Genomic DNA, 57,671 nt, shown 5'->3' on the forward strand with positions numbered 1-57,671 from the left:
CCGACGCCGGCATTGGGTGGATTGACTTGAGGACATCACAATGAATGCATCCGCGCGCCCCATGGCGGCGATTCCCGCGGCAGGCGCGGCGTTGCTTGCCCGGACGACCCTGTGGCCCGCGGCCTTGCTATTAGCCTTGTCCGGCGTGGCGTCATTGATTTTCCAGATTCTGTGGATCAAACAACTGTCACTGATCGTCGGCGTGGAGGTGCACGCCATCGCGGCTGCGGTTGGCGCGTTCTTCTTGGGGCTGGCGGCGGGCAGTTGGGTGCTGGGACGACGGGCCGATCGGTCCGCGCGCCCGTTCCTGATGTATGCGGGCATTGAAGCCGCCATTGCGGCGCTGGGCGTGGGGGTCACCATCACACTTGGGATGGGGGCGCCGGCCTTTGCGCACGTTGAAGCCTTCAGCCCCTTGCTGGCCTGGGTGGCCGTCGTGTTCGTTGTAGGCATTACGCCGTTTTTCATGGGCGGCACCTTGCCGGTCCTGCTGCGTGCGACAGGCGCCGGAAGCATCAGCCGGGCGGGTGCCACGCTCTATGCCGCGAATACGGGCGGCGCAATCGCCGGGGCATTGCTTCCGGCTTTTTTCCTGATTCCCGCAATGGGCGTGCAAGGCGCGTCCTGGGCGGCCGCCGGCCTGAACCTGCTTGCCGCGCTAGGGGCGTGCGCGCTGCACCGGAAAGCCCCGCTGCCCGCCGCCGATGCTGCGCCGCCCGTCGTGAGCGCGCCGGCGCCTGCCATGCCTCGCGACGCGCGCGTGGCCTTGGGGCTGTATGCGGTCGCGGGGGCGGTGGCCATGGGCTACGAAGTGCTTTGGTCGCAGATGGCGGTGCCGTTCATGAGCACGCGCGCATTCGCGTTTTCAATCGTGCTGGCCGTCTATCTTGTGGGCTTGGCGGCAGGCTCGGCGCTGTACGCGCGCTGCGAACGGTGGGTGGGTGACCCGTGGCGGGTCTTCGGACTGCTGGTGGCGGGCGCCGGCCTGATTGCCCTGGTCGAACTGGCGCTGCTGGGCCGCTGGCTGGTCAGCGCGCAAAGCGTGGCCGAATCGACCATCCTGCGCTGGACCGAAAGCAATATGGCCGGCATGGCCGCCCGGTTCGCGGTGGCGGCAAGCGCGCTGGTCCTCTTGCCGACGCTGCTGCTGGGCGCGGCATTTCCCGCCGTGTTGCGCATTGCCGGGCCCGCCGAACGCCGCGGGCAGGGCGCGGGGGCGGTACTGGCCTGGAACACGCTGGGCGGCATCGCGGGCACGGCATTGACCGGGTTTCTGCTGCTGCCCTACCTGGGCACCGTGCGCAGTCTTGCGCTGCTGACGGCCGTTGCCTGCTGCGTCGGCGCCACGGCGATATGGCGCGCGCAATCCTCGTCGCCGATGGTAAGGGGCCTGAGCGCGGCATTCGTGGGCGCCGCCATGATCCTGGGCGTGGCGATGCCGGTTGACCATCTGGCGCGTCTGTTGCCGGGGGCACAAGGCGCGGAACTGGTCTTTTACGAAGAGAGCCACGGCGGCACCGTCGCGGTGGTAGAGCAAGGCAAGGGCGATCGGCGCTTCCGCCGCTTGTACATCCAGGGCGTGTCCAATTCCGGCGACGCGATGCCGTCGCTGCGCTATATGCGATTGCAGGCGCTCTTGCCGTTGATCGTGCATGCCGGCGAGCCCCGTTCCGCGCTGGTGATCGGCTACGGCACCGGCATCACGGCGGGCGCGCTGTCTCGCTATCCCGGCCTGGACCGCAGAGTGGTCGCCGAGTTGCTTCCCGGCGTGCTGCACGCCGCGCCGCTGTTCCAGGGCAGCTATGGCGCCTCGACCGATCCCGGCCTGGAAATACGCCTGAACGATGGGCGGCGCGAACTGTTGCGCAATACCGAACGCTACGACCTCATCACGCTTGAACCGCCTCCGCCATCGGCGGCGGGCGTGGTCAATCTGTACTCGCAGGATTTCTACACGCTGGCGGCGGCGCGGCTGAACCCGCGTGGCATCGTGGCGCAATGGCTGCCGCTCCCCACGCAGAATCTGGACGACACCCGCGCGCTGGTCGCAAGCTTCATCAATGTATTTCCGCACGCCTCGCTTTGGACGACGGAGTTTCATGAAATGCTGATGGTGGGTTCGATGGAGCCGTTGCCGTTGGACGCCGCGCGGATTGCCGAACGCTTTGCCCAACCGAAAGTGAAGGCGGCGCTGGCGGAAGTCGGGGTCGCGTCGCCGGCAGCGCTGCTTGCCACCTGGGTAACGGACCGCGCTGGCCTGGTCAACTTCGCGGGCTCAACGCCCGCCGTCACCGATGACCGGCCGGCAATCGAATACGCGACCTGGGTGCGGCCAAGAGAGGTCATTCACACGTTGCCCGCCTTGCTTGCCCAACGAACACCGCCTTCGCTGGTAGCGGCCGATGCCGAAGTAACGCGGGCGATCGACCGCGAGCGCGGCGCATTGGACCTGTTCTACGCAAGCGCCTTAGCGGCCTACCAAGGTGATCGCGAGGGCTGGGCCCGCAGCGACGCGGAGCTGGCGGCGGCAAGCGAAGGCAACGCCTATTTGCGCTGGTTTACCGGTGCGAAAGCGGGTCGGGTTCGATGATATTTCTTGACACGAATATTGGGGGCGAGAGTATTCTGAATTGCTACAGAACGAGTACGCATCCGATGTTCGTGTCCCGCCCGATGGCGCGACGCAGGTGACCGCGCCGCTAAGCACCCCGATCTTGAGGGAGACAGAGCATGCAACAGGAAGACCGTCCGGCGTTCTATCCGACCTCAAGAAGCTTGGCGCTTGAGCCTCGCTTGTTGTTCGACGCAGCGGGTGCAGTGGCGGCAGAACAACAGCACAATGCCCAGCCCGACGCGTCTCATGCCGACGCGGCTTCCACCGATACACCCGCCGCCAAAAGCGTGCTTGTTATCGACGCACGCGTAAGCGGCGCGCAGGCGCTTGCCGACAGCGCCACGCCGGGCACAAAAGTCGTGGTAGTGGACGCCGCGCGCGACGGCGTCGCCGCGGTGCAGGCCGCGCTGGATGCCCTGGGGCAAGTGGACTCCATCCAGATCCTGGGGCACGGCACGCCCGGCCAGATGATGCTGGGCAGCAGCGTGCTGTCGGCACAGTCGGCCGATACGCTGCGCACCGCCGGCTGGGGCTCCCATTTAAGTGCCAACGCCGACATCCTGCTCTATGGGTGCGACACGGGCCAGGGCCGGGCGGGCGCGGCGCTGATGACCACCATGGCGACCATGACGGGAGCCGATATCGCGGCGTCCACCAACGACACCGGCAGCGGCATGCAGGGCGGCGACTGGCTGCTGGAGACGTCAACCGGTCCCATCGAAAGCCGATTGGCCGTCGACGCCGCCGCGCTGGCCGCCTATCAAGGGTTGATGGCCAACGCCGACCCGACATCGACCGTCAACGGATCGTCCGCCGACATCCTCTTGGGTAGCGACGCACTGATCCAAGTGACGATGACCAATCCGTCGACCCAAACCGGGTATGCGCCGTTCATCGATGTGTTGCTGCCCACGACGGGTTTCGACGGTGACGATGGCGTCAGCTTCGTATCCGCCAGTGCGCTGGGCATCAATCTTGTCAGCCACGTTGTGACCTTCGGCGCGGACGGCACGGCCTTGCATCCGCTGGCGCGCGATGCCAACGGCAATGCGCTGGTGATCCGGGCGTCAGACTACGGCTACCGCGCCGGCGATCAACTCGTGGTGCTGGAGCTGCCCTTTGCGGGCTTCGGCAAGGACCAGCCCGCCATTGTGGTCGACATCAAGTTGCACATGAGCGACCTGGCCGACGTAAACAAAGACCACATTGTCAGCCTGCGCAGCGGTTTTCAATATGGCAACGACGCGCTGGACAACCCGCAGCAAGACCCTTCCATCCTGGAGGCGTCGTTTGACACCTACGCGCTGCGCTCCACGCCGCTGACCGTGACGCAGACGCTGGACATGGTGGAAGGCGAAACCGTTACCGGCCAGAATTTTCCGCACACGTTGACCGTGACGGCCACCCCCGCACCGGGCCAAACGGTGCAGAACCTGGTGTTGAATCAGACGCTGCCCGATACGATCCGGGTGCAGAGCATCACCCCGGATGCGGGGGGCGTCATTACGCGCCTGGTGCTGGCGGACGGCACCGAGCTGACGTCGCAGTTTGCCATCACGGCGGCCTTGTCGACATCGCCCTATCTGAGGGCCTATACGGTCAGCTACGCCAGCCTGTCCGCCCCGGCCGACACCCTGGTGAAGTTCTACGTGGCCCAGACGGATGCCGCCGGCGTTGCGGTGCTGGACCCGCTATCGGGCGATAACCGCACGATCGACATCGGAAGTCCCACCGTGGCCGGCGGATGGCATCCCCTGGACCCGCGCGACGTGCCTGCGCCGCTGCCGCTGCTGCCCGTCGTGGACATCGGCGACCCGGCAAGCTTCGTCGCCAAATCCATCACCCTGCACAAGACTGCGGGCATCGCGGTGGACCAGGGCATTGCCGGCCTGTCGCCGGGCGATACGCTGGGCTTTCGGTACGACATTGCGCTGTCCGATTACTTTGCCTTTGGCAAGACCGTGTTGGGGCAGGGGCAGCTTTCCGTGACCGACATGCTGGGCAACGGCATGACCTTTTCCGGCCAGCCGGTGCTGACCTTCACGCAAGACGGGCAGGTCTATTCCGTGGCGCTGGTCTACACGCTGGGCGCGAAGACGGCCGCCGGCACGCCAATCACGTTCGACATTGCCGCGTCGCTGCGCAATGCGGGCCTGCCGCTGGAAATCCTGGCGGGCGATATCGCCAGCAACGGCACGCAGCAGGGCGCGACGCGCGCCACGGTCAACTATCAGGCGCGGGTCGATCAGGCGTACCAAGGGACCTATCCGCAGGCCGAAATCAACGAGGGCGATTCATTGGGGAACAGCGCGGTGCTGGAGGGCACCGTCGTGCAGAATCGCGTAACCTGGGCGGTAGCGAGAGCGATGGGTCCGATGTGACACTGACCATTCCCACCGGTGCCGTCGATATCGGCGTGTTCCAGGTCAACGGCAACATCGTGTCGCCGTCCTACGAGCTCAAGCCGGGCGACGTGGTGACCTTCCGCCTTAGCTACGACCTGCAAACCGGCGACTACGAAAACCTGAAGTTGACCGCGTACCTGCCCTTGCCGCTGTTCAACACAAGTGGCGCGTGGTCCCAAGGCATCGGGGACCACAACTGGTCATATGGTTTGAATGACAGCCACCCGGGCACCGTGCAATCGGTCACGGCCGCGGCGGGCGATTCGCTTGTGTTCGACTTTGGCAACTACGCCATGCAGGCCGACCCCACGGGCCAGAATCGTATCGAAGTCCTGTTCACCTTACGCGTGACGGACCAGCCGTTTGCCGACCAGCGCTCCATTACCGTGCTGGGCCAATCGAACCAGCTGACGACGATCGGTCAGCAGCAGCTGGTCAGCAGCGATACCGTATTGATTCAATCCGTGGCCGAGCCCGTGTTGTCGATCACGCACGGCGTGGTTGCGTCCACGGGCGGCACCGTCACCGGCACGACGGGCACGTGGTCGAACGCGGGGTCGGGGGGGCCGGCCTTCACGGGTTCGGTCACGGACCTGACGGCGCTTGAAGGCACCGTGGCCGGCATGGACGCCGGTGACGTCGTACGCCTGGCGACCGGCATCGAGAACACCGGCGGCGGCGGGGCATTCGACGTCGGTACGACGGTGCAACTGCCGGCGGGTTTGGGCTTTCTGGGGGGCAGCCTGGCTGCCGCCAACCTGCTCGTGGCGCGAGGCGACGGTACCGTGTTGCAGCTGAATGTGGACTATGTCGTCAACGGCAACGCCATCACGTTTCTGGATGCCGGCGGGCAAGCGTCGCTGCTGGCGGGCCGCAACGGCTCGGCGGCGGATACGGCGGGCAGCAATATCGTGGTCATCACCTATGACACCGTCGCCAGCGCGTCGGTGGCCGCCAGCCAGAACCTGCGCAGCACCGCCGTGCTGACCCGCTACGCCAGCACCAACAACGGCGCCGACTTCACGCCCACCGACCTGGCGGACACGGCCGACGCCGCCGTTGCCGCGCCCACCGTGGAAAAGGTCTTTGCGGGCGGCAGCCTGGACCCTACCGATTCCAGCGCGCCGCACACCAGCGGCAGCGATCTGGTGGTGGGTGAACGCATGCTGTACGACATCATCGTGACCTTGCCCGAAGGTCAAACCCAGAATCTGCGGCTGGACGACCTGATTCCGGCCGGGATGGCGCTGGATACGAGCTTCGGCACGGGCGGCTACCTGCTGATCACGTCGCGCTCCGGCAGCACGGCGCTTAGCGCGGACTTTGCCGGCGTGGTGGCGGTGGCCAGCGTGGGCGGCATTGGGGGCACGGCTGGCACGGACGGTACCGATGTGCGCATGTCCTTCAGCGCCAGTTCCGCCGCCGGCAACGACAACGCGGCCGACAACCGCTTTGTGATTCGCGTGGCGCTGGTTGCGGTGAACGCGGCATCCAATCAAGCGGGCACGCTGCTGATCAACGACGCGCGGCTGACTTACACCGACCCGGACGGCGACACGCCCAATGGCGCCACGCCCGCCGATCGCAACGTGGCGGCGCAGGGCGCTTTGCCCACCGTCACCATTGTTGAACCGACGCTAAGCTTGACCCAAACGGCGGTCAGCACCGGGTCAAGCGTCGGGGTGGACCGCGGCGACACGCTGACCTATACGATCACTATCAGCAATGGCACGACGGCAAGCGATGTCGACGCGTTTGACGTGACCTTGCGCGACGTGCTGCCCACCGAGCTGAGCGACGCGCAGATCACCGGCGTAACGCTGTATACCGGCGCCACCATCACGGGTTCCGGCGATTTCATCATCCAGAACGGCGAACTGCGCACGGCGGACGGCAGCAAGCTGGATATCCCGAAAGGCGGCGCGGTGGTGTTGCGCGTTACCGGCACCCTTAATGCGCTGACCGGCACCCAGGGCTCGGTCGACAACCAGGTCAGTGTGCAGTGGACCAGCTTGAATGGCGCGGCGGCCGGAGAGCGCACGGGCGTTGACGGCGTGGTTGCCAGCGGCGTGCTGAACGACTATCAGCTGAGCAACACCTTGTCCGAGCGGGTCGCGGCCGACGCCACCATCAGCCACGTGGGCGGGCTGACGGACACCGCCGCCGGCACGCCTTCCACCGCCGGCCCGCAAGACGTGGCGGTGGGCGAGATCATCCATTACCGGGTCGCCTTCGTGGTGCCGGAAGGCACGGACCCCGCCGCCGCCATACGCGTGCTGCTGCCGCAAGGCCTGACGTTCATGAACGACGGCACGGCCACGCTGGGCTTCATTGCCGACAGCGTGGGCGGCGTGGCGGGATTGCAATCGACGCTGGCTGGATTGATTGCGTCCGGCAGCGTCGCCATTAACGGCGGCCTTACCGACGAAAGCCAAAGCCTGCTGGCGCCCGACCTGTCCGGCACCCGCGCGACCGGTGTCATCAACCAGGCCAACATCAACACCAGTGACCCGCGCGCCGTCGTGCTGCAACTGGGCACACTGGTCAACGCCAACAACGACGCCGATTTCGAGGTGATTTATTTCGAGTTCAACGTGCGCGTGGATAACGCCTCGGGCGTGGCGGCGGGCCAGCAGTTGGCCGTCAAGGCCGATTTCCTGAGTGGCGGCGAAGTGCGCACCAGCACGGATTCCGCCGTCGAACGCGTGGTGGAACCCAAGATCGACAATCTGGATAAAACGGTCACCGCGTTCGATCCAGGCGTGGCCGGCGCCACGGGCCAAGCCTCCTACGCCGTCACCTTCGGCAATACGGGCAGCGCCGTCGCCTATGACGTCGCGTTGACCGATACCTTGCCCTCGGGCGGATCGAATCTGACGGTGCAGGGCTTGACGATCGACGGCGTCGTGTACGCGCCCGGTGCGTATCCGGCCGGGGTAACCGTGACGGTGGCGGGCGACACCGTCACGGTCACGATGGACCGGCTGGCCGTCGGCCAGACCGTCAGCCTGGTCTATACCGCGGACTTGCCCAACAACGTGCTGTTGGCCGACACGCAGGCGCGCGTGGCTTACACCAGCTTGCCCGACAGTTTTCAAAGCTACGCGGGCACGTCGGTTGGCGTGGCCGGCACGACCGGCGGCGAACGCACCGGCGCAGGGGCCGCGCCGAACACCTATCTGGACAGCGACGCCGCCGGGGTCAGCCTTATCAGCGGCGTGTTGTGGAACGACACCGATAGCGCTACCGGCAGCACCACGCCGGACGGTCCGGGCTTGCAAGGCCAGGCCGTCACCTTGACCTGGGGCGGCGCGGACAACGACCTGGCCACCGCCGCCGACAACCGCGCGTGGACGGTCACCACCGATGCCAACGGTTACTACCATTTCGGCGTGTTGGGCGCCGGCGTCTTCCGCGTGGACGCCGCCCCTGGCATTACCTTGGCGCCGCCCGTGGGGCAATTGAATGTCCGTATCGATAGCGATGGCGGCACGCCTTTGGCGCAGGTAAGCGCACAGTTTGGTGACTTGGGCGCAAGCACCGCCGGCAACATCGGCTATGTGGAACGCAACGACGCGCCCACGGTGACGCCGGCCGCCGCGCAGGCCGTGGACGAAGACACCACGCTGCTGATCCCGGGCGTCAGCGTGGACGACCCGGATTCCGGAACGGGCCTGATCCGCGTGACGTTGACCGTGGGGCAGGGCGGATTGAACCTGGCCCTGGGCGGTGCAACGGTGGTGGCCGGGGCCTTGAACAGCCGCACGGTTACCTTGCAAGGCACCAAGGGCGACTTGAACTCGGCGCTGGCCACCTTGGCCTATACGCCGTCCGCGAACTACAACGGCGACGACACGCTGGTGATCCGGGTAGACGACCAGGGCCAGCGCGGCGACGTGGATGGCGATGGGGTGCCCTTCGAAACGGGCGACGACAACCTGAGCGCAGCGGCGACGGTAGCCATCACCATCAACCCGGTGAACGACGCGCCGCAGGGCGTGAATGACACCGCTGAGGCCGTCGAGGCGGGCGGGGCCGCCAACGGCACACCGGGGGTGGACCCGCGCGGCAATGTGCTGTCCAACGACACCGATGTCGATATCCAGACGAACCAGGACGTGCTGGCCGTCACGTCCATCTCGCAGGGCGGTTCGACGGAAACCGTTGCCGCTGGCACCACGGCCGTGCTGGTTGGCGTGTACGGCGAACTGCACATGGATGCACTGGGCGGCTACCAGTATGTGCTGAACAACGACAGCGCGGCGGTTCAGCAACTGCTGGCCTCCAGCGCGCCGCTGACCGAGAGCTTCAGCTATACCTTGCGCGATATCGGCGGCCTGACGTCATCCGCCAGCCTGACCATAACGATTCGCGGCGCGAACGACGCCCCGGATGCGCAGCCCGACACCGCCGCCATCACGGAAAAGGGCGGCACGAATAACGACAGCGGCGGCGGCCCGGTAAGTGGCGAAGTGCTGTCGAACGATTCGGACGTGGATCTGGGCGATACGCGTACCGTGACGCTTGCGCGCCCGCTGCTGTCCACCGGTTTCGGCGCCTTGGTCACGGTGGGGCCAGGCACCACGCGCGACGATGCGGCGCCGGTGACAGGCCGCTACGGCACCCTGACGCTGGGCGCGGACGGCACATACGCGTATGTGCTGGATGACGCCAATCCGCAAGTCCAGGCCTTGAACGCGGGCCAGACGCTGACCGAGGTGTTCCAGTACGCCGTGACCGACGCGGGCGGCTTGAACGCGGTAGCGACCCTTACCATCACCATCAACGGCGCCAACGACAACCCGGTCGCGCGCGACAACGTGGCCGACGGCTACACGGCTCGCGTGGATACGGCCAACGGCACCGTCATTGGCACGCCCGTGAACCCGGCGGGCAATGTCATTCTGGATGAACGCGACGCCGGAACAAGCGGTGAGGTCGATAGCGATGTCGATAACGACGTTGCCGGCGACACCGTCAGCCAGATCCGCCTGTCGGGCGGCGTCGACCAGGACCTGACCGGCCCCGGCCAGGTGCAGGTGATTGGCCAGTACGGCACCTTGTTCATCGGCCCGGACGGCACGTATCGCTACGAAGTCAACAGCCTGAGTCCGGCCCTGATCGCGCTGAATCCCGGCGAGACGGCCACCGAGAATTTCATCTACACCTTGCAGGATGCCCAGGGCGGCAAGTCGTCAGCCACCCTGGCTATCGTGATCCATGGGGTGCAGGATCAGCCGGTAGCCAGCGACATCATCGGTGTGGACGTCGAGGCGGGCGGTGTGACAAACGGCCAACCCGGCCTGGACGCATCGGGCGACGTCACGCGTAACGACACGGACCCGGATGGCGATACGCTGACCGTAGTCGGTATCCGTACCGGCCGGGAGGCAGCGGGTGGCGGCGGCACCGGCACCATTGGCCAGGAACTGACGGGCTTGTACGGCAAGCTGGTCCTGGGCGCGGACGGCCGCTACACCTATGAACTGAATAACGACGACCCCGCCGTGCAGGCCCTGCGCACGGCGGGCGACACCCTGGTCGACTATTTCACCTATACCGTCAGCGACGGCACGCTGTCCGACACCGCCGAACTGCGCATCCGCATCGTCGGCCGCAACGACGCGCCGGACGTCAGGAACCAGACGGGCGAGGCAGTGGAAGCGGGCGGCACGAACAACACCAGTGGCGGCCAGGAGGCGTCCGGCAACGTGCTGGACGATGCCGAAGACGTGGACAGCGGCGACACCCTAACCGTCACCGGCGCGCGCACCGGCGCGGCCGGCCCGCCGGTGGTCGACGGCCCCGGTGGCGTGATGACCGTCGTGGGCGCCTATGGCACCCTGACGTTGCGGCCTGACGGCAGCTATGCCTATGCGGTCGACAACAACAATCCGCTGGTACAGGCCCTGGCCCCCGGCCAGAGCTTGAGCGAGACCTTCAGCTATCAGGCGACCGACGCCGGCGGCCTGTCCGACGTGGCCGAACTGACCATCACGATCCGCGGTGCAAATGACGCTCCGACGTCCGACAACGAAACCGCCTTTGCCCAAGAGAAGGGCGGCACGGCCAACGGCACCGGCGGGCTCGACCCCACCGGCAACCTGCTGGATGCGGGCGACACCGACCCCGACGACGGCGACGCCTTGCGCATCAGCGGCTTTCGCACCGGTGCGCTGTCCGACGGCGGCGCGATGAGCAACGCCGCCGGTAGCGAGCTGGTCGGCTTGTACGGCACCTTGCGCGTGAACGCAGACGGCAGCTACACCTATACCGTCAACAATGATCTGACCGCCGTGCAGCAATTGCGTTTAAGCACGCAAACGTTGATCGACACCTTTACCTTTCGCGTGTCGGACACGGGCGGGCTGTTCAGTGACTCGCAACTGACCGTGACCCTTCGCGGCGCGAACGATGCACCTGTCGCCACGCCGGATACCGGTTCGGCCCAGGAAGCAGGCGGGGTGAACAACGGCACCGGCGGGCAGGCGGCCAGCGGCAATGTGCTGGGCAACGACAAGGATGTGGACGCGGGCGACACGCTGAGCGTGGCGGCGGTCGTCAACAGCAACAACGCAGCGGGCGTGATCGGCGGGGATTCGGCCGGTTTGTACGGCACGCTGCGCCTGGGGGCCGATGGCACGTACACCTACGCGGTCAACGATTCGCTGGCCGCCGTGCAGCAACTGCGCGCCGGGCAATCGCTGCAAGAGACCTACACCTACACCGTGCAGGACGCGGGCGGCTTGACCCACACGGCCGTGCTGACCATCACCATTGCCGGCCGCTACGACACTCCCCAGGCGGTTAACGACACCGACACGGCCACGGCGGGTTCGTCGGTGGTGGCGCCCATTGACGCAACCGGCGAAGTTCTGGGTAACGACCTGGACGTGGATGCGGGCGACACCAAGGCCGTGAACGGCATCCGTGCCGGCACGGAAAGCCCGATGCGTCCGCTGGTCAGCGTGGGCGGTGCGCCCGTGCGCGTGAACGGTCAGTACGGCTGGTTGGAGATCGGCGCCGATGGCCGCTACACCTACCACGTGGATTCCAGCAACGAGCAGGTCGCGGCGCTGGCGGCGGGCGAGCAGCTGGTGGACGCGTTCACCTACCGTGTTGTCGACGGTGGCGGCCTGACGGATCTGGCGCAGCTGGACATCACCGTTATCGGCGTGAATGACCCGCCCGTGGCGGCGCCTATCGTGGGCGTCGCTGTTGAACAAGGCGACGTGACGGGCCGATCCGGCGGGCGCGACGCCAGCGGCGACCTCACGCGTAACGACGTGGACGTCGAAGGCCGGACGCTGACGATTACGGAAATACGCACGGGGCTCGCGGGTGGCGCGGGCACGGCAGGAATCGTCGGCGTGCCCTTGCAAGGCAGATACGGCACCTTGCTGGTATTGGCGGACGGTACATACCGGTACACGCTGGACAACAGCCTGCCCGAGGTCCAGGCGCTGCGGACCTTGCGCGACACGCTGATCGACACCTTCACCTACACCTTGACCGACGACCAGGGCGCAAGCGACCAGGCGTCTATCGGCATCCTGATCCTGGGCCAGAACGACAAGCCGGTGGCGCTGCCCGATCAAGCCATTGCCATCGAGGCGGGCGGCCGCGACAACGGCGCCGCGGGGCTGGATCCCACGGGTAACGTGTTTGCCAATGACACGGACGTGGACGCAGGCGACACCCAGACGGTCTCCGCCGTTCGCACCGGGGGCCTGGGCGACCCGGGCGTGCCGGGGCAGGTGGGTGGAATCACGGCCGGCCTGTACGGCACGTTGACGCTGGCCGCCGACGGCACTTACCGCTATGTCGTGGATAACAACAACGCGCGCGTCCAGGCGCTACGCACAAACGGCGAAACGCTGACCGAGGTGTACACCTACACGCTGACGGACACCGCCGGCGCGTCGGTGCAGGCCACATTGACCATCACCCTGCGTGGCCAGGACGACACGCCGGTTGCGCGCGACGACACCGCCAGCGTCAATGATGTAAGCGGGCCCCCCGTCACGCAGGGCAACGTGCTGGCCAATGACAGCGATGTCGATGCCAACGAGCAACTGACGGTGGTAGGAGTGCGCACGGCGGGCGAGGGCGGCTCTGCCGTTGTCGCCGGACAGATCGGTCAACGGCTGGCGGGCCGCTACGGTTTCCTGACCTTGACGCCGACGGCAGCTACACCTATGAAATCGATCTGAGCAACCCCGACGTGGAAGCCGCGCGCGGACAGGGGCCGCTCTTGCGCGACGTCTTCGTCTATACCGTGAGCGACCGGGGCGGTCAGACGGATTCGGCGCTGTTGACTATTACGCTGGACATGGACGCCATCTACGTCGCCAGCGCCGACCCGCATGCGCTGATTCGCGAGTACGGCCCGCCCGGGCCGTTGTCCGACCTGACGCTGGACCCGGCGGTCTACGTCACCCCTGCTGTGCGCGACGCCTTGCTGCTGCACCAATGGCTGGATGCGCTGGTGCGCGGCGAGCGTCCGGGGATGGCGCTGCCGCCCGAGATATCGCTGGAATCATTGGCGGACGGCCTGGCGCAAGACGGCGTGCCGCTGTCGCTGACCGGCACCATCGAAGCCTTGCAACGCTTGTCGCGCTACGAGGACGCGCGGATGCAGGCGCGTCACGGCGCGGTTTCGCTGTCCGCGGATGGCTTGTTGCCGGACGTGTCGGTGTTTGCCCGCAAAGAACTGGAAATGCAGCGGCTGCACAAGCCCGTTCCTCAGGACAAGGCACCGGCACAACAAGAGGCGCCGGCACAAAAAGAGACCCCGAATTCGGGCTCGTTCAGTGATCAGATCAACCGGCTGGTGTTGCGGCAGACGTTGAACGCCACACCGACCACGCCGCAACGGTGAAGACGGAGCACGCGGGATGAAACTGAAGCAGAACCGACGTTACTCAGGCGCTATCGCCACTATTGCCATCCTGGGTCTGACGGCGTGCTCGTCGCCGCAGACGCCGCAGGCCTTCAGCCGCGACGAAGTCCGCCAGCGCGTGGAAGACGATCGCAAGCAGATGTACGCCGATCAGGAACCCATCACACGGCCGCTTACGTTCTATGATGCCGCCGCCCGTGCACTGAAATACAACCTGGACTACCGGCTCAAGCTCATGGAGACGGCGTTGTCGCGCAACCTGGTCGATGTGACGCGGCACGAGATGCTGCCCCGGCTGGTGGCGTCCGCCGGCTACACGTCGCGGTCAAATGATTCGGGCGGCACGTCCGTGGGGATCGAAGACGGTGAGGTCAGCCTGCGCCCCTCCACGTCGGAACAGCGCTATCACCGGTTGGCCGACCTGGAGATGACGTGGAGCACCCTGGATTTTTTCGTCGCCTATGAACGCACGCAGCAAAAGGCGGATCAGGTGCTGATGGCTGAAGAGCGCCGCCGCAAGGTGATCCAGAACGTTCTGCAAGATGTGCGCAACGCGTACTGGCGCGCGTTGGGCGCGCAGCGCCTGATCGCCGCGGTGGACACCTTGACCGTACAGGCGCGCAACGGCATCAAGTCTGCTCAGGAAGCCGAAACGCGGGGGTTGTTGCCACGTCAGCAGGCGCTAGCCTATCAGCGCGCGCTGCTGGACGCGGTGGGCCTGCTGGCCACGCGCCGGCAAGACCTGGAACTGGCGCGCGCCGAGTTGGCGGCGCTGATGTCGTTGCCGCCCGGCACCGAATTCCAGGTGGCGGACGACGCCGAGGAGAAGATTCCCCCGCCCAGTTTCGATATCGCCGCCCTGGAGCGCCTGGCGCTTGAGAACCGCCCGGAAATCATGGAGGAGTGGTATCGCAAGCGCGTCACGGATAACGACATCAAGATCGCCAAGGCGGAACTCTGGCCCAACCTGAGCCTGACCTTGGGCACGCATTACGATTCCAACGACTATCTGTACAACAACAGCTGGTCGTCGGTGGGGCTGCGCATCTCGTGGAACCTGCTGAACATCCTGAAGGCGCCCGCCTTGCAGGCTGCCGGCGAAAACCAGAGCAAGGTGGCCGACCTGCGCCGCATGGCCTTGTCGATGGCGGTTCTGACCCAGGTGCGGGTCGCGGCCCAGCGCTATTACCTGGCGCGCGAACAGCTGGACTTTGCGGATCAGAGCATGCAGGTGGATGGCCGCCTGCGCGACTACGCCAAGGCCAGCGCCAGTATTTCAGCCGACTCAAAACTGGAATTCCTGCGCGCGGACGCGCGGTGGCTGTTGTCGCAGTACCAGCGCTATGCGGCCTATTCGGATGCGCAGGCGGCATGGGGTCGCTTGTACAACTCGGTGGGCCTGGACGTGATGCCGGAAACCATCGCCAGCCACGATCTCAGCACGCTTGCCACGCAAATCGAACAGACCATGCAGGGCTGGCAACGATCAGCGCTGCAAGCCATGAGCACGCCTCAATGAATGCACCCAAGCAGATGCACCCATGAAGATGTCCCATGCAAGTTGTAGCGCCGTGGCCGCGGTGCTGTTGATGTCGTGCGCATCGGCGCAACCCCTTCCCCCCATCGCGGGCCAGAACGACCCAAACGCCATTCGGGTGCTGCTCACGGCCAATCCTGAAAGCACGATTTCCGCCCCGATGACGGGTCGCCTGGAAACCCTGGACGCGTCGCTGGGCCAGACGGTGGCCAAGGACGCGGTGCTGGTCCAGCTGGAATGCGCGGAACCCAAGGCCCGGCTGCGCATGGCGAACGCGGAATTGGCGGGCGCGCGGGAATTGCTGAAAGCCAAAGTGGGCTTGCGCAAGCTGGATGCGGCGGGAGACACCGAAGTCAACCTGGCCCGCGCCGCAACCGACCGCGCGGCCGCCGCTACCGCGCTGGCGCAGGCGCAAGTGGACTATTGCGTGGTGGGCGCGCCCTATTCCGGCCGGGTCGCCAAGGTATACGTGCGTCCGCACGAAAGCGTGGCAGCGGGCGCGCCGCTGGTCGACCTGGTGGGGGACGGCCCGTTGAAGGTGCGCCTGAACCTGCCTTCGCGATCCTTGCGCGACGTCAAGATCGGCACCGAATTCCAGATCGACGTCAGTGAGACCGGCAAAACGTACCGCGCGCTTGTCTCCGCGATCAACGCGCGCGTGGACGCCGTGGCGCAGTCGATCGAGCTGGAGGCACAGGTGCGCGACCCCGCCGGCGAACTCCTGCCCGGCATGAGCGGCATCGCCGATTTTTCGTTGCCGCGCTGAACACGATGCAGAACGATCTATTGCTGTTGCTGCAACTGGCGGAAGTGGAGGGGCTGGCGCGTCAGGCCGATAGCGTGCAACAGTTGAGCTTTCATATCGCCAATGACGCGCATCCGCTGCTGGCTTACCGGCAGGCGCTGGTCTATGCGGACGACGGGCACGACTGGAAACTGCTGAACATATCGGCGCTGGTTTCCGCGGATGAGCAATCCCCCTACATCGTCTGGCTCGCCGCCGCGCGCAAATGGCTGCGCCAGCGTACGGCGGGCGGGCAGGCGCAATGGATCGAGGCGCCCGCCGAGGGCGAGGCCAGCACGCTGATCCGCGATGGCTGGCGCGAATGGTGGCCGGCCGGTGTGTGGGCCTTGCCGCTGAAAACGCGTAACGGTGCGGTATTGGGTTGGGTGCTGTATCTGATGGAGCAGGCGCCCAGCGCCGGGCAAAGCACGGTCATGAGCCGGTTGTGCCAAACCTGGGCCTATAGCTGGGAATTGCTGGAGCGCGGTCGACGGCCCATGCGTCGGCCCTGGAAGCGGCGGCTACGCTACGGGGTCGCGCTGTTGCTGTTGGGCCTGTGCCTGATGCCCGTCAGGCAAAGCGCGTTGGCGCCGGCCGAAATTACCTCGTTGGATCTGCAAGTGATCAGCGCGCCGCTGGACGGCGTGGTCAAGACCGTGCACGTCAGCCCCAACCAAGCCGTCAAGGCAGGGCAGCCGCTGTTTTCACTGGACGACACCACGCTGCGCAACCGGCTTGACGTGGCGACCCAGGCGGTCGGCGTGGCGGATGCGGAGCTGATGGCGGCGCGGCAGACGGCGTTTCGCAGCGAAGACAGTCGAGCCCGCGTGACCACGCTGCTTAGCCGGGCCGAAGAAAGACGCGCGGAATTGGAATCCGTTCGATCGCAATTGCAACGGCTGGACGTGACGGCGCCGCGCGACGGCATTGCGGTCTTCGCCGACATCAACGATTGGCTGGGCAAGCCCGTGGTAACCGGCGAACGCATCATGCAACTGGCCGACCCGCGCCAGCCCGCCATGCTGATTCAGCTACCCGTGGCGGATGCCTTGTCGCTGGAAGTCGGCGCGCCCGTGACGCTATTCCTGACCGTGAAGCCGTTGGACCCGCTGGCCGGCAAGATTATCGAAACCAGCTACCAGTCCGCGCTGACGCCCGAGGGTGTGCCCAGCTATCGGCTGCGCGCCAGCATTGACGCGGCCGACGCGCAAGACGCGCGCATCGGGCTGAAAGGCACCGCACGCATTCGCGGCGGCCACTCGTTTTTGGGCTACGAGGCGATCCGCCGGCCGCTGGCGGCGCTGCGCGCCTTCACGGGTCTGTAGCGCGGGCCAGGGCGCAACATGGATGATCCCCTCGCCCAGCCGCTTGCGCCCCTGCGGCAAGACTTGCGGCTATTCGCGGGTGCTCCGTATCCGGATGGCAGCCCGGCGTGGATTATTGAAGATCCGGTACGCAACCGGCATTTCAGGATCGGCTGGCTGGAATTCGAATGTCTGGCGCGCTGGCATCTGCTGCCGGCCGACATGCTGGAAGACATCCGCAAGCAAACGCCGTTGCAGCCCGACGGCGCGCAGGTCCTGCAATTTGCCGGCTTTCTGCATCACAACCAGTTGCTGCGCCCGCATCCCGGCCGCAGCCAGGCCATGGCCGCCGCCGCGCCCGGCCGCGAATGGCTGACAGCCAACTGGTGGTTGCACCATTACCTGTTCTTTCGGATCCCGCTGGTGCGCCCCATGTATCTGTTGCAGCGTCTGTACCCCTATCTGCGCTGGCTGTTGCGGCCGGCAACGGCATGGACGATAGGGGCGCTGACACTGCTGGGCCTGTTCCTGACCGTGCGGCAGTGGGACACGTTCCGCCACACGCTCTTTGAATCGGTTTCGTGGGAAGGGGCGCTGGGCTTTGCCTGCGCGCTGGCGGTCGCCAAGACGCTGCATGAACTGGGCCACGCTTTGATGGCGACTCACCTGGGCGTGCGCGTCGGGCACATGGGCGTGGCGTTCCTGGTGGTGGCCGATGCTGTACACGGACACCAGCGAATCATGGCGCCTGGCCGACCCGCGCAAACGCCTGATGATCGCCAGCGCCGGCATCATCACCGAGCTTGCCATCGCGGGGCTGGCGACCTTGGGCTGGGCGCTGCTGCCGCCCGGCGTGCCGCGCCAAGCTTGCTTTTATCTGGCCACCACCAGTTGGATATTGTCGTTGGCGTTGAATGCCAGCCCCTTCATGCGCTTCGACGGCTACTTCATCCTGTCGGACTGGCTGGACATGCCCAACCTGCACGAACGCGCCAGCGCCCTGACGCGCACCGCAATCCGGCGCCGGCTTTGGGGCTGGCAAGACCCGTGGCCGGAGGCCTTGCCGGCCCCGGTCCGGCGCAGGCTGATCCTGTTTGCATGCGTCACGTGGGTGTATCGCCTGATCGTTTACTTCGGTATTGCGCTGGCCGTATATCACTTGTTTTTCAAGGCATTGGGGCTATTCCTGTTTGCCGTGGAAATCGCCTATTTCATCGTGCTGCCGTGCTGGCGGGAGGTCAGGGTGTGGATGCAACGACGGCAGGACATCAAGCGTTCGCGACGGTGGCTGGTGCCGCTGGGGTTGCTTCTTGTGCTGGCGTGGCTGGCCATACCGTGGCCTACCGGGGTCCGCGCGGCGGCCTTGGCTCGAAGCATCACGTTATGGACGGCGTATGCGCCGGCGCCCGCTGTCATCAAAGCGCACCATCCGCCGGGTACCGTCAAGGCCGGCACGCCATTGGTGGTGCTGGACCGCCCGGAACTTGCCAGTGAAGCGCGGGCGGCGCAGGCAGGTGTGGCGGGGCAGTCGGCGCGCTTGACCGGGTTGTTGGGTCAAAGCACCGGGCTGGACCAGCGGGCGGCCGCCATTGAAGCATTGGCTCAGAGCCGGGCCACCGTGCGCGCCGTGGCCGCCGAGCAAGACAAGCTGATGCTCGCCGCGCCCATGGACGGGCTGTGGGTGGATACCCCGGCAGAACTGCGGGCCGGCACCTGGGTCGGCACCAAGCAAGCATTGGGCCGGCTGGTGGACCCCACACGCTGGGTGGTGGACGCCTACGTGGGCGAGTCCGACATCCATCTGCTTTCCGTGGGCGGCCCCGGCTGCTTTTATCTTGAGGACACGCCAACGCGCTACTGCGGCCATATCCGCACGATTGCTCCCGCGCGCACGCAGCAACTTAATGCGCCGATGCTGGCCACGCCGCATGGCGGGCCGATACCGTCGGTGCAAAAACAGGGGGCATTGATGGCGGAAGACGCGTTGTACCGCGTCATTCTTGAGATAGATGGGCCGATGCCGGCCGTGATGGAACGGCGCGGCAAAACGTACTTTGAAGGCGCCGAACGCAGTCGGCTGCTGCACTGGATGCGGCTGCTGGCCAGTCTGGCCGTCAGGGAAAGCGGGCTATAGCGCGACCATTTGCGGTGCACGGCGGGCCGACCGATGCAAATCCGGCGCGGGTTGTGACAAAATGTCAGGCACGCGGACCCGGCTGTACCGGGATATCCCATCCTGACCAGGCTCAGAAATGCCAGTTATCGGTGATTCGACATCAGCCCGACCCCCTGGCGATGGCGCGAGCCGGACGCAGCGCGAACCCGAGCGCTCGCTGGACCGGCTGACGCGCCTGGCCCGGCGCTTGTTCAATGTCGACATGGTGGTCCTGGCATGGGCCGAGGCCGACGCCGACGCGGCCGCGGCCGGCGGCTGGCGGGCGGTGGACGGCGCGCTTTTCGGAGATGTGCAGCGTTGGTCTGTCGAGTGCCCCGTGCATGCCGCCGACGGGCGCACGCTGGGTGCATTGCGGTTGCTGCACGGACAGGCGCGCGATTTTTCCGACCAAGACAAGCGCGCCTTGAATGACCTGGCCGGCCTGGCGGCCACGGCCATCGAACAGCACGACGCATTGCCTGGCGACCGCGCCGATGAAGGCACTTGGCGCGAAGAAGCCCGCAAGCTGTCGCTGGCCATCGCCGGCAGTGGCACCGGCGTCTGGGACCGCAACGTGATCACCGGCGACATCACCTATTCGCCCGGCTGGAAGGCGTTGCTGGGCTATAGCGAGTCGGAACTCTCCACGCGCATCGAGGACGCCTACACCCGTCTGCACCCGGACGACCTGGACTACGTGCGCGCCGCCATGCAGGACCATTTCGACGGCAAGACCGACAGCTACGAAGTCGAGCACCGCATCCGCTGCAAAGACGGCAGCTACAAGTGGATTTGCAGCCGGGGCAAAGTGATCAGCCGCGACGAGACGGGCAGGGCGCTGCGCATGATGGGCACGACCACGGACATCAGCGCGGTGCGCGCCATGTCCGACCGGCTCAAGCGCACGGCGGACCTGGTCGTCAACCTTACCGACGCCGTGCCCGGCCTGGTCTTCCAGTGTCGTCCGGCGGCCGAGGGCGGCGCGTGGTTTTCCTATGTCAGCGCGGGTATCCGGGATATGTTCGAGCTGACCGCCGATGACGTCCTTGCCAGCTCCACCGCCATCGAACAACGCATCCATCCCGACGACCTGGCCGCCTATCGCGCGTCGCTGCACAACGCCGCCGCCGCGCTGACGCCATGGCATCTGGAGTTTCGCGTCTGTCTGCCGCGACAGGGCATGCGGTGGCGGCAAGGCGACGCCAGCCCGCGCCCCGACGTCGACGGCGGCGTGGTGTGGCACGGCTTTGTCACGGACATCACCGACCGCAAGCGCGCCGAATTCGAACTGCGCGAGCTTGCCGCCACGGACGCGCTGACGACCCTGCCCAACCGCCGCCATTTCATGTCGCGTATCGCCGCCGAGCTGACCCGGATCAAGGGCCACGGCGGCCTGGGTTCAGCGGTGCTGATGTGCGACCTGGATCACTTCAAACACATCAACGACACCTGGGGCCACGCCATCGGCGATGGCGTGCTTCAGCATTTTGCGAACATGCTGCGCGGCCAGCTGCGCGACACCGACCTGGTGGGGCGCATCGGCGGCGAGGAATTCGCCGTTGTCCTGCCCGATACCGACATCGACAGCGCGCACCGTTTCGCGCAACGCGTCCAGCGCCGGATCGCCGACGTGCCGTATTCAACAGGCGGGCGCGATATACCGTTGACGGTCAGCATAGGCATATCCGCGCTGCATACGAAGGACGACGATGCCGAGCTGGCGCTCAGCCGCAGCGACCGCGCGCTGTATTACGCCAAGCAACGCGGGCGCAATCGAATTGAATCGGTGTTGTTCCGGTAGGACAAGGGACGGCAGCGGGATGACGCGTTGCGATTACGATGCCAGGCCCTGCGCTTCCTGAACCAGCCATGTCGCGAATGCCTGGACTGGCCCTGCGCTTAATTCGACCGGTTCGGGCAGTACCAGGCAGAAGGTCTTGGCGACCGCTTTGCTCTCGGGCCAAGGCGCGACCAGTTGGCCTTGTTCCAGTTCTGCCTCGATGTATAGGCGGGGCACCAGTGTAACCCCCAGACCGGCGATGGCCGCCGCGATCAGCATGGCATGCAGGTCGTAGCGCGCGCCCACTGCGGAATTGGTCAACTCGATGCCGGCCTCTTGAGCATATCGCTGCCAGGCGTCCGGATTCTGCCGCCGATGCAGGCGTGGCAGATCATTCAATGACAAGTGGGCGCCGGTGTTCATACTGGCGCCCATACCCGCATCCGCGAGCAGTGCCGGGCTGCACACCGGCACCAGCACTTCTTCCAACAAGGGATGCAAATGCATACCGGCCCAGGCGGGATGCTCGAAATGGATGGCGGCGTCAAAACCACTGCCGGCAAGAATGAAGGGTTCCAACCGTTCGGCAATATGCACGGTTATGTCGGGATGGCGGTTTTGGAAATGCTTTAGCCGTGGAATAAGCCAGCGCGTGGCGAATGTGGGGCTGGCGGCAATATCAATCGTCCCGCCCTGCACGGGCTGCCCCATCAAATAAAGGCTGTCCCGTTCCAGCCGATCCAGCGTCTGGCGAACTTGGACGGCGTATCGCACGCCATTGGGCGCAAGCCGAACCCGGTTTCCCACGCGCTCAAACAGCGAGACGTTTAAAAATGCTTCCAGACGGGCGATCTGCCGGCTGATCGCGCCTTCGGTCAGCGCTAATTCCTGCGCCGCCCGGGCAAAGCTGCCATGGCGGGCGGCTGCCTCGAAAGCGAGTAGCGCGGAGTTGCTTGGAATCTTGCGTCGCATGAATGTGTCTTGCTGGGGGCTGTTGTTCCAGGCGCTGCAATCAGCTTGATGAAAAGTCAATGAAGACTGACTTTATATCGCTATATGCGCGGTAAATGGCAGCTTAGCATTACGTCCATGCAATGAATCGGCCGGCTTGCCGCAGCGGCCCCGTCTGTCATGAAGGACATTCTGATGATCTATACCGTGGAGTGCAGCTTTGCCGATCCCTACAGCGAAGCCGAGTGGAACCGCTTCTACAGCGTCGATAAATTGCCCGCGCTTATTTCGGTGGCCGGCTTTCGCACGTCGCAGCGCTTCAAGGCATTAAGCGCGGCGTGCCCCGTCTATCTGGCCTTGCACACGATCGACGGGCTGGAGGTTCTGACGGGAGACGAGTATCGCCAGAAGGGCGGCGGCAATTTCGCGAAGTGGCAGCGGCACATCAGCGATTGGCACCGAAATCTGTACGACGGTATCGGCGTTGCACCGGCCGTCAATAAAGACGAACTGCTGGTGCTGTGTGCAACCGGCGCCGAGCCCTTGATTCAGATGGGCCTGACCCCGTCCGCGATGCGAGCAGTGGCGCTGGAGAAGTTTCCGCAGCACCGCTGGATGGCCACGATGCCTGCGCGAAAGGCGCCGCCCGTCGAGTGCCTGGCTGAAGGCGTTTACCTGTATTCGCCGATCACAGAACAACTGACCGGTTCGCGGGCCGTTTGCCCCTTTCCAAGCCAGCAAGCCGGGGCGTACACGGTCACCGCAATCAGCGACGGCTACCTGAGCGCCAGCCTGAGCCTGCTGTCCAATATCGACGCCGACGAAGCCGACAAAATGCAGCACGATGCTGGCGCCACGGACCCTGCTGCCGTGCATATCAACTGCTATCTGGTACGCGGCGCCGGCCGCACCATTCTTATCGACGGTGGCGCGGGGGGCATTAAACAATGGGGCGGCCGGCTGCACGCTAATTTGCGGCTGGCGGGCGTTGAACCGGGCAGCGTCGACACCATTCTGCTTACCCACGCCCATCCCGATCATGTGGGCGGCCTGGTGGACGCCGAAGGGCAAATTGCATTTCCCAATGCGCAAGTGCTGGTCCATCAGCAAGAGCTTGCATTCTGGCAGGACGACGCAAACCTAAGTCGCGCCACTGAGCGCGCGCGCGGCAACTTTCTGATTGCGCGTCAAGTGTTCGACGGCTATCGCGAGACGCTAAGCACGTTCACAGACGGGCAGGTGTTGCCGGGGATTCGCGCGATGCCGTTACCCGGCCACACGGATGGGCATACCGGATATCTGTTTGAATCCGCGAACCAAAGCCTGCTGGTTTGGGGAGACATCGTCCATTTCCCTCATATCCAGATTGAACGGCCGGACGTGTCGATTGCGTTCGATCAGGATCCTACGCTGGCCGCCGCCACGCGCTCGCGGCTGCTGGACATGGTCAGCTCAGAAGAACTGTTGATCGCCGGGATGCACTTGGGGGAATTGGGCTTTGCGCGCATACGGCAAAGCCGCGGACGCTACGGCCTGGATTATGAAACTTAAAGCATGACGCGGACGACAAAGCGGTTGCTGTTGTCCATCCACGCCTTGCCTGTCAGCCATCGCTGCCAACCCAGCTTGCATTGACGTCGTTGTAGGTCTTGGCGCGTTTGCCCGTCAGCATGCTCATTTGTGAAGTCGTACATCCGGCAAGCAGCGCGGGCAGAACAACAAGCAATGCAAGTTTTTTCATTTTGACCGTTACCCCACAGTTCGGTTATTGACGTTTATGGCTCTACAGCTTCGGCGTGATATTTCGACGTGATATTGAATTCGCGCGTCAATTTATCAGAAAGCTTGCCGCCTTGCCGTAAAACAGGCAAACGCAAGGGCATATGCTGCCCAGGCGGCCGGACGATCAGTGAATCTGATCCGAGCCTTGCGGCTGCAATTGCGACAGCCCCTTCCAATCAGGATCCTTGAACACGCGCAGATTGATGGGATAGGCCGGATGCCCGGCCAGGCATTCATTGAACGCCTGCATAAACGCGTCGACGTCATTCGTGTAGTAACGCCACTCTTTCGCGTGATTGCCGGTCAGGCACGCCACCGGCACACCGACGCTGGAATTCTCGAATCCGTTTTCGACGGCTTCTTCAAAATTGTTGGTCGACTTCTTGTCTTCGTCATTGGGCATGCCGGATTCAATGCCCGTATACGGCCAGGAGATAATGATCAGGTTGTCGTTGACTTGGCGATCAGGCGCCGGCGGCAGGCCCGTACGGAATCGCACGACGATTGACAAACCATTGATGCGGGATTCACCCACTGCCCACTGATCGCCTGGAAAAATGCTGCTCATTAAATGAATTCCTGTGCTGGGATCGAACTGATTTGTTCGACACTTCAAGCCCGGAAGTCTATCGCAAGCTGTTTATTGCGGCTGCCGTCACTAGGCCCCGCTACCCGCCAAACGGCTTTGGGCCTGCTGCGCCAAACCGTCTCGCAGCACCTGCGCCGGCCCGCTCATGTCGCGGTCGCGCGACCACACCACGGCAAGCACCGGATCTTCCAGTGACAGCAACCGGCGGGTGACCAGGCCCTGGCGTTCAGCGTAGTGCGCGCCCAGGCTTTCAACGATGGCCACGCCCAGGCCCTCTGCCGCCAAAGCGCAGGCGGCCGACGATTGCGCCACCTCGATAATCGGCCGATAGGGAAGTCCGCGCGACTCCAGCGCATGGCGCGTGGCGCGGCCGGCGGGCAGGGCGGGCGCCAGCACAATGGGGCCGGCGGCGGCTACGTCTTCCAGCGCCATAACCGGCCGACGCGCCCAAGCATGGTTCTTGGGCATGACCGCATGCAAGGCCAAGGGTGCCAGCCGCAGGCTGCTGACGCGGGCGATGTCCGACGGCGCGCCGATGATGATGCCCAGATCGATGCGGTGGTCCACGGCCATTTCGATGATCTCCAGGGCGGTGCCCGCGCGAATGGTCACCGCCACGGCGGGATGTGCGCGGCGCATGCCTGCCATGGCCGCCGGCAGCAGGCTGGACGCGGCAATGGCCACCGCGCCCACGTCCAGCCGCGCCAGCGCGCCTTGCCGAATGTCCACGGCCAAGCGGTCGACGGCCTCGATGCCGGCCAGGGCGTTGAGCACTTCGGGGATCAGTGCGCGCCCCTGGCTGGTGAGGTGCAGGCGGCGGTTCTCGCGGCTGAACAGTGCAAAGCCCAGCCGCGTTTCCATGTCGCGCAACAGCGCGCTGGCGGCAGGCTGCGTCATGTTGACCGAGGCGGCCGCGGCGGTGACGGTGTCGTGCCGATACATGGCGCGCAGCAGCAGCAATTCTCGCCGGTGGAACATATGAATTTCATATGGAAATAGTCAATTCATCTATTTGACCATATGAAGAAGCCGCCGCCAGAATAGCCGGATCGTCTCCCGCCGTGTACCCATTGCGGTTCATTCATCACTACGCCGACCATGCCCGCTAACACCATTGTCTCTGTCGACTGCATCCCGCTACGCCTGCCGTTTCATCACTGGAGCCCGTCGCCGTTGTTCGCCGGCCGTCCGCGCGACAAGCTGGACAGCGCGCTGGTGCGTGTGCAAACCGAGGACGGCACGGTGGCCTGGGGCGAATCGTATTGCGTGGAACCGCGCGCCTTGACGGCGATTTTCCAGACCCTGATCGCCCCGCTGGCCTGCGGGCGCGACGCGGATGACGACACCTTGCTGCCCGGCATGCAACGCACGCTGCACAACCTGGGTCGGTCCGGCCCCGTGGTGCACGCGCTGGCCGGCCTGGACATTGCGCTGTGGGACCTGCGTGCCAAGCGCGCCGGCGTGCCGCTGCACCAATTACTGGGCGGCAAGCGCCGCGAACGCGTGCGCGTCTATGCGTCATTGCTTCAGTACTACGGCAATGCTGAGCGGCTGGATGCCGTCACGACGCGCGCCTTGAACGAGGGCTATACCGAGATCAAGTTGCATGAGCGCACCGCCGATGCGCTGGCTGCCGTGCGCCGCAGCGCGGGGCCGGCCGTGCCGATCATGGTGGACACAAATTGCGCGTGGCTGCCGGACGAGGCCGAGTCCGCCATTGCCGCCATGCTTGCGCATGATCCGTTCTGGATCGAAGAGCCGCTTTGGCCGCCGGAAGATGACCGTGCGCTGGCTCGCTTGAAGCGCGCCTGCAATGTGCCGCTGGCCGTGGGCGAGAACGCCGCCAGCGCCATGGACCTGGAACGCGTCGTGGACAACGAGGCCGCGCAGTATGTGCAGCCCAGCGTCATCAAGCTGGGCCTGACCGCCGCGTGGCGCATCGCGCAGAAGTGCGCGCAAACCAGCGTCGTCTGCGCACCGCAAGTGGCGTTCTTTGGTCCGGGCTTTCTGGCCAGCCTGCATGTGATCGCCGCGCAGCAGACCGAGGTATCGCTGGAACGGCTGTACGTGGAACTTGCCCACGTGCCCTATGCGCACAGCGTGCCCATTGCCGATGGTTGGGTCCACGTGCCGGACGGGCCGGGGCTGGGCGCGGACCCGGAAGCGGCACTCGCCGAAGGACGGTACAGCGCCTGACACGACGTGCGTGATACGGCGCCCCTGATACGAAGCTCCTGATACGAAGCCCCTGATACGAAGCCCCTGATACGAAGCCCCTGATATGAAGCCTCTGATACGAAGCCCCTGATACGAAGCCTCTGATACGAATCCCGTGATACGCATCCCCTGATACGACGATAAGGCGGGCCCAAAGAGGCCGCCTCGAACATATTCCTGGAGACAAACCCCATGCACCCCTCGCGCAGAGCGTTCCTGATCAACGGCATGGCCATGGCAACGGGCGCGGCAGTCCTGCCGTGGACGTTCGCGGCGCGCGCCGCGCAGTATCCCGACAAGCCGGCCCGCCTGATCATCCCGTACCCGCCGGGCGCCGCCACCGACACCCTGGGCCGCATGGCGGGGCAGGTGTACGCGGACGCACTGGGCCAACCCTTCGTCGTGGAAAACCGGGGCGGGGGCGGCACTACGATCGGCACGCGCGCGGTAGCGGTCTCCGCGCCGGACGGCTACACCATCGGCATGGTCGACTCCACATTCACCATCAACCCCGGGCTACTGGGCGACCGCCAGCCCTACGACGCCATCAAGGATTTTGCACCGGTCTCGCTGATGGCGACCGCGCCGTTCGTCATGGTGGTGCATCCGTCCGTCAAAGCGACCGACGTCGCATCCTTTGTCGCGTTGGCCAAGGCGCAGCCGGGCACGCTGTCATTCGGATCGGCGGGCGTGGGCAGCGGCCCGCACCTGGCGGGCGAGCAGCTGCGCCAGCAGGCCGGCGTGGACGTGCTGCACGTGCCGTACCGTGGCGGCGGCACCATCATCACGGACCTGCTGGGCGGCCAGGTGCAGTTCGCCTTCGCCACCGTTCCCACGCTGCTGGAACACATCAAAGGCGGGCGCCTGAGAGCCCTGGCCGTCACCAGCCCCCAGCGCGCCAGCCAGCTACCCGACGTGCCCACGTTCACCGAGGCTGGGCTGCCGGGCGTGGACATTTCGCCATTGTTCGGCGTCATTGCACCGGCCGGCGTGCCGGAACCGATCATCCAGCGTCTGTCTGCAACACTGGCCGAATCCGTGCGCAACGGCGCGCTGCGTGACAAGCTGGCGGGGCTGGGCTTTCAGCCGGTGGGCAGCACGCCGGCGGAATTCGCGCGGCGGATCCGGGACGATGTGGCGAAGTGGACGGCGGTGATCCAGCGGGGCGGGATCAAGGCAGAGTAAGGGGGGGCGTGGGCATTGCGCTTGATGTTGCGGCGATGCATGCGCCTGTCGGCGCTCCGTTGATGAATCCCTAAGACGGTACGGGCCTGCCCAAGCGCTTCCTATGTGGCAGGCCCCCGCCTGAAAAGCCATTCAACCACTGCCGGCCGCAATGCCGGGCTGGGCGGTATCCACCTGCGCGCGGGCCTCGCGGATACTGCGTCCCGGCGGCTGGCCGAACATACGCGCGTACTCTCGCGTGAACTGGTTCACGCTTTCGTAGCCGACGGCATAGGCCGTGGTGCTGATCGCGGCGCCTTGCGCAAGCAGGCGTCGGCGTGCATCCAGCAGGCGTAGCTGCTTCTGAAATTGCAGCGGGGTCAGCGTGGTGATGCTGCGAAAATGCGTATGAAACGCCGACAGGCTCATGCCGGCGGCATGGGCGAGCGTTTCAACGGGCAAGGGCTCCGTGTATCTCTTGCGCAGGATTTCCACGGCGCGCGCAATTCTGTGGGCGTGGCTGTCGGTGACACCCAGCGCGCGAATCGCGCCGCCATGTCGCCCGACCAGTAGCCAGTAGTGCAATTCGCGCACCAACTGGCGGCCCAGCACGGCGATGGGGCCGGGCCGGTCCAGCAATCTAAGCAGGCGTAGCGCTGCCTCGGCCACATCGGCTTCGGTCGTGTCCACGCGCACGGGGTGCTGCGGCTCGGTCGGCAGCGCGTTCATGTCGCTGAGCAGATCCGTGATCACGCCCGCGTCCAATTCCATGACCAAAGCGTAGTAAGGCGCGGCCGCACTGGCTGTGGTGATCTGGCTGATGGTTGGCACGTCCATCGTGATCAGCAAGGATTCGCCCGCGCCAAATTCATAAGTTCGGGCGCCGATCGTCACGCGCTTGCGCCCTTGCAGCACCAGCGCAACCAGCGGTTTGGTGATGGCGTAGTCAAGCGGGGAAGGGGTGGCTTCGCGCAGGATGACCACACCTGCAACGGGCGTGGCCGCGATGCCTTCGCTGTTGACGTGGGCATCGGCATAGCGCGCTGCCACGTGCCGCAAGGCTTCTGTCACGTCGGCATGCCCGGATGCGTCGGCCGCGCGCACGCCAGGTCCGGCAGATTGGGTGGATTGGGCAATCGAGTCCATGGTTCAGGCAAGAACGCGTAGGGGATGCTGCCGGGAAATTGTATGCCCGGACATCAACGTTTTTCTACGAAAACAGAATCAGGCAAGTCGTCAACATGATCGAGCAACCCGTTTCGGGCAGCAACTTCTACGCTGGGGCTTCAACCATTCAGGGGCACTTCATGACGACTATTTCTCTGGTTACCGGCGCCAGCCGAGGGCTGGGCCGCAATACCGCACTCAGCATCGCCCGCCACGGCGGCGACGTCATCATCACTTATCGCGGCGACAAGGCAGCCGCCGACGCGGTGGTTGCCGACATCGCAGCGCTTGGTCGCAAGGCCGTCGCGCTGCAATTGGACACGAGCCAGGTGTCGTCCTTTACTGCCTTCGCAGCCGCCGTGCGCACGGCGTTGGACGGCATCTGGGGCCGCGACAGTCTCGATCACCTGATCAACAACGCCGGCCACGGCGAGATGGCGGACTTTGCGTCCACCACCGAAGCGCAGTTCGACGCGCTTTTTGCGGTGCACGTCAAGGGCGTGTTCTTTCTTACCCAGGCCTTGCTGCCGGTGCTGGCGGACGGCGGGCGCATCGTCAACTTGTCGTCGGGCCTGACCCGCGTATCGTTCCCCGGTTTTTCAGCCTATGCCGCCGCCAAGGGCGCCGTGGAAACGCTGACGGTGTACATGGCCAAGGAACTGGGCAGCCGTGGCATCACCGCCAATGCCGTTGCCCCAGGCGCGATCGAAACCGATTTTCTAGGCGGCGCGGTGCGCGACATGCCCGACTACAACAGCGCCTTCGCCAATATGACCGCGCTGGGCCGGGTAGGTCTGCCCGACGACATCGGCCCGATGATCGCCAGCCTGTTGGGGCCTGACAACCGTTGGGTTAACGGCCAGCGCATCGAGGTATCGGGCGGACAATCGATTTAAACCCCTGCGCCGCTACTGCGACGTCGTCAGGAAGCCGCCAATCAAGCCGACCGTGGATTCGGGGCTCTCTTCCATCAGCCAGTGCCCGGCCCCGGGCACGACTTCCCCGCGCACGTTGGACGCCGCATTGCGCATGACGATCGCCATGTTGTCGCCAAAGGATTTTTCTCCGCCGATGGCCAGTACCGGCATGGCCAGCTTGGTTTTCGACAACGCGACGTTGTCGGCGACGTCGTGCTTGGCGATGGCGTTGAACTGGCGGTCTCAGCCTTGCACAGGCGTACACAACTCGACCAACATGCCGTCGGGGCAGCGCAGGTAAGACACCACCTGACCCCAAGGTTTGGCGGTCGGGGCGCTTAGCTCTGTTGCGCCCCGCGACAAGGCCCGGGCATGGGCGGCGGCCACGTCATCCGTCACAAACGCCACCTCCATGCCCAGCGGCTTGGCCGACGCCGACGCTTCGACGTGCCCGGTGGCGAAGTTCATTGCCCCCAATTCATGCGCCGCGAACGCCAGCGTGGTGGCGCCCGTATCAAGCTCACCGTAGGTTTTTGACTCGTGCAGGAACCGCACCGGAAAACCGAACGCGCCTTCAAAGAACGACAGGGATGCCGCCACGTCAGGCACATAGATGATGGTGTAGCCAAACTTCATGAGGTGTGTCCTTGAAAGCGCTGGGTTAGGGGGGGCGAGCATACTGGAACAGAATAGGCAGTGCTGCTTTCAGACGGGTATTCGGCGGAAGACCGCCCGTACTCGATGCCGAGTAATGACGCCGACGTCAACGCACTGTTAACGGCTTTTCGAAATCACGCCCGTCATGTATTTATTCAAATCGCGAAAGTCCTGAACCGTCCAGGCGTGCGGTGCAATTTTTACGCCGTTCTCTCGCAGCGTCCTCGGAATCAAGTCGCCATTTGGCCGCAAGATCACCGATGAAACGATGACGCCCGGATATTCTTGAAGACGTTTTTTGAACGCCGCAGTGGTCAGGTCGGGGGTGGGGGGATTACTTTTCTGGGCCAATGGCCCGGTGCCCTTGATATCGGCCCCGTGGCACATGGCGCATCGCTGCGTGAAAAGGTTCTTGCCATTGACGTTCTGTGCCATGGAAAGTGGTGCTTGAGTCAGCGCTGCAACGGCTAGCGCAGCAATGCAGATTGCCTTGGATGTCATGTGATGTTGGTGTGGGGGCAGTGCAGATTCGGAAGGCGCCGGATATCTAGAGCGGCCGCGCGTCATGGCGGGCTGCCGTGGCGGGCGGCATTATCGCAGACGGCATGGATTAAAGCGTGTGCCGCGTCCACATAGAACAGCCGATACCCCCATCGGACATTCCTGCTGGCCCGCCGCGCGGTATGACGAGAACATCGTTCATTTCCAAACCTTTACTCAAAGGAAATGAGCATGACCAACCCTCTTGCAGGACAACGCATCGTGGTCGTCGGCGGCGGCTCGGGCATGGGCCTGGCCCTAAGCGCCCGGCTGCTGAGCATGCATTGCGACGTCGTGATCGTGGGCCGATCGCGCGACAAACTGGACGCCGCGGCCACGCAGCTGCAAGCGTTTGGCGAGCCGCGCGTGTGTCAGGCGGACGTGACCCGCGAAGCGCAGGTGCAGCGGCTGTTCGAAGACATCGGCCACGTGGACCACCTGGTCTGCACCGCCGCCGACATCCGGGGCGCCTACGAGCTGCTGCCCGACCTGGCTCTGGACGCGCTGGACCGGGCGATCCGCTCGAAAGTCGTCGCGCCCATCTTGCTGGCCAAGCATGGCGCCGCACGGATGCCGGCGCACGGTTCAATCACGCTGACCTCCGGTATCGCCGCCTATCGACCCCGGCCCAAGGGCGTGGCCGTGGCGGCAATCAATGCCGCCTTGGAAGGGGTGGTGCGCGCGATGGCGGTCGAGCTGGCGCCGTTGCGCGTCAACGCGGTGTCACCGGGATGGGTCCGCACGCCGATCTGGAACGATGTGGCGGGCGCCGACAGTGACGCGTTGCTGGCGTCGATGGCCGAGCGGCTGCCGGTGGGGCGGGTGGGCACCGGCGACGATATCGCCGACGCCATCCTCTTCCTACTTGGCAACGGCTACACGACCGGCACCGTGCTGCACGTCGATGGCGGGCATCGGCTGGTCTGAGCCCAGGGTCGCAAGCCGGATCATCTGGATGAAGGCGGCAGTCTGGCGCGTGGGTTCGCGGTGCAGGGTAAGCAGGCAGATGGGCAGGCCTGCTCCCTGTGTGGCCAACGGCCGCCATACCGGCTGCGACGCCGAGACGGCCGCGCCCACGGCCATCCTGGGCAGGATCGATATTCCCAGGCCGGCGGACACCATCTGCATCAAGGCCGGTACGCTGTCGGCCTCGCCCCGAACGCGGGGCCGCATGGGGGCGTCCTGCAACAGGGCCTCCAGGTATTCCCGATACCGGCAGCCCTGCATCGTGACGATCAGCGGGTAGGCGGCCAGCGCGTGCGGGCGGATTTCGGTTGCGTGCGCCAAGGGATGGCCGGGCGGCAACACGACGCCCGGCCTGTCCCGGGCTATGGTCTCCACGCGGAGCCTAGCGTTGTCGGCCGGCCAGCCGTGCACCAGCCCCAGGTCGGCCGTTGCGTCCAGCACCGCCTGCGCGGTGTCCGAGGAATTTCTTTCCTGGACCGCAACCTGGGTGGCGGGATACAGCTCGGCAAGCTCCAGCAGTTGCGGAACCAGCACGCTGGTGCACAAGGTTTGCGGCGCGGCCACGCGGATAGTGCCCCCCGGATCATCGACGTTGTCGCGAACCTGCCGGAACGCTTCATCGGCCAACGCAAGCAGCTCGCGGGCGCGCGAGGCCAGCCTTTCCCCCGCCGCCGTCAGTTGCAAGCGGTTGTTCTGGCGAATGAACAGCGCGTGACCCACGCTGTCTTCCAGTGCGCGCACCTGCTCCGTCACGCTGGGCTGCGACAGGTGCACGCGTTTGGCGGCTTGCGTGAAGTTCAACGTCTCTGCTGCGGCAATGAAAATCTTCAGCTGTCGTAGTTGGAACATGGGGTGGTCGCGGAGGGATAGGGGAAGGGGGCGGCGGCGCGTCGGCGGTGTCACGCGCGCCGCATGAATTCCAGGAAAGCCTCGGCGGTCAGCGGTCGGCTGATCAGATAGCCTTGAATGCAGTCACAGCCCGCGTCTTTAAGCGCATCGGCCTGGTGTTGGTGTTCCACGCCTTCGGCGATGGTCTTCATGCCCAGCGCGCGGGCAAGGCCGACAATGCTTCGGATGACCGCAGACGCTTTCTCTGACGCCAGCAATTCCCGCACGAACGATCTGTCGATCTTTAGCGCGTCCACGGGAAGGCGGACCAGGTAGCTAAGGCTGGAGTAACCGGCGCCAAAGTCATCCAGCGATGTGGATATGCCGGCGCCTTTCAGCGTAGCCAGCACCGATGTGGCCATGTCGATATCGCCCAGCAGGCCATCTTCCGTGATTTCGATATCCAGCAGGGCGGGGCAGACGCGGTGCCGCCGGGCGGCATCAAGAATGCGATCTGCCAGGCCGGCGTCCAGCAGTTGCCGGGGCGACACGTTCAGGCTGGTCCTGGGCACGGTTACGCCCAATTGTTGCCATACGGCGATATGGCGGCAGACGGCATCGAACAGCCAATCGGCCAGCTGGCCCTCGTAGGAAGAATCAAGCAGCAACGCCAGAAACGCGTCCGGCGTCAGCAAGCCGCGTTGGGGATGACGCCAACGAAGCAGCGCCTCGACGCCAGCCAGGGAGCCGTCGGTCAAGGCAATCTGCGGCTGGAAATGCAGTTCGAACTGGTTGCTTGAAAATGCGGCACGAAACTCCGAGCGCAGTACCACGCGCTCGCGCATGCCCCGGTCCAATGCCGCGTCATACATGCGAACGTGCAGCCCGCCCGAGGACTTTGCGGCGTACATGGCGGTATCCGCCTGGCTCAGCAATGCCTCGGCGGATTCAGGTTTTTCTCCAAGCAGCGCGATACCAATGCTGGCAGAAAGCAATAGCGATCGGCCGCCCGTTTCAAACGGCGCCGCAAGCGTGTCCAGCACTGCCTGCGCACAGGCGTGCGCCGCGTTTTCGGTGGTGTTGCGCAACACCAGAACAAACTCGTCACCGCCTACCCGCGCGGCAAAACAAGTGGGCTCGACCAGGGTGTTCAGCCTGTGGGCAAATGCGCGCAGCATCGCATCGCCGACGGCATGGCCGAATGCGTCGTTGACGTCTTTCATGTGGTCCAGATCGATAAACAGCACCGCTACGCGAGCGCTATTCCGGGCGCCTTTCAACGTGGCGTCGGCGACCGCGCCGGATAGCGTTTCCATGCATTTGCGCCGATTCGGTAAACCGGTCAGATAGTCGTGACCGGCTTCGAATTCCAGTTGTGCCGCCTGCTCTTGTTCGCGCGTGACGTCGCGAAACAGCACCGTGATGCCTTCATCGTGGCGAAACGATCGCGCTTCGAACCAGGTGCGCAGCGGGGCGTAATAAGCGGTGTGGCGACCGGGGACGCCCGTGGCCGCCGTCTGCTGGTAGATCCGGTAATAGCCCGAGTCCACCAGGTCCGGGTAACACTGCCATATGTCGCGCCCCAGCAGGTTGTGCCTATCCTGCTGCAAGTAGCGTTCGGCGGTGTCGTTCAGGTAGGTAAAACGCCACGACTTGTCTATCGACATGAAGCCGTCGCTTAGGCTGTCCAGCATTTCCGCCAGATGTTCCGGCGCGGGCTGGCGCGCGTCGGCGGTGGGCGGTTGGGCGGGGTGTGGGGCGGGGCGTCGTGCCATTGTTGGACCTTCGTTCGCGTCGGACTAGCCAATCATTCCTGTTTCGCAAACCACATCGTCATGCCGGCAACAGCCCGGCCGACCGATAGCCGGCAATCAGCGCATCAAACAGCGCAATGTCGGCGCGACCGCGCGCCATCAGCTGGGCGCCGGCGACTGCCGCGTAAATGGCGCGCGCCCGTCCTTCGGCCTCGTTGGCGGGCACGATGCGCGCCGCTGACAGGCCCTGGGCCAGCCAGTCGACGTTGACGTCCGCAAACGCCTGGACCTCTTTCTTTACCGCTTCGGGCAAGTCGTCGTATTCGGCGGCCATGAAACTGCTCAGGCACATGCGGTTGTCGCTTTCGAGCGACTTGCGGAAGGTTTGGGGATAACGGCGCAGGCAATCGAGCGGATTGTCGCAGGTGGCGGACAGCGCTTGCAGGGCCTCGGCTGAATCCTGCCAGTACCGTCGTGCCACGGCCGCCGCAAGATCGGCCTTGCTGGGGAAGTGGTGGTAGATGCTGGCCCCCTTCATGCCCACGTCCTGCGCCAGGTCGCGCATGTTGAGCCCGCCATAGCCATGCGCCTGGACGATTTTGGTGGCGGCGGCGACAAGCCTGTCGCTGGAGCTTGCGCCTGCGGGATTCTTCAAAGTGACTGCCTCAACGAAGTTTAGGGTTGACGATACAAATTATGCCGCTTAAAGTTCAACCTAACAAACGTTAGGTAGCGCAACGCTTGTTGTAGCCCGTCCACGGATCCATCACGCCCGGGCCAACTAACAATCGTTCGTTAGTCTTTCCGCCGATGACGGCAATCCTGTCTTTCATTCCCACTTTCAACCAGGAACACGCATGAACTCGGAACTTCTTGAAAACGACGCAACAGGGCTGGCCGCCCTGATTCGCAACCGCCAGGTATCGCCCGTTGAAGTGATGCAGGCGCACCTTGATCGCATCGATGCCGTGGATAAAAAGGTGAACGCTGTCGTCACGCTGGCGGGCGATGCGCTCAAGCAGGCCAAGGCCGCCGAAGCCGCCGTGCTGGCAGGCCGGCCGCTGGGCCCGCTGCATGGCGTGCCGTTTACCGCCAAGGATTCGATTGACACCGCCGGAGTCATGACGCAACGGGGTTCGCCCATTTTCCGGGGGCGGCTGCCGGACACCGACGCAACCAGTGTGGCGCGCCTGAAAAGCGCGGGCGGCATTCTGATGGCGAAAACGAATCTGCCCGAATTTTCATACTGGATTGAAAGCGACAACCTGCTAAGCGGTCGTTCCAACAACCCCTGGGATCTTGAACGCACCCCAGGCGGTTCAAGCGGGGGGGAATCCGCGGCGATTGCCGCGGGCATGTCGCCGCTGGGCTTGGGCACCGACCTGGCCATCTCGGTACGGGGGCCCGCCGCCCAGACCGGCATCGTGTCCTTGAAGGCGACGCACGGGCGCGTGCCCATGACGGGCATCTGGCCGCGAGCCCCGCGCCGCTTCTGGCACGTGGGACCCATGGCGCGCAGCATCCGCGACCTGGCGTTGGCATTTTCGCAATTGTCCGGGCCGGACGGGATGGACGCCTTCTCAAGTAGCGCCGCTCCATTTGATGCGGGCCTCGGCGCATCGCCCGGCCGCGCACTGCGGGTCGGCTGGATGGTGGGCCCGGGTTTCGGCCCCGTCGACCCCGAGGTCGCGGGCACCGTCCGCGCGGCGGCCGAAGCGCTCAAGGACGCGGGTTGTGTGGTGGAACCGGTGGGCATTCCCGCCCTTGAACGCGACTTTGCGCTAGACGTGTTCAACCGCCTTCACGTCATGGAAATGAAACCGGCATTCGCGGAGGCCACCGCGGGGCGTGGCTTGGACGAGGTGTACAAGATGGCCAGGACGATGCTTGCGCTGCCCGATACGTCGATGCAGGACTATATCGATGCCGAGCAGGCCGCCGAGCGCTTGCGCGACGGATACGCCGAGTACTTCACGAAGTACGACGCGCTTATCACGCACGTGTTGCCCATTCCCGCGCACAAGCATGGCGTGGATACGTTCACCATCGACGGCCAGACCGTGGACGCCACGTATCTTCAGGGCGCAACCGTCCCGCTCAATGTCACGGGCCTGCCCGGCGTCTCGATGCGGTTCGGGACCAGCAAGGAGGGGATGCCGATCAACGTGCAGCTGGTTGGCAGCTGGCACGCCGAGTCGACCATTCTTCATCTGGCGGCGCAGCTGGAATCGCTTAGCCCGGTTCGTGGCCTGCGCCCCGCCCTCTAAGCCGGCACGGCGCTGAACGCGCGCCAGGCAAGCTCGTGGGGGCGACGTGCCGTTGGCTGCCCGCCGCCACGCCGACGCTCAGCCCGCATACAGATTCGTCAGCGATGCTTTAAGAAAGCCGCCGTCCACCACGATGTCCTGCCCATTCACATAGTGCGATGCGTCGCTGGCCAGAAAGGCCACGGCGCCCGCGATGTCCGAGGGAAGGCCGATGCGTCGCGCGGGGATGTGGGCAACGCGTTTTTGCAGCACGGCGTCGTCGCGGTAGTGCGGTTCCGACAGCGGGGTACGGATCATGCCCGGGCTGATGGCGTTGGCGCGTATGCCCAGGGGGCCCCATTCCACGGCCATCTGCCGGGTCAGCGCTTGCAGGGCGGATTTGGTCGAGCCGTAGGCGCCGACTCGCGTGGGCGTGTTGGCAGAGATTGACGCCACATTGATGATGCTGCCCGCCTGTTGATCGCGCATCAGCGGAAACAGCTGCTGTGCGCACAACAACGCGCCGCGCAGGTTGACGCGAAAGATGCGGTCCCATAAATCGATCGGGAACGCCTCCAGCCCCACGGGCGCGGCGCTGATGGCCGCGTTGTTGACCAGTATGTCGCAGCGCCCGAAGCGCTGCGCCACCTGCGCGGCCATCTCCGCCACCGCGTCCGGCTCTGAAATATCACAGCGCACGTTCAGCAGCCCGTCCGCCCGGGCGTCGGCGTGGCCCGCGTTGACGTCCACCTGCACGACGGCCGCGCCCATCGATTGCAGTTGCCGGCAGATGGCCAGGCCGATGCCGCCGCTGGCGCCTGTGACCACGGCCACGCGGCCTTGCAAGGCGTCGACCGCAAAAGGCGTATTGATAGAGGTGTCCATGCGCGCCGCCTACTTGTTCTTCAGGTCGGCCACTTGCGCCAGGCCTTGCCAGATGACCGCGTCGCGCTTGATCGATGCCGCGAATTCCTTGGCGGAAATGTCCGCGGGAATGATCATGTTCTGGCCTTCGATTTTTTCGCGGACGTCGGCAGTGTGCTGTGCGCGATAGATCTCTGTGTTAAGCCGGTCGATGATCCGCGGCGGCGTGCCCGCCGGCGCAAAAACGCCGTACCAACCGTCGGCTTCAAATTTGTAGCCTTGCTCGGCCAGCGTCGGCACATCCATCGTGGCGGGCCAGCGGCGCGAACCCGTCTGGCCCAGGGCGACCAACTTGCCGCTGCGCATGAACGGAATCGGCGAGGCGATATCCATGAACCCGACGCTGATGGTGTTGGCGATCAGGTCGGTGCTTTCCGTGACCAATTGCTTGTAAGGAACATGCGGCATGTCCAGGCCGTAGTGGGCCTTGATGCCTTCCATGGCCAGGTTGCCGGATGAACCCGTGCCCCACGAACCGTACGCCAGCTTGCCGGGGTTGGCCTTGGCATAGGCAACCATGTCGGCCAGGTTCTTGAAGCCGGTGCTGGGGTTGGCGACCAGCAGGATGCCCGCCGCGCCGACCTGCGCAATCGGCAGCAGGTCTTTGTCCGGGTCGTAAGGCAGCGAGGGAAGCACCACCGGGTTCAGCAAAATGGCGGACGAGGGCGCCAGCAGCAAGGTGTAGCCGTCTGGCGCCGCCTTGGCTACCGTGTCGCACGCAATCATGCCGTTGGCGCCGGGCTTGGATTCCACGACGATGGGCTGGTTAAGCGCCTTGGACAACGGGGCGGCTATCAAGCGGGCAAAAATGTCGCCGCCGGCGCCGGGGGACCCGGCGACTACCAGACGGATAGGGCGGTCGGGCCAATCGCTGGCGGCGGCCAGGGCGTTGACGCCCAGGCCCATCAGCACGCCGCCCAGCAGGATGGCTCGCCGTGTGGGAAGGGGGTGGGTCATGGCTAGTCTCCGGAATATTGGAATTGATGTTTTCAATTCACTTTGATTTGTCAGGAGCTCTAAATTCTAGGTAGCTGCACCGGCTTGGCTATAGCTGAAGCCGCAGATCTGAACTGCATGAATCGGAGGAGTCGCGGGCATGGCCGATGGCGGCGCGCGGTGCCGGCGTGCTGCGTTTTTTGCAGAAGACATCTTCGAATTCTGACGGAATGGATGGGGGGGGGGCTGGATACACTTTCACGGGGACAACTGAAGAAGAGCAAGCCATGCCTTTCACGATTCGCCGCCGTCTGCTGCTGGCAGGCGCGGTGTGCAGCGCACTGTTTTCCTTTGCGGCCGCCGCGCAAACGGCGTATCCGGACAAGCCCGTGCGGCTTGTGGTCCCGTATCCGCCGGGGGCCGCTACCGACGCCATCTCGCGCGCGTTCGCCCAGCAGCTTGGGGCAATCATGGGGCAGCCGGTGGTGGTGGAAAACCGGCCGGGCGCCGGCTCGGCCATCGGCATCATGGCCGTCAAGAACCGGCCCGCCGACGGCTACACCCTGCTGGTGCATGCCGAGGGTTTTTACAGCGCAAAGTTGACGACGCCCGGCGCGAGCTACGCGTTTTCGGACTTCGACATCCTGGCCCCGCTGGCCCAAAGCAGCTACGCCTTCATCGTGCCGGCCGATCGCGGCTGGAACACCTTGCAGGACCTGAAAGGGGCGAAGCGCGAAATGGACATCGGCATTGCGGACCTGGGCATCGGCACCTATTCCACCTTGGCGGCCAGGCTGGCAGCAAGCCTGGGCACGCAATACCGCCCGATTCCCTTCAAGGGCGGGGCCGAAGGGCTGACGGCAATTCTGGGCGGTCAGATCGACGGCTACTTCACCACGATCGGCACCACGCAAACCGTCAAGGACAATCCCCACGTGAAGGTGCTGGCCTACACCGGGCGGCCGGGCAGCGTGAGCCATCTGGCGGGGGTGAAGACGTTTTCCGAGCTTGGTGTGCCCGACATGGTGTTTCACAGCAGCTATAGCGTGGCGGTGCGCAGCGGCATCCCCGAGCCCGTGCGTACGCAGTTGGCCCGCTTCGTCAGGCAGGCCGCGACGTCAACGGCGATGGACAAGGCGCGGCAGGATCTGTATCTGGACGGCTACAGCGGCACCCTGGACGACTACAAGCAAGAGCAACTGCGCTTGTCGGCCGAGTTCGAGGCCAGCGCGAAAGCGCGCAAGCGCGACTGATCGCGCCGGCACATCTTTGCCGGATAACAGCGGGCACATAGACCCAGCAGGCGCGCGGGCAGGCGTATGATTTCAGGCGAAGGACCAGCACCGGCCTGGCGGCGGGCGGCAAGCCCGCGCGCCAGCTTTGCATGCCACATGCTTCGCATCGCCCCGTCTGCCCGCTACGCGGATGGGAAGGAAGGCGTCGCGCCATGGACCATCTGCTTGCTGTCCGCCCGGGTAGTCCCTGCGCCACGGGGCTTCGGGCAGTGTCCCCGTCACTGACGGGTGATCACGATTTCCAGGTATTCACTGGGCACCACCACCCCGGCGTCGCCAGAGCGATTGAACCGGTCTATTTGCGCTATCAGGTCGCTTTCCAGGGCGGCTTGCGCGGCGGGCTCCAGCATGGAGAACGCCTTGAGGACCGGTCCGTAATAGCTTTTGAAGACTTGCAGCCAGTGCGCCGGCGAGCGATATCGGAAAACGAAGTGTCGCGGTTCCGCCTGGATCGCCTTGGCATGTGCGCCGAACATCTCGTCGATACGCGCGCGGGTGCCCCACAGCGCGGGCGATTTGACGCCGGCCGGCGGGGGGACGTGCTTGCCGATCGTCTTGAAAATCTGTCCCACGAAGCCCTCCGGCGTCCAGTTGGCCATGCCGATCTTGCCGCCCGCACGGCAGACACGGACCAATTCGGCGGCGGCCCTGTCCTGGTCGGCCGTGAACATCACGCCGAAGGTGGACATGACGGCGTCGAAGCTGCCGGGCGCGAAAGGCAGGGCTTCGGCGTCGGCTTCCTGAAACTCGATCTTCAGCCGTTCGGCGGCGGCGCGTTCGCGAGCTCGGCTCAACAGCGCGGGCACATAGTCGGTGGCGACGACCTCGCACCAACGCCGCGCCGCTGCCAGCGACGCATTGCCGTTACCGGCCGCCACATCCAGCACTTTTTGCCCGGCGCGCACATCCATGGCCTCGCACAGTTGTTCGCCGACGATCTGAAGCGTGGTGCCGACCACGGCATAGTCGCCGGAGGACCAGGTGGCTTGCTGGCGGGTTTTCACGGCCGCCAGATCGGGCGGCGCGGCTGCCGGCGCAAGAGGAACGGCGGCAATATCGGTTGGGGACATAGCTTGACTCCATTGACACAAGGTGAAGGCGCGGGCGGATATCGCCGACGCGGTGCCGATGCGCGGGCGAAAGGCTGTTCGGGTAGCGCGCGATCGGGACTCAACCGTAGAGCGGGCGCGTGGAGGCCAACGTGGTAGCCAGCGTGGAATTCGAGGCGACCGGGGGGGAGGGTATTCCCCAGAGCGGCGCCATTTATATCCAGCTGCTGGGGCCGATGGCGATCCGCCGCGCGGGCGTGGCCCTGCCGCTGCCGCCATCGCGCAAGCTGCGCGCGCTGGTGGCATACCTGGCGCTGGCCACGCACCCGGTGTCCCGGGCATATCTTTGCGAACTGCTCTGGGACCTGCCGAACGATCCGCGCGGCGAGCTTCGTGGGTGCCTCAGCAAGGCGCGCGCGTTGCTGGACGACGCGGACCAACGCCGCGTGCAGGCCGCGCAAGACAGCGTGATGCTGGACCTGCGCGACTGCCACGTGGATGTGGTCGACATTGAAGGGGCGATGCGGCAGGGCATCGGCAACGTGGGCGTGGAACCGTTGCGCGCGATGGCAGCGCTGTTCGTCGGGGAATTCCTGGAGGGGCTGCACATCCGGTCCTGCCCGATGTTCGATAGCTGGCTGGTGGCGCAGCGGCGGCGGTTCCGGTCATGCCAGGCCGCGGTGTTGGAACATTTGGCGGCGCTGCTGCCGGACGGCTCTGAAGAGCGCTACGACTGCCTGGACAAATGGTTGCGCCTGGCGCCGTTCGATCGCCACGCGCACATGCTGATGCTGCAATCGCTCAGCGCGCGAAACCAGCTTCGCGAAGGCGAAGAGCACGTGGCCGCCGCGATTCGCGCGTTTGAAGACGAAGGGCTGGACTGGCGACCGTTGCGCGATGCGTGGGGCCAATTGAGGCGGCAATTGGGGCGGACGCCATCCGACCCGCCTGAACCGCCGGCTGGCTTGCGCAGGGCGGTGCTTGCCGAGCAGGCAGAAAGCAGCAAGGATCACACCGGTCGTGCCTCGATTGCCGTGATGCCGTTCGCGGACGCGTCCGCACCTGGCGGGGTGCGGGGCGGCCTGGGCGATGGCCTGGCTTACGACATCATCACGCGATTGGCAAAGCTGCGTAGCCTGTTCGTCATTGCGCAGGGAACCGTGTTTGCCCTGGATCAGCGCAGCGTGGGGCCGGAAGAGGCCGGCCGAACGCTGAATGTGGACTTCGTGGTCAGCGGCTTGCTGCGACGGCACGCCAATCGCATCATTGTTGACGTGGCGCTGGTCGAGGCGCGCACCGCGCGTATCGTTTGGGCGGAAACGTTCGATCACGCGATGGACGACGCCTTTGTGGCGCTGGACGACATCGGCAACCGGATCGTCGCCTCGGTCGACATCGAAATTGAATCCGCCGAGCGCGAGCGCGCCATTCTTACGCCGCCGAATTCGCTGGACGCCTGGTCGGCCCATCATCGCGGCCTGTGGCACATGTACCGGTTCAACCAGGCGGATAACGCGCGGGCAAGGCATTTCTTCGAGTTGGCGCTGCGGCTGGATCCCACGTATTCGCGGGCGTACGCTGGGCTGTCGTTCACGCATTGGCAGGACGCATTCCAACGTTGGGGCGACCAGAATTTGGCGGTCGACCTGGCGTACCAAGCCGCGGGCCAGAGCCTGATTGCCGACGACCGGGACCCCGCGGCGCATTGGGCCATGGGTCGGGCGCTGTGGCTGCGCGGCAGCCAGGAGCCATCACTGTCGGAATTGCAGCGCGCCGTGGACCTGAGCCCGAACTTTGCGTTGGGCCACTACACCTTGGGTTTTGTCCATTGCCAATCGGGCGACGCGCAGGCGGCGATTGGCTCTGCCGATCATTCGCGCCATCTGAGCCCCTTCGATCCCTTGATGTTCGGCATGCTGGCGGTTCGCGCGCTGGCTTTGGTGCGGTTGGGCCGGGTCGCCGAGGCCGCCGACTGGGCGGTCAAGGCGGCCATGCGTCCCAACGCCCACGTGCACATCCTGGCTATCGCCGCGCATTGCCTGGCACTGGCTGACAGGCAGGACGAGGCGCGGGCGTTTGTGGCGACGATACACAAGGCGAACCCCGCTTACGGCATTTCAAATTTTCTGAACGCGTTCCGCCTGACGCCCGACACGCAAGCCCTGTTCAAGAATGCCGCCAGGCGAATCGGCTTCGAGTGACGCACGCAGAATGCACGCGGGCCTGCGCGCCACCATCGGACGATGGCAACGCGCGGGCGCCCGAATCTTCAGCCCGGGCTTACTTCCCGTTCGCGCCCACCAGCACCGGTTTGTCCCGATACTTCTGGGGGAAGGTCTTCGCCAGATTTTCCACCTTGGGCACGTCGTTCAACACGATGTACATGCTGTTGGGATTGCGCACCAGGTAATCCTGGTGATAGCCCTCGGCCGGGTAGAACGCTTGCAACGGTTCCACGGTGGTGGCCAGCGGCTTGGAATACACGCCGGTCTTGTTCAGCTGCGCGATATACGCTTCGGCCACCTTGCGCTGCCCGTCATTCGCCGGGAACACCGTGGAACGATATTGCGTGCCACGGTCGGGGCCCTGGCGGTTCAGTTGCGTGGGGTCGTGCGCGACGGAAAAATAGATTTGCAGCAGTTGCCCGTAGCTGACCTGCTTGGGGTCATAGGTAATTTCCACCGCTTCGGCGTGGCCCGAGCGGCCGCCGCTGACGGTGTCGTAGTTGGCCGTGTCGGCCTTGCCGCCGGCGTAGCCGGAGACGGCGTTGCTGACGCCTTTGACATGCTGGAACACGGCCTGCACGCCCCAGAAGCAGCCGCCGGCGATGACGGCTTTTTCTTGCGTGGCGGCGGCGGGCGTTTCGTCGACAGACGGGGCGGGGATGATGAACGCGGTTTCGGCGGCGCGGGACGCACCCGCGCCCGCCGCCAGCAGGCCGCAGGCGGCGGCAAGGGCGGCGCAGAATTTTTTGGCTTGGAAGTTCATGGTCAGAAGGTTCCTGGAAAGGGGAGCCGGCGCGCCTCAACCCTGTGCGGCAAAGGTCATGGCGACGCCGTTCATGCAATAGCGCAAGCCGGTGGGGCGGGGGCCGTCGTCGAAGACGTGGCCCAGGTGCCCACCGCAGTTGGCGCAGTGCACGGCGGTGCGGACCATGCCAAAGCCGGTGTCGCGGGTTTCGCCCACGGCGTTGGGCAGCGGCTGCCAGAAGCTGGGCCAGCCGGTGCGGCTGTCAAATTTGGTGCTGGACGAGAACAGGTGCTGCTCGCAGCCGGCGCACGAAAACGTGCCGGTGCGGTGTTCGTCGTTCAGCGGGCTGGTGTAAGGGCGTTCGGTGCCTTCGCGGCGCAACACCTGGTATTGCGCGGGCGTCAGCCGGGCGCGCCATTGCGCGTCGGTCAACGCATAGGGAAAGGACGCGGCGGTGCTTGGGCCGGCCGAGGCGTTGCGCGGGGTCAGCCAGGGGGCAAGACCCGCGGCAAGCGCGGCGGCGCCGCCCAGCGTCAGGAAGTGTCTGCGGTTCAAAGTCATGGCGTGGCTCCGTCAAAAATGCGGCATGCCGGGCGCGGGCCTATTCGGCGGCCCGCGCGCGCGGCCTGCTGCGCTTACTTGCTCATTCCGTCCTTGGACATCGAATCCTTCTTCATGCCGTCGTGCGACATGCCGTCCTTGGACATGCCGCCTTTGGACATGCCGTCCTTCGCCATGCCGTCCTTGGCCATCCCGTCCTTGGCCATGCCGTCTTTCGCCATGCCGTCCTTGGCCATCCCATCCTTTGCCATGCCATCCTTGGCCATGCCGTCCTTGGACATCGAGCTCTTGCTCATGCCGTCTTTGCTCATGTTGTCCTTGCCCATGGTGTCGGCGGCGTGCGCGGCGACGGCGCCGAATGCCAGGCACAGGGAGAAAGCGGCGGTGGTGATTTTCTTCATGATGCGTTCCTTTGATGGAGGGGGTAAGACAGGAATTTCACCTAGCTTCCGCCGAACCAGTTATAGCCCTGGTCCTCCCAGTAACCGCCTGGGTAGGTGTTGGTGACAAAAATGGCCTGTATGTGCTTGGGGTTCTTGTAGCCAAGCTTGGTAGGCATGCGCAGCTTCATGGGGAAGCCGTACTCGGGGGGCAGCGTCTTGCCGTCGTAGGTCAGCGCCAGGATGGTCTGCGGGTGCAGCGCCGTGGGCATGTCGATGCTGGTGTAGTAGTCGTCCGAACACTTGAAGCCCACGTACTTGGCGGTCAGGTCCGCGCCCACGCGTTTCAGAAAGGTGGAGAAGGGCACGCCGCCCCATTTGCCGATGGCGCTCCAGCCTTCCACGCAAATGTGCCGCGTGACCTGGTCGACCTGGGCCATGGCGCGCAGTTCTTCCAGGCGCCATTGGCGCTTGTCGGCCACCATGCCGGTCACTTCCAGGCGGAACGATTCCTCGTCCACGTGGCGCACTTCGTCAATGCCGTAATACGCGTTGAAGGGAAACGGCCGGGTAATCATGGATTCCGGATAGGTGGGCGCGAGCTTGTTCGGGTCGAACAGCCAGCCTTGCACGCGGTCGTTAAAGCGCGAGACCGACGTCAAGGCCTTTTCCACGTTTTCATCATCGGACAGCGAACACCCGGACAACATCGCCACGCCACCCAGCGTCAGGCTGTTGCGCAGGAAGGCGCGGCGCGACGGCTGCTCGACGCGTCGGGCAAGCAGGTTCCTGGCTTCTTTCAGAATGGCCGCGCCGTCCAGGCCCAGCAGAGACAAGCGTCTTTTTTGGCTCACGTCGGGCTCCTTATTTGCCGCGGATCATGGCGATCAGGCTACGGGGCACCAGCGCCACCATCACCAGGTGCACGGCCACGAACGCCACCAGCAGCGCCATCGCAAAAAAGTGGATGCGGCGGGCGAATTCATAGCCGCCCATCAGGTCGCGCAGCACGCTAAATTGCACCGACTTCCACAGCACCAGGCCCGACAGCACCAGCACCACGATGTCAACCATGACGAACAGGTAGGCCAGCTTCTGCACCTGGTTGTAGTGGCGCAGGTCGTTGTGCGACAGCTTGCCGTGCAGCGCGGCGCTCAGGTCCGTGGCCACGCCACGCGGGCTGACGGGGAAGAATTTGCGCCGCAACCGGCCGGTGGCCAGGTTCAGCGTCAGGTACAGCAGGCCATTGAAAAACAGCAGCCACATGCCGGCAAAGTGCCATTGCAGCGCGCCGCCCAGCCAGCCGCCCAGGGTGATGTTGTTGGGAAAGGCAAAGTCGAAGAACGGGGCGGCGTTATAAATGCGCCATCCGCTCATCACCATCAGCACCACCGCCAGCGCGTTCAGCCAGTGCATCACGCGCAGCCAGCCGGGGTGGATGACGCCGGGTGGCCGGGCGGCGGGGGAAATGTGGGGGGCGGGGCTTGCCAACATGGCGGGTCTCCGGGGCGGGGTGCTGTCGTTGGAGCCATTCTTGTCCCTGGCCGATATCGAAGTCCTCACGCAAACTTAAAAAAATTGTGATAACTGGCCGCCGTGGATTGGCGACAATGGCGATATTCCTACCCCCGAGCCGCCCATGGACACGCCCCGCCGCGTTTTGATTGTCGAAGACGACGCCCACATCGCCGAATTGCTGCGCCTGCACCTGCGCGACGAAGGCTACGAGGTGGAACACGCCGCCGACGGCAACGACGGCATGCGCCGCCTGGAAGAGGGCAATTGGGACGCGCTGGTGCTCGACCTGATGCTGCCCGGCATCGACGGCCTGGAAATCTGCAAGCGCGCGCGGGCCATGGCGCGCTACACCCCCATCATCATCACCAGCGCCCGGTCGTCCGAAGTGCATCGCATCCTGGGCCTGGAACTGGGCGCCGACGACTATCTGGCCAAGCCGTTTTCGATGCTGGAACTGGTGGCGCGCGTGCGGGCCTTGCTGCGCCGAAGCAGCGCCATCGAACGCAATGCGCGCATCGACGCCGGCAGCCTGGCGGTGCACGGCGTGTCCATCGACCCCATCGCGCGCACGGTTGACGTCGATGACCGCCGCCTGGATCTGACGCCGCGCGAATTCGACCTGCTGCATTTTTTTGCGCGCCACCCCGACAAGGTGTTTTCCAGGATGGATCTGCTGAATCACGTCTGGGGGTATCAGCACGAAGGCTACGAACACACCGTCAACACGCATATCAACCGGCTGCGCACCAAGATCGAAGCCGACCCGTCCGACCCGCGCCGCATTTTGACGGTGTGGGGCAGGGGCTATAAATTCGCCGCGGGACCGGGCGCTGCCGGAGGCCCGACATGAAACGATTCACCCTGACCCAACGCCTGTCCGCCGTGTTTGCGTTGCTGCTGCTGGCGTGCTGCGGCGCGTCGGCGTGGTTGCAGATCGCCGCCAATTCCCGCTACGAACAAGAGGTGGTGCAGCGCCTGTCCAGCGGCTTGGCGCAGCACATCGCGGGCACCACGGAATTGATGGATGCCAACGGCTGGAAGCCCGACGCCGTGCGTTCGCTGTTTGACATGCTGATGGCGGTGAACCCGGCCGTGGAGGTCTATCTGCTGTCCAACGACGGGCGCATCGTGGGCGATGCCGCGCCGGCGGGCCAGATCAAGCGCGCGCAGGTGGACCTGGCCCCGGTCAAGCATTTGCTGGCGGGCGGCATGCTGCCGATTGTGGGCGACGACCCGCGCAGCCAGGACGGCCAAAAGGTGTTCAGCGCCGCGCCCGTGCGCGTAGGCGGGCAGGAAAAGGGCTACGTATACGTGGTGCTGCAAGGGCAGGCGCACGACGCGCTGGCCATGTCGGTATCGCGTAGTTCCGTGTTGCGCACCACGCTGTGGTCGATTGCGCTGGTGGCGTTGTTGGGGCTGGTGGCGGGCTTGACGGCGTTTGCGCTGATCACGCGGCCGCTGCGCGAATTGACGCGGGCGGTGCGCGCGTTTGAAGGCGACGATGGCAAGGCGCTGGCCGCGCTGGCACGGCCGGGCGATGACACCGACACCAGTCAGGACGAGATCTCGGTGTTGCGCCGCAGCTTCGTGCAGATGGGCCGCCGCATTTCCGACCAATGGCGCGAACTGACGCGGCAGGACCAGCAACGGCGCGATCTGGTGGCCAATATCTCGCACGACCTGCGCACACCGCTGACGTCGCTGCATGGCTATCTGGAAACGCTGCGCCTGAAGGACGAGACGCTGAACATCAGCGAACGCCGCCGCTATCTGGACATCGCGCTGGGGCAAAGCCGCAAGGTAGGGCGTCTGGCGCAAGAGCTATTCGAACTGGCGCGGCTGGAGTCGGGGCTGGTAAGGCTTGAGCCTGAAACGTTTTCGCTGCCGGAACTGGTGCAAGACGTCATGCAGAAGTTCGAGCTTGCCGCCGAAGCGCGCCAGCAACAGCTAAGCACCGACATTCCGCAGGCGCTGCCGCTGGTGCGGGCGGACCTGGGCCTGATCGAACGCGTGCTGACCAACCTACTGGACAACGCCATCCGGCACAGCCCGCCCGGCAGCCGCATCGACTTGCAACTGGGCGTGGCGCAGAACCGGGTGCAGGTGCAGGTCAGCGATACGGGCACGGGCATTCCGCAAGAGCTGCGCACGGGCTTGTTCACGCGCGCGTCGGCGTTGAACCGGGGGCCGCGCGATGGCGGGGGCTTGGGGCTGGTGATCGTGCAGCGCATCCTGCAACTGCACCAAAGCGAGATCCGGCTGGTGGAACGCCCGGAGCCGGGCGCGGTGTTCCAGTTTGATCTGTCGGCGGCGCGATAGGGCGCACGTCCCGCTGCCCCTTGACGCCTCGCCATTCAATCGGCGGCCTACGCCGCTGCCGGCATCTGCCCATGCAGCAGGTAGTCCATCAGCTCGCGCACCGAACGCATCGCGCTGCCGAACGGCAGCTTGGACGCACCCCTGAAAAACAACCCCCGGCTGACTTCGCCGCGTAGCGCCGCGGCCAGCTTCAGGTCAATGCAGAATTGCCCAAAGCGTGACAGGCCATCGCGCAGGCCGCATTGCGTCAGGCAGTCCATGCGCTGGCTGCAACGGCGCGGATCGCAGCGCGTGCCGGCTTGCAGCGTCTTTTCCTGGCGCAGATAGCGTGTCAGCCACGGCGTGGCGACGGCGCGCGCGGGCAGCCCGGCCACGCTGGTGAATTCGGCCAGCTCGGCCGGGTCGGCATCAATCAGCACCCGCTTGAAATTCTCATGCGCATCGCCCTCCTGCGTGACGGCGAACGCCGTGCCTACCTGCACGCCGTCGGCACCATGCGCCAGCCAATGCCGCACCTGGTCGTGGCTGCCCACGCCACCGGCCACGATCAGCTTGGGCGCGTCTTGACCCAGTTGCAGTTCATCGAACAGCGTGTGGCATTCAGCCAGTACGCGCTGGAAATCAAAGCGTTCGTGGTGGATGTCGTCCAGCCGCGCCGCGCCCAAGTGGCCGCCCGCATAGCCGGGATGCTCGATCACCACGGCGTCGGCCATGCGGCCTTTCTTCATCCATTTTTTCAGCACGACGGCCACGCCGCGCGCCTCCGACAGAATCGGCACCAAGGCCACGTTCGGAAAATCGGCCGTCATTTCCGGCAGGTCCATGGGCAGGCCCGCGCCCATCACGATGGCCTGCGCGCCGCTTTCGCAGGCTTGCCGCACCAGCGCCGGGTGGCCGCGCACGGCCTTCATGACGTTCACCGCCACCAGGCCCCGGCCTGCCGCCGTATCCAGCGCGGCGCGCACTTCGCGGTCCAGTGCAAGCAGGTTGACGCGGTCAATCAGGTCGCGGTCATTGCACTTGTCTGTCTGCTCAAGCAGGTCGGGATGGTGATGGCGCAAATCGATGCTGGCGATGGTGCCCACCGCATTCTGGCTGGCGACGGCTCCCGCCAGCCGATGCGCGGACACGCCGACGCCCATGCCGCCCTGCACGATGGGCAGCAGTTCGCGGCCGGCGAGTTTGAGTGATTTGAACCACGTCATGTTTAAAGCCTTTCCTCTGGTCAAGTGGACAGAGGCTAGAGCAAGGCATGACGGGTCGCCTTGCGCAGGATCAAGCGGCGGGCAATGGCGCCCGTGGCGCGGTGGGGATCACCCCACGCGGCCCGTCAGGCGGCGCGCGGCGTTCAGCACGTGGCTTAGGTGGTCAGGGTTGTAGCGGTGCGCGGGCGCGGTCAGCGTCACGGCCGCTGCGATGCCGCCCGACAGCAGGAACACTGGCGCCGAAATGCCCGCCACTTCGTTCAGGCGGTCGCCCATTGCCGCGAAATAACCGTCCTGGCGGATGCGCGCGTATAGCGCTTGTTCCGGGCCGGGCGCGTTGCCCAGGATATCGTCGAACGCCGTCAACACGCGCCCGCCGCTGCCGCGTTCCAGCGGCAGCAGATCGCCCGCGCGGATGTGGTCGCGCACCGGGTGAGGCGAATCCACGCGATACAGGCACAGGCGCGCATCGCCTTGGCGCACGTGATACGCCGCGCTTTCGCCGGTGGCCGCAACCAGGTCGCGCAACACCGGCACCACCACATGTTCAAGGGAAAACGACGCGGAATAGATCCCATGCAAACGGGCCACCTCGGGGCCCAGCGCATAGCGGCCATCGTCCAGCCGCTGGATCCATTGCGCGTGCTCCAGCGAGGCCAGCAGACGCAGCACGGTGCTTTTGTACAGGCGGGTCCGTTCGGCAAGTTCGCCCAGGGACAGCGTGCGATCGCTGGGCGTGAACACGGCCATCAGGCTCAGCGCGCGGTCGACGGCCGCCACGCCGCCGGCGGCGGCATCGGCATCGGCAACGGATTCGGTTGCGGCTTTACGTGGCATGGCGAACCTGCGCGGTGATGGCCGGGCAACGCGCCAAGGCAAAGGGAAGGGCGATCGGCATATTCCATCCTTTAGAACGACAGGCGCCGCCATTGTAGGCACAGCGCGGTGCGGCAACGTGCCTCCTTCCCGGGCCGCCACCGTAATTTCCACCAGGCAACGCGCTTGACAGCATTTTGCGCATCGTCTTTAATTCCACTAGAAAGAACAGCATTCTATAAGATAGAACTTATAAAACCATAAGGAGACATCGTCATGACGGACCCCAGCCACAACGACGCGCAGGTGCTGATCAGCGAAGTCGGCCCGCGAGACGGCTTGCAGTCCGTGTCGGCCACGATGGCGACCGAGGACAAATTCCGGTGGATCGACGCGCTGGTCGCAGCCGGCGTGCGTGAAATCGAAGTGGCTTCTTTCGTGCCCGCGCGCTTGTTGCCGCAAATGGCCGACGCCGCCGAAGTCGTGGCCTATGCCGCGCGTATTCCGGGGCTGACGGTGATGGCGCTGGTGCCCAACCTGCGCGGCGCCGAGGCCGCGCTGCGGGCCGGCGTGCACAAGCTGACCATGCCGGTTTCGGCCAGCCGCGCGCATTCCCTGGCCAACGTGCGCAAGACCCCTGAAGACATGGTCGAACAGGTGCGCGCCATTGCCGCGCTGCGCGACGAACTTGCGCCCGCCGTCAAGCTTGAAGCCGGCATCTCGACCGCGTTCGGTTGCACCCTGCAAGGCCTGGTGCCGGAAGACGAGGTCATCCGGCTGGCCGCGATGTGCGTGGCGGCGGGCGCCGATGAATCGGGCTTGTCGGACACCGTTGGCCATGCCAACCCGGCGCAGGTGCGCCGTTTGTTCCGCCGCTTGCGCGCGGAACTTGGCGCCCAGGCCGGCGCCGCGCACATGCACAACACGCGGGGCCTGGGCCTGGCCAATTGCCTGGCCGCCTGGGACGAAGGCGTGCGCACGTTCGACAGTTCGCTGGGTGGCTTGGGCGGCTGCCCCTACGCGCCCGGCGCGTCGGGCAATGTCGTCACGGAAGACCTCGTCTTCATGTTCGAGGCCATGGGCGTGCGCACCGGCATCGACCTGGAAAAGATCATCGCGGCGCGCCAGCCGCTGGCCGCCGGCCTGCCCGGCGAACCGCTTTACGGCATGACGCCCGACGCGGGCTTGCCCCTGGGCTTTGTTCAGGCGCGCTAACGCCATCCGTTCATCCGTTTTTGTAATCAAGGTGCATCACCCATGACTAGCCGTGCAATGTCCCGCCTTCCGTATGAAGGCATCCGCGTCGTCGAATTCACCCACATGGTGATGGGGCCGACCTGCGGCATGCTGCTGGCGGACCTGGGCGCGGAAGTGATCAAGGTCGAGCCGATAGGCGGCGACACCACGCGCCGCCTGCTGGGCTCGGGCGCGGGCTTCTTTCCCATGTTCAACCGCAACAAGAAAAGCATTGCGCTGGACCTGAAGCAGCCCGAAGGGGTAGAAGCCGCCTTGCGCCTGATCGACACCGCCGACATCGTCAGCGAGAACTTCAAATCTGGCGTGATGCAGAAGCTGGGCCTGGACTACGCCACGCTGAAGGCGCGCAACCCCCGGCTGATCTACGTCAGCCACAAGGGCTTCTTGCCCGGCCCCTACGACAACCGCACCGCGCTGGACGAAGTGGTGCAGATGATGGGCGGGCTGGCCTACATGACCGGGCGCGCCGGCGACCCGCTGCGCGCGGGCTCCAGCGTGAACGACATCATGGGCGGCATGTTCGGCGCAATGGGCGCCATGGCCGCGCTGGCCCAGCGCGAGCACACCGGCGTGGGCACCGAAGTACAGGCCTCGCTGTTTGAGAACAACGTGTTCCTGGTGGGCCAGCACATGATGCAGTACGCCATGACGGGCCGCGCGCCCGCGCCGATGCCCACCCGCATTTCCGCGTGGGCGGTGTACGACGTGTTCACCGTCAAGGACGGCGAGCAGATCTTCCTGGCCGTGGTCAGCGACAAGCAGTGGGACATTTTCTGCCGCGCCTTCGGCCTGGAGCAATGGCTGTCGGACCCGCGTCTAGCCACCAATAACGACCGGGTACGCGCGCGGGAATGGCTGATGCCGCTGCTGCGTTCGCACCTGGCGGGCCATAGCTCGGCGGCGCTGGCCGCGCGCTTTGAAGAAGAAGGCTTGCCCTTTGCGCCCATCACCCGCCCCGAGCAGCTGTTTGACGACCCGCATCTGAACGCCACCGGCGGGCTGGCGCCCATCACGCTGCCCGACGGGCGGGAGAGCTTCGTGCCGCTGGCCCCCCTGACGCTGGACGGGCAGCAACCCCCCATCCGCTTGCAGCCGCCGGCTGTGGGCGAACACACCGACGCGCTGTTGCGGGCGGTGGGCTATCGCGACGACGAGATCGCGGCCTTGAAGGCAAGGCGCATAACAGAAGGAGACCAACCATCATGATCGCTCTGACCCGACGCTCGTTTTTGGGCGCAACGCTTTGCGCGGCCGCGCTGCCGCTGCGGCTGCATGCCGCGTCCGCCTATCCCGACGGCCGGCCCATCCGGCTGATCGTTCCGTACACGCCGGGCGGCGGCACCGATTCCGTGGCGCGCGCTATCGCGGCCAAGATCACGGGGGCAGCCGGTTGGTCCGTGGTGGTGGAAAACCGCCCCGGCGCGGGCGGCAATATCGGCATGGACTACGTGGCCAAGACGCGCCCCGACGGCTTCATGCTGGGCCTGGGGCAAACCGCCAACCTGGCGATCAATCCGGCGCTGATGCCCAAGATGCCCTTCGATGCCGCCAAGGATTTCGCGGCCGTCGCGATGGTGGCGTCGTTGCCGGTGGTGCTGGTCGTGAAGGCCAACGCGCGCTGGAACACGCTGGCCGACCTGGTCAAGGAAGCCCGCGCGCAACCGGGCGCCATCAAGCAGGCGCTGGCCGGCTCGGGCACCGTGGGCCATCTGGCGGGCGAGCTGTTGGCGTATCAAGCCAAATTCCAGGTGCTGAACGTGCCGTACCGGGGCGCGGCGCCGGCGCTGAACGACCTGTTGGGCGAGAACACCGACTACATGTTCGCCACGCCCCAAGCCGCGCAGGAAATGCTGAAAGGCAAGGTGCTGCGCCCCTTGGCCGTCACGTCGCGCGAACGCCTGTCGATCCTGCCCGACGTGCCCACTGTGGCGGAATCCGGCTTCGACGGCTTCGAGGCCGTGGACTGGAAGGCGCTGGTGGCCCCCGCCGGCACACCGCCCGAGATCATTGCCCAGGTCAACGGCGTCGTGGAAAAGGTGCTGGCCGACCCGGCCACCATCGCCATGTTCACGGCGGAAGGCAGCAAGCCGATGGGCGGGTCATCCCAGTCCGCGCAGCAATACATCTTGAATGAACAACAGAAGTGGGCGCGCTTGATCCGCGAAGCCAACATCCAGACCGCGGCGTAATACGGACGCGGGGCCACAGGAGCCAACAGGAGACAACATCATGACTACGCTTTTCACGCGTGGCGCCGCCTTGCGCCGCGTGCTGCTTGCCGTTGCGGCGGCGCTGGCCTGGGTGCCGGCGCACGCGGCCGACGACGCGGCCAACTGGCCCGACAAACCCGTGCGCCTGGTCGTTCCGTATTCCCCCGGCGGCACGACGGATTACGCCGCGCGGCAAGTGGCGCAAAAGCTATCCGAGGCCACCGGAAAAACCTTTATCGTGGACAACAAGACCGGGGCGTCGGGAACCATCGCCACGCAGGAAGTGGCGCGGTCCGCGCCCGACGGCAGCACGTTCCTGGTCACCGACACCACTTACACGATGCTGCCGCTGTTGTTTTCCAAGCTGCCTTGGGATTACCAGAACGACCTGATCCACGTCAGTGAAATCATCGAAACGCCCTTGGTGCTGCTGGTTCCCGAGAAGTCCCCGTACAAGACGATGGACGCGTTGATCGCGCAGGCCCGCAAGGCGCCCGGCACGCTGAATTTCGGGTCGGGCGGGCAGGCCAGCTCAACGCACCTGGCCGCCGAGATGTTCAAGAGCGAAGCGAAGGTGTCGTTGACCCATATTCCGTATCGCGGCGCGGGCGCGGCGTTGTCCGACCTGATGGCCGGGCAGATCGACCTGTTGATCACAGCCGCGCCCACCGCCATCCCCCCGGTGCAGGGCGGGCGGGTGCGGGCGCTGGCCGTCACTGGCGCGACCCGGCTTGCCGCATTGCCGGATGTGCCGACCTTCGCGCAGGCGGGGCTGCCGTCGTATCAGGTGTTGAACTGGTTTGGCCTGGCCGCGCCCAAGGGCACGCCGCCGGCCATCGTCAACAAGATGAACCAGCTGGTGACACAGGTAATGAGCGAGCCCGCCATGCAGGAAAACATGGCGCGGCAGGGGGCGCGCCATCGGTCCCTGCCCGTGGCGCAGTTTGGCGCCTATGTGCAGGACCAGGTGCGCCTGTGGGCTGACGTGGGCAAACGCGTGGGCATCAAGCCCGAGTAACACGGACAGGAGAGAAGTCACCATGTGGAATATGAACTTCGCGCCGCCGGAGGTGATTGAAGCGCGCGTCATCGCCGCCATGCCCGGCGCGTTACGGCTCCCTCGGCGCAGCGCCTGGGCCGACGCCAACAAGGCGGGGCATATCGTGGATTGCTTTCTTGAGGGCCCGGTGTTTGACGCCGACGGCGCGTTGTACGTAACGGACATTCCGCATGGCCGCATCCTGCGCGTGGACGGCGACAACGACTGGTGCGTGGTGGCCGAAACGGGCGGCTGGCCCAACGGCCTGGCGCGCCATCGCGATGGCAGCCTGTGGGTAGCCGACTACCGGCTTGGCATTTTGCGATGCGACCCGGTCACGGGCCAGGTCGATACCGTGCTGGGTGAGCGCAACAGCGAATCCTTCAAGGGCGTGAACGATCTGGTGTTCGACCGCGCGGGTCGGCTGTACTTCACGGACCAGGGGCAGACCGGGCTGCACGATCCCCATGGCCGCGTGTATCGCTATGAACCGGCCAGCGGCCGCCTGGACCTGCTGCTGGCCAATGCGCCCAGCCCGAACGGGATTGCGCTGGACGCGAATGAACAGGTGCTGTTCGTGGCCGTGACCCGTGCCAACCAGGTGTGGCGCGGCCCGTTGATGCGCGATGGCTCGCTGTCGAAGATGGGGGCGTTTCGCACCTTCTTCGGCACCAGCGGGCCGGACGGGCTGGCCAGCACGCCGTCGGGCGGTTTGCTGGTGGCGCATGCCAGCCTGGGCGGCGTCTTCGTGCTGAACGCGGGGGGCGAAGTCAGCCACTTTTTGAAAAGCCCGATTGCCGGCAGTACGGTGACCAATGTGGCGATACGCCCCGATGGCGGCGCCGTCGTCATGACGGAATCCGCAACCGGGGCGATTCTTGAAGCGCCGTTGCCTGCGTAACGGGATTGGCGGCAACGCGATGGCGGGATCGGGGGATCAGGGAATCAGCCTCTCAGCCTCTCAGCCGATCCTTCGATCCCCGCAAACACGCCATGCCCAGAATTACGCCACCCCACCATCACGCCATCAACTTCACGATGGCCGGCACCGACAGCACCGCCGTGTAATAGCCCATGAACTGCACGCCGGTGTTGAACCCGAACAGGCGCGACAGCAGGCCGCCGAACAGGCCCATCGTCAGGATCACCAGCAGGCCCAGGAACTGGCCTTCCCAGATGCTGATCACGATGATCAAGCCCACGAACGTGGCGATGATGGCTTCGTGGCTGACGCGGCGCGACACGAACAGCGCGGCGCGGCGCGCGAAGTTCATGGCAAACGGGTAAGACACCACGGCCGCCAGCAGCACGGCCAGCATGCCGTAGCCCAGGAATTCCCAGTGGTTCAGCAGGTTGTGCAGGTTGTGCGTCTGGCCGGTAGCCGCGTCCACCGTGAAGCGGGGCGGGGCGTTGAACAGCGGCGCGGCCGGTCCCGCCGCCACGGGGCTGAGCGGCAAGCCAAAGGCAATCAGCGGAATCAGCGCTTCGGCGATGTAGGTGGCTTCGGTGACGCCGTTGCGGGCGGACAGCACGGTGGTCAGCCGGTGGTACGCGTGCTTGATGCGCGAGCCCACCAGCTCGCCCAGCACCACCGTCATGGCGACGGGGCTGAACACGAACGTGGCGCTGGAGATGGCGGCGGTGGCCAGCGTCCAGCGGGTCTGCGTGCGGTCCATGACCTTGAGCGGGTTGGGGAAATAGCCCGACCAGCCCTTGACGTCGGGCGCCAGCGAAAACGTGCGCACCTTGTCGCGCATCATCTTTGCGCGGCCCATCGGTGAAATCACGGTGAACAGGTCGGCAATCAGCGGGCCGATGGCAATGCCCAGGAAGTAGCTGATGCTGAGCTTGACGCCGTACTTGGCCGTCAGGCTTTGCAGGGCGATGATCACCACCACGAAGGGCACCAGCAGTGCCACCGCCGCCCAGCGCC

At 65.3% G+C, this 57,671-nt stretch carries 47 protein-coding genes and 1 pseudogene (1 of these 48 running past the window's edge); 25 read left to right on the plus strand and 23 right to left on the minus strand.

The annotated features are described in order from the left end of the window. The first annotated feature begins 40 nt into the window (after nt 1-40). From ACNPP0_RS09820 to ACNPP0_RS09850, 7 genes are all read left to right on the plus strand, one after another. The gene (locus tag ACNPP0_RS09820) at nt 41-2,590 is read left to right on the plus strand and encodes a spermidine synthase (protein ID WP_448705746.1); all 2,550 of its coding nucleotides are present in this window, start codon (nt 41-43) and stop codon (nt 2,588-2,590) included. 140 nt (nt 2,591-2,730) lie between these two features. After that, nucleotides 2,731-4,995 carry a DUF4347 domain-containing protein gene (locus tag ACNPP0_RS09825; RefSeq protein ID WP_448705747.1) on the plus strand — a complete coding sequence of 755 codons (2,265 nt, stop codon included), beginning with the start codon at nt 2,731-2,733 and terminating at the stop codon, nt 4,993-4,995. Continuing rightward, nucleotides 4,992-13,232, plus strand: coding sequence for a cadherin-like domain-containing protein (locus ACNPP0_RS09830; protein ID WP_448705748.1), 8,241 nt, complete (start codon nt 4,992-4,994; stop codon nt 13,230-13,232). Before ACNPP0_RS09825 ends, ACNPP0_RS09830 begins: the two co-directional genes overlap by 4 nt. Before the next feature lie 11 nt (nt 13,233-13,243). Beyond that, nucleotides 13,244-13,900, plus strand: a complete 657-nt coding sequence (locus ACNPP0_RS09835; protein ID WP_448705749.1) for a hypothetical protein — start codon at nt 13,244-13,246, stop codon at nt 13,898-13,900. 16 nt (nt 13,901-13,916) lie between these two features. Then, nucleotides 13,917-15,440, plus strand: a complete 1,524-nt coding sequence (locus tag ACNPP0_RS09840; protein WP_448705750.1) for a TolC family protein — start codon at nt 13,917-13,919, stop codon at nt 15,438-15,440. Nucleotides 15,441-15,462: 22 nt separating this feature from the next. Then, on the plus strand, nt 15,463-16,224 hold the full coding sequence (locus ACNPP0_RS09845; RefSeq protein ID WP_448705751.1) for an efflux RND transporter periplasmic adaptor subunit: 762 nt from the start codon (nt 15,463-15,465) through the stop codon (nt 16,222-16,224). A 5-nt stretch (nt 16,225-16,229) separates the two neighbouring features. Next, nucleotides 16,230-17,567, plus strand: coding sequence for an efflux RND transporter periplasmic adaptor subunit (locus ACNPP0_RS09850; RefSeq protein ID WP_448705752.1), 1,338 nt, complete (start codon nt 16,230-16,232; stop codon nt 17,565-17,567). Nucleotides 17,568-17,636: 69 nt separating this feature from the next. On the opposite strand, the gene ACNPP0_RS09855 is transcribed toward ACNPP0_RS09850, so the two are convergent. Next, on the minus strand, nt 17,637-18,278 hold the full coding sequence (locus ACNPP0_RS09855; RefSeq protein WP_448705753.1) for a hypothetical protein: 642 nt from the start codon (nt 18,276-18,278) through the stop codon (nt 17,637-17,639). Between ACNPP0_RS09855 and ACNPP0_RS09860 the strand changes: the two genes are divergently transcribed. Together ACNPP0_RS09860 and ACNPP0_RS09865 are read left to right on the plus strand one after the other, a co-directional pair. Next, nucleotides 18,262-19,680, plus strand: a complete 1,419-nt coding sequence (locus ACNPP0_RS09860) for an efflux RND transporter periplasmic adaptor subunit (RefSeq protein ID WP_448705754.1) — start codon at nt 18,262-18,264, stop codon at nt 19,678-19,680. The two genes, ACNPP0_RS09855 and ACNPP0_RS09860, sit on opposite strands and share 17 nt — an antisense overlap. A gap of 118 nt (nt 19,681-19,798) precedes the next feature. Next, nucleotides 19,799-21,502 carry a sensor domain-containing diguanylate cyclase gene (locus ACNPP0_RS09865; protein ID WP_448705755.1) on the plus strand — a complete coding sequence of 568 codons (1,704 nt, stop codon included), beginning with the start codon at nt 19,799-19,801 and terminating at the stop codon, nt 21,500-21,502. A gap of 33 nt (nt 21,503-21,535) precedes the next feature. Here the strand turns inward: ACNPP0_RS09865 and ACNPP0_RS09870 are convergent, their stop codons facing one another. Further along, on the minus strand, nt 21,536-22,453 hold the full coding sequence (locus ACNPP0_RS09870; protein WP_448705756.1) for a LysR substrate-binding domain-containing protein: 918 nt from the start codon (nt 22,451-22,453) through the stop codon (nt 21,536-21,538). 174 nt (nt 22,454-22,627) lie between these two features. On the opposite strand from ACNPP0_RS09870, the pseudogene ACNPP0_RS09875 reads away from it, so the two are divergent. Both ACNPP0_RS09875 and ACNPP0_RS09880 read left to right on the plus strand, forming a co-directional pair. Next, nucleotides 22,628-23,137: pseudogene (locus ACNPP0_RS09875) on the plus strand (sugar ABC transporter); the annotation flags it as partial. Next, entirely contained in the window at nt 23,132-23,983 is an 852-nt protein-coding gene (locus ACNPP0_RS09880; protein ID WP_448705811.1) for an MBL fold metallo-hydrolase, read from the plus strand. The pseudogene ACNPP0_RS09875 and the gene ACNPP0_RS09880, both read left to right, overlap by 6 nt. Nucleotides 23,984-24,035: 52 nt before the next feature. Here ACNPP0_RS09880 and ACNPP0_RS09885 read toward each other — a convergent pair whose 3' ends face one another. From ACNPP0_RS09885 to ACNPP0_RS09895, 3 genes are all read right to left on the minus strand, one after another. After that, on the minus strand, nt 24,036-24,173 hold the full coding sequence (locus tag ACNPP0_RS09885; protein WP_448705757.1) for a hypothetical protein: 138 nt from the start codon (nt 24,171-24,173) through the stop codon (nt 24,036-24,038). 165 nt (nt 24,174-24,338) lie between these two features. Beyond that, entirely contained in the window at nt 24,339-24,782 is a 444-nt protein-coding gene (locus ACNPP0_RS09890) for a DUF695 domain-containing protein (protein ID WP_104145247.1), read from the minus strand. A 90-nt stretch (nt 24,783-24,872) separates the two neighbouring features. Then, nucleotides 24,873-25,781 (minus strand): LysR family transcriptional regulator, encoded by a 909-nt coding sequence (locus ACNPP0_RS09895; RefSeq protein ID WP_332608430.1) that lies wholly within the window; start codon nt 25,779-25,781, stop codon nt 24,873-24,875. 120 nt (nt 25,782-25,901) lie between these two features. Here ACNPP0_RS09895 and ACNPP0_RS09900 point away from each other — a divergent pair, with 120 nt between their 5' ends. Together ACNPP0_RS09900 and ACNPP0_RS09905 are read left to right on the plus strand one after the other, a co-directional pair. Further along, nucleotides 25,902-26,999 (plus strand): mandelate racemase/muconate lactonizing enzyme family protein, encoded by a 1,098-nt coding sequence (locus ACNPP0_RS09900; protein ID WP_448705758.1) that lies wholly within the window; start codon nt 25,902-25,904, stop codon nt 26,997-26,999. A 213-nt stretch (nt 27,000-27,212) separates the two neighbouring features. Continuing rightward, nucleotides 27,213-28,205 carry a Bug family tripartite tricarboxylate transporter substrate binding protein gene (locus ACNPP0_RS09905; RefSeq protein WP_448705759.1) on the plus strand — a complete coding sequence of 331 codons (993 nt, stop codon included), beginning with the start codon at nt 27,213-27,215 and terminating at the stop codon, nt 28,203-28,205. Nucleotides 28,206-28,337: 132 nt separating this feature from the next. Here ACNPP0_RS09905 and ACNPP0_RS09910 read toward each other — a convergent pair whose 3' ends face one another. Further along, nucleotides 28,338-29,330, minus strand: coding sequence for an AraC family transcriptional regulator (locus tag ACNPP0_RS09910; protein ID WP_448705760.1), 993 nt, complete (start codon nt 29,328-29,330; stop codon nt 28,338-28,340). A gap of 161 nt (nt 29,331-29,491) precedes the next feature. On the opposite strand from ACNPP0_RS09910, the gene ACNPP0_RS09915 reads away from it, so the two are divergent. Next, entirely contained in the window at nt 29,492-30,247 is a 756-nt protein-coding gene (locus ACNPP0_RS09915) for an SDR family NAD(P)-dependent oxidoreductase (RefSeq protein WP_448705761.1), read from the plus strand. 12 nt (nt 30,248-30,259) lie between these two features. Here the strand turns inward: ACNPP0_RS09915 and ACNPP0_RS09920 are convergent, their stop codons facing one another. From ACNPP0_RS09920 to ACNPP0_RS09930, 3 genes are all read right to left on the minus strand, one after another. Then, nucleotides 30,260-30,460 (minus strand): alpha/beta fold hydrolase, encoded by a 201-nt coding sequence (locus ACNPP0_RS09920; protein ID WP_448705762.1) that lies wholly within the window; start codon nt 30,458-30,460, stop codon nt 30,260-30,262. 51 nt (nt 30,461-30,511) lie between these two features. Further along, on the minus strand, nt 30,512-30,904 hold the full coding sequence (locus ACNPP0_RS09925; protein ID WP_332608425.1) for a VOC family protein: 393 nt from the start codon (nt 30,902-30,904) through the stop codon (nt 30,512-30,514). Between the two features lie 138 nt (nt 30,905-31,042). Further along, nucleotides 31,043-31,426 carry a c-type cytochrome gene (locus ACNPP0_RS09930; RefSeq protein ID WP_332608424.1) on the minus strand — a complete coding sequence of 128 codons (384 nt, stop codon included), beginning with the start codon at nt 31,424-31,426 and terminating at the stop codon, nt 31,043-31,045. Between the two features lie 231 nt (nt 31,427-31,657). On the opposite strand from ACNPP0_RS09930, the gene ACNPP0_RS09935 reads away from it, so the two are divergent. Further along, complete coding sequence (locus ACNPP0_RS09935) at nt 31,658-32,392, plus strand: SDR family oxidoreductase (protein ID WP_332608423.1); 735 nt, start codon at nt 31,658-31,660, stop codon at nt 32,390-32,392. On the opposite strand, the gene ACNPP0_RS09940 is transcribed toward ACNPP0_RS09935, so the two are convergent. The 3 genes from ACNPP0_RS09940 to ACNPP0_RS09950 are packed head-to-tail and all read right to left on the minus strand — an operon-like array spanning nt 32,327 to nt 35,668. Continuing rightward, complete coding sequence (locus ACNPP0_RS09940; RefSeq protein WP_448705763.1) at nt 32,327-33,280, minus strand: LysR family transcriptional regulator; 954 nt, start codon at nt 33,278-33,280, stop codon at nt 32,327-32,329. The two genes, ACNPP0_RS09935 and ACNPP0_RS09940, sit on opposite strands and share 66 nt — an antisense overlap. Before the next feature lie 50 nt (nt 33,281-33,330). Further along, nucleotides 33,331-35,034 carry a putative bifunctional diguanylate cyclase/phosphodiesterase gene (locus ACNPP0_RS09945; RefSeq protein ID WP_332608421.1) on the minus strand — a complete coding sequence of 568 codons (1,704 nt, stop codon included), beginning with the start codon at nt 35,032-35,034 and terminating at the stop codon, nt 33,331-33,333. A gap of 58 nt (nt 35,035-35,092) precedes the next feature. Then, entirely contained in the window at nt 35,093-35,668 is a 576-nt protein-coding gene (locus ACNPP0_RS09950; RefSeq protein ID WP_448705764.1) for a TetR/AcrR family transcriptional regulator, read from the minus strand. 202 nt (nt 35,669-35,870) lie between these two features. On the opposite strand from ACNPP0_RS09950, the gene ACNPP0_RS09955 reads away from it, so the two are divergent. Continuing rightward, complete coding sequence (locus ACNPP0_RS09955) at nt 35,871-37,280, plus strand: amidase (RefSeq protein WP_448705765.1); 1,410 nt, start codon at nt 35,871-35,873, stop codon at nt 37,278-37,280. A 78-nt stretch (nt 37,281-37,358) separates the two neighbouring features. Here the strand turns inward: ACNPP0_RS09955 and ACNPP0_RS09960 are convergent, their stop codons facing one another. Together ACNPP0_RS09960 and ACNPP0_RS09965 are read right to left on the minus strand one after the other, a co-directional pair. Then, nucleotides 37,359-38,144 carry an SDR family NAD(P)-dependent oxidoreductase gene (locus tag ACNPP0_RS09960; protein WP_448705766.1) on the minus strand — a complete coding sequence of 262 codons (786 nt, stop codon included), beginning with the start codon at nt 38,142-38,144 and terminating at the stop codon, nt 37,359-37,361. Between the two features lie 9 nt (nt 38,145-38,153). Next, on the minus strand, nt 38,154-39,140 hold the full coding sequence (locus tag ACNPP0_RS09965; RefSeq protein ID WP_332608417.1) for a Bug family tripartite tricarboxylate transporter substrate binding protein: 987 nt from the start codon (nt 39,138-39,140) through the stop codon (nt 38,154-38,156). 266 nt (nt 39,141-39,406) lie between these two features. Here ACNPP0_RS09965 and ACNPP0_RS09970 point away from each other — a divergent pair, with 266 nt between their 5' ends. After that, on the plus strand, nt 39,407-40,372 hold the full coding sequence (locus ACNPP0_RS09970) for a tripartite tricarboxylate transporter substrate binding protein (RefSeq protein ID WP_448705767.1): 966 nt from the start codon (nt 39,407-39,409) through the stop codon (nt 40,370-40,372). Nucleotides 40,373-40,632: 260 nt separating this feature from the next. Here ACNPP0_RS09970 and ACNPP0_RS09975 read toward each other — a convergent pair whose 3' ends face one another. Continuing rightward, complete coding sequence (locus ACNPP0_RS09975) at nt 40,633-41,484, minus strand: class I SAM-dependent methyltransferase (RefSeq protein WP_332608415.1); 852 nt, start codon at nt 41,482-41,484, stop codon at nt 40,633-40,635. Nucleotides 41,485-41,603: 119 nt separating this feature from the next. Here ACNPP0_RS09975 and ACNPP0_RS09980 point away from each other — a divergent pair, with 119 nt between their 5' ends. Further along, nucleotides 41,604-43,664: a transcriptional regulator gene (locus ACNPP0_RS09980; RefSeq protein ID WP_448705768.1), complete on the plus strand. Its 2,061-nt coding sequence runs from the start codon at nt 41,604-41,606 to the stop codon at nt 43,662-43,664. 79 nt (nt 43,665-43,743) lie between these two features. On the opposite strand, the gene msrA is transcribed toward ACNPP0_RS09980, so the two are convergent. From msrA to ACNPP0_RS10005, 5 genes are all read right to left on the minus strand, one after another. Continuing rightward, nucleotides 43,744-44,451: a peptide-methionine (S)-S-oxide reductase MsrA gene (gene msrA, locus ACNPP0_RS09985; RefSeq protein WP_448705769.1), complete on the minus strand. Its 708-nt coding sequence runs from the start codon at nt 44,449-44,451 to the stop codon at nt 43,744-43,746. Nucleotides 44,452-44,487: 36 nt separating this feature from the next. Then, a complete protein-coding gene (gene msrB, locus ACNPP0_RS09990) occupies nt 44,488-44,994 on the minus strand; it encodes a peptide-methionine (R)-S-oxide reductase MsrB (RefSeq protein WP_332608412.1) in 507 nt (168 codons plus the stop codon). A 74-nt stretch (nt 44,995-45,068) separates the two neighbouring features. Beyond that, on the minus strand, nt 45,069-45,395 hold the full coding sequence (locus ACNPP0_RS09995; RefSeq protein WP_448705770.1) for a pentapeptide MXKDX repeat protein: 327 nt from the start codon (nt 45,393-45,395) through the stop codon (nt 45,069-45,071). A gap of 41 nt (nt 45,396-45,436) precedes the next feature. Further along, a complete protein-coding gene (locus ACNPP0_RS10000) occupies nt 45,437-46,228 on the minus strand; it encodes a molybdopterin-dependent oxidoreductase (RefSeq protein ID WP_448705771.1) in 792 nt (263 codons plus the stop codon). A gap of 10 nt (nt 46,229-46,238) precedes the next feature. Further along, complete coding sequence (locus ACNPP0_RS10005) at nt 46,239-46,868, minus strand: cytochrome b/b6 domain-containing protein (protein ID WP_448705772.1); 630 nt, start codon at nt 46,866-46,868, stop codon at nt 46,239-46,241. Nucleotides 46,869-47,013: 145 nt separating this feature from the next. On the opposite strand from ACNPP0_RS10005, the gene ACNPP0_RS10010 reads away from it, so the two are divergent. Then, on the plus strand, nt 47,014-47,742 hold the full coding sequence (locus tag ACNPP0_RS10010) for a response regulator transcription factor (RefSeq protein WP_332608408.1): 729 nt from the start codon (nt 47,014-47,016) through the stop codon (nt 47,740-47,742). Next, the gene (locus ACNPP0_RS10015) at nt 47,739-49,211 is read left to right on the plus strand and encodes a sensor histidine kinase (RefSeq protein WP_448705773.1); all 1,473 of its coding nucleotides are present in this window, start codon (nt 47,739-47,741) and stop codon (nt 49,209-49,211) included. Before ACNPP0_RS10010 ends, ACNPP0_RS10015 begins: the two co-directional genes overlap by 4 nt. A 47-nt stretch (nt 49,212-49,258) precedes the next feature. Here the strand turns inward: ACNPP0_RS10015 and ACNPP0_RS10020 are convergent, their stop codons facing one another. Together ACNPP0_RS10020 and ACNPP0_RS10025 are read right to left on the minus strand one after the other, a co-directional pair. Further along, nucleotides 49,259-50,416, minus strand: a complete 1,158-nt coding sequence (locus tag ACNPP0_RS10020; RefSeq protein WP_448705774.1) for an NAD(P)H-dependent flavin oxidoreductase — start codon at nt 50,414-50,416, stop codon at nt 49,259-49,261. A 108-nt stretch (nt 50,417-50,524) separates the two neighbouring features. Continuing rightward, entirely contained in the window at nt 50,525-51,253 is a 729-nt protein-coding gene (locus tag ACNPP0_RS10025) for an IclR family transcriptional regulator (protein ID WP_332608405.1), read from the minus strand. Nucleotides 51,254-51,508: 255 nt separating this feature from the next. Between ACNPP0_RS10025 and ACNPP0_RS10030 the strand changes: the two genes are divergently transcribed. From ACNPP0_RS10030 to ACNPP0_RS10050, 5 genes are read left to right on the plus strand one after another with little or no spacing between them, the layout of a single operon-like run. Continuing rightward, nucleotides 51,509-52,447 carry a hydroxymethylglutaryl-CoA lyase gene (locus ACNPP0_RS10030; RefSeq protein WP_332608404.1) on the plus strand — a complete coding sequence of 313 codons (939 nt, stop codon included), beginning with the start codon at nt 51,509-51,511 and terminating at the stop codon, nt 52,445-52,447. Nucleotides 52,448-52,489: 42 nt separating this feature from the next. Continuing rightward, nucleotides 52,490-53,695, plus strand: a complete 1,206-nt coding sequence (locus ACNPP0_RS10035; RefSeq protein WP_448705775.1) for a CaiB/BaiF CoA transferase family protein — start codon at nt 52,490-52,492, stop codon at nt 53,693-53,695. Next, nucleotides 53,692-54,678: a Bug family tripartite tricarboxylate transporter substrate binding protein gene (locus ACNPP0_RS10040; RefSeq protein ID WP_448705776.1), complete on the plus strand. Its 987-nt coding sequence runs from the start codon at nt 53,692-53,694 to the stop codon at nt 54,676-54,678. The genes ACNPP0_RS10035 and ACNPP0_RS10040 overlap by 4 nt, the downstream gene beginning before the upstream one ends. 40 nt (nt 54,679-54,718) lie before the next feature. Further along, nucleotides 54,719-55,717 (plus strand): Bug family tripartite tricarboxylate transporter substrate binding protein, encoded by a 999-nt coding sequence (locus ACNPP0_RS10045; RefSeq protein WP_448705777.1) that lies wholly within the window; start codon nt 54,719-54,721, stop codon nt 55,715-55,717. A 22-nt stretch (nt 55,718-55,739) separates the two neighbouring features. Further along, nucleotides 55,740-56,639, plus strand: coding sequence for an SMP-30/gluconolactonase/LRE family protein (locus ACNPP0_RS10050; protein WP_332608400.1), 900 nt, complete (start codon nt 55,740-55,742; stop codon nt 56,637-56,639). Nucleotides 56,640-56,757: 118 nt separating this feature from the next. Here the strand turns inward: ACNPP0_RS10050 and ACNPP0_RS10055 are convergent, their stop codons facing one another. Then, on the minus strand, nt 56,758-57,671 hold the 3' portion of the coding sequence (locus ACNPP0_RS10055; protein ID WP_332608399.1) for a tripartite tricarboxylate transporter permease. 475 nt of this gene lie beyond the right edge of the window; only the last 914 of its 1,389 coding nucleotides appear in the window; its start codon lies beyond the right edge, outside the window; its stop codon occupies nt 56,758-56,760.

The sequence above is a fragment of the Achromobacter semiaridum genome, assembly GCF_053543755.1.

Excerpts from the sequence above, each read along its gene's own strand:
- ACNPP0_RS09820 (WP_448705746.1), top strand. The coding sequence starts at position 41 with ATGAATGCATCCGCGCGCCCCATGGCGGCGATTCCCGCGGCAGGCGCG.
- ACNPP0_RS09845 (WP_448705751.1), top strand. The coding sequence starts at position 15,463 with ATGAAGATGTCCCATGCAAGTTGTAGCGCCGTGGCCGCGGTGCTGTTG.
- msrB (WP_332608412.1), bottom strand. The coding sequence starts at position 44,994 with ATGACTTTGAACCGCAGACACTTCCTGACGCTGGGCGGCGCCGCCGCG.
- ACNPP0_RS09910 (WP_448705760.1), bottom strand. The coding sequence starts at position 29,330 with ATGGACTCGATTGCCCAATCCACCCAATCTGCCGGACCTGGCGTGCGC.
- ACNPP0_RS09905 (WP_448705759.1), top strand. The coding sequence starts at position 27,213 with ATGCACCCCTCGCGCAGAGCGTTCCTGATCAACGGCATGGCCATGGCA.
- ACNPP0_RS09860 (WP_448705754.1), top strand. The coding sequence starts at position 18,262 with ATGCTGTACACGGACACCAGCGAATCATGGCGCCTGGCCGACCCGCGC.
- ACNPP0_RS09825 (WP_448705747.1), top strand. The coding sequence starts at position 2,731 with ATGCAACAGGAAGACCGTCCGGCGTTCTATCCGACCTCAAGAAGCTTG.
- ACNPP0_RS10040 (WP_448705776.1), top strand. The coding sequence starts at position 53,692 with ATGATCGCTCTGACCCGACGCTCGTTTTTGGGCGCAACGCTTTGCGCG.
- ACNPP0_RS09925 (WP_332608425.1), bottom strand. The coding sequence starts at position 30,904 with ATGAAGTTTGGCTACACCATCATCTATGTGCCTGACGTGGCGGCATCC.
- ACNPP0_RS10015 (WP_448705773.1), top strand. The coding sequence starts at position 47,739 with ATGAAACGATTCACCCTGACCCAACGCCTGTCCGCCGTGTTTGCGTTG.
- ACNPP0_RS09965 (WP_332608417.1), bottom strand. The coding sequence starts at position 39,140 with ATGACCCACCCCCTTCCCACACGGCGAGCCATCCTGCTGGGCGGCGTG.
- ACNPP0_RS10030 (WP_332608404.1), top strand. The coding sequence starts at position 51,509 with ATGACGGACCCCAGCCACAACGACGCGCAGGTGCTGATCAGCGAAGTC.
- ACNPP0_RS09900 (WP_448705758.1), top strand. The coding sequence starts at position 25,902 with ATGCCCGCTAACACCATTGTCTCTGTCGACTGCATCCCGCTACGCCTG.
- ACNPP0_RS09960 (WP_448705766.1), bottom strand. The coding sequence starts at position 38,144 with ATGGACACCTCTATCAATACGCCTTTTGCGGTCGACGCCTTGCAAGGC.
- ACNPP0_RS10035 (WP_448705775.1), top strand. The coding sequence starts at position 52,490 with ATGACTAGCCGTGCAATGTCCCGCCTTCCGTATGAAGGCATCCGCGTC.
- ACNPP0_RS10010 (WP_332608408.1), top strand. The coding sequence starts at position 47,014 with ATGGACACGCCCCGCCGCGTTTTGATTGTCGAAGACGACGCCCACATC.
- ACNPP0_RS09940 (WP_448705763.1), bottom strand. The coding sequence starts at position 33,280 with ATGTTCCAACTACGACAGCTGAAGATTTTCATTGCCGCAGCAGAGACG.
- ACNPP0_RS09945 (WP_332608421.1), bottom strand. The coding sequence starts at position 35,034 with ATGGCACGACGCCCCGCCCCACACCCCGCCCAACCGCCCACCGCCGAC.
- ACNPP0_RS09935 (WP_332608423.1), top strand. The coding sequence starts at position 31,658 with ATGACCAACCCTCTTGCAGGACAACGCATCGTGGTCGTCGGCGGCGGC.
- ACNPP0_RS09885 (WP_448705757.1), bottom strand. The coding sequence starts at position 24,173 with ATGAAAAAACTTGCATTGCTTGTTGTTCTGCCCGCGCTGCTTGCCGGA.
- ACNPP0_RS09850 (WP_448705752.1), top strand. The coding sequence starts at position 16,230 with ATGCAGAACGATCTATTGCTGTTGCTGCAACTGGCGGAAGTGGAGGGG.
- ACNPP0_RS09870 (WP_448705756.1), bottom strand. The coding sequence starts at position 22,453 with ATGCGACGCAAGATTCCAAGCAACTCCGCGCTACTCGCTTTCGAGGCA.
- msrA (WP_448705769.1), bottom strand. The coding sequence starts at position 44,451 with ATGAACTTCCAAGCCAAAAAATTCTGCGCCGCCCTTGCCGCCGCCTGC.
- ACNPP0_RS09975 (WP_332608415.1), bottom strand. The coding sequence starts at position 41,484 with ATGTCCCCAACCGATATTGCCGCCGTTCCTCTTGCGCCGGCAGCCGCG.
- ACNPP0_RS09895 (WP_332608430.1), bottom strand. The coding sequence starts at position 25,781 with ATGTTCCACCGGCGAGAATTGCTGCTGCTGCGCGCCATGTATCGGCAC.
- ACNPP0_RS10020 (WP_448705774.1), bottom strand. The coding sequence starts at position 50,416 with ATGACGTGGTTCAAATCACTCAAACTCGCCGGCCGCGAACTGCTGCCC.
- ACNPP0_RS09930 (WP_332608424.1), bottom strand. The coding sequence starts at position 31,426 with ATGACATCCAAGGCAATCTGCATTGCTGCGCTAGCCGTTGCAGCGCTG.
- ACNPP0_RS10025 (WP_332608405.1), bottom strand. The coding sequence starts at position 51,253 with ATGCCACGTAAAGCCGCAACCGAATCCGTTGCCGATGCCGATGCCGCC.
- ACNPP0_RS10005 (WP_448705772.1), bottom strand. The coding sequence starts at position 46,868 with ATGTTGGCAAGCCCCGCCCCCCACATTTCCCCCGCCGCCCGGCCACCC.
- ACNPP0_RS09915 (WP_448705761.1), top strand. The coding sequence starts at position 29,492 with ATGACGACTATTTCTCTGGTTACCGGCGCCAGCCGAGGGCTGGGCCGC.
- ACNPP0_RS09995 (WP_448705770.1), bottom strand. The coding sequence starts at position 45,395 with ATGAAGAAAATCACCACCGCCGCTTTCTCCCTGTGCCTGGCATTCGGC.
- ACNPP0_RS09865 (WP_448705755.1), top strand. The coding sequence starts at position 19,799 with ATGCCAGTTATCGGTGATTCGACATCAGCCCGACCCCCTGGCGATGGC.
- ACNPP0_RS09890 (WP_104145247.1), bottom strand. The coding sequence starts at position 24,782 with ATGAGCAGCATTTTTCCAGGCGATCAGTGGGCAGTGGGTGAATCCCGC.
- ACNPP0_RS09840 (WP_448705750.1), top strand. The coding sequence starts at position 13,917 with ATGAAACTGAAGCAGAACCGACGTTACTCAGGCGCTATCGCCACTATT.
- ACNPP0_RS09955 (WP_448705765.1), top strand. The coding sequence starts at position 35,871 with ATGAACTCGGAACTTCTTGAAAACGACGCAACAGGGCTGGCCGCCCTG.
- ACNPP0_RS10050 (WP_332608400.1), top strand. The coding sequence starts at position 55,740 with ATGTGGAATATGAACTTCGCGCCGCCGGAGGTGATTGAAGCGCGCGTC.
- ACNPP0_RS09970 (WP_448705767.1), top strand. The coding sequence starts at position 39,407 with ATGCCTTTCACGATTCGCCGCCGTCTGCTGCTGGCAGGCGCGGTGTGC.
- ACNPP0_RS10045 (WP_448705777.1), top strand. The coding sequence starts at position 54,719 with ATGACTACGCTTTTCACGCGTGGCGCCGCCTTGCGCCGCGTGCTGCTT.